The organism is Methylobacterium longum (genome assembly GCF_022179385.1).
Classification (GTDB): Bacteria; Pseudomonadota; Alphaproteobacteria; order Rhizobiales; family Beijerinckiaceae; genus Methylobacterium; species Methylobacterium longum.
Genome location: NZ_BPQS01000006.1, coordinates 113471 through 167364, shown reverse-complemented (window position 1 = coordinate 167364; position 53894 = coordinate 113471). Strand labels below are relative to the sequence as shown.

The 53894-nt window shown below is 69.8% G+C and carries 63 protein-coding genes (2 of these 63 running past the window's edge); 30 read left to right on the top strand and 33 right to left on the bottom strand.

Going from position 1 to position 53894, the window contains the following annotated elements:
• From mdcE to MFF58_RS07975, 5 genes are all read right to left on the bottom strand, one after another.
• Window positions 1-60, bottom strand: partial view of a biotin-independent malonate decarboxylase subunit gamma gene (mdcE, locus tag MFF58_RS07995; protein WP_238286493.1) — the beginning only. Its footprint begins 657 nt before the window's first position; 60 of the gene's 717 nt are visible here — the first part of the coding sequence; its start codon is at window positions 58-60; its stop codon lies beyond the left edge, outside the window.
• On the bottom strand, window positions 47-976 hold the full coding sequence (locus MFF58_RS07990) for a biotin-independent malonate decarboxylase subunit beta (protein ID WP_238286492.1): 930 nt from the start codon (window positions 974-976) through the stop codon (window positions 47-49). The genes mdcE and MFF58_RS07990 overlap by 14 nt, the downstream gene beginning before the upstream one ends.
• 2 nt (window positions 977-978) lie before the next feature.
• The gene (gene mdcC / locus MFF58_RS07985; RefSeq protein ID WP_238286490.1) at window positions 979-1287 is read right to left on the bottom strand and encodes a malonate decarboxylase acyl carrier protein; all 309 of its coding nucleotides are present in this window, start codon (window positions 1285-1287) and stop codon (window positions 979-981) included.
• Window positions 1288-1344: 57 nt separating this feature from the next.
• Window positions 1345-2991, bottom strand: coding sequence for a malonate decarboxylase subunit alpha (mdcA, locus tag MFF58_RS07980; protein WP_238286488.1), 1647 nt, complete (start codon window positions 2989-2991; stop codon window positions 1345-1347).
• Window positions 2992-3199: 208 nt separating this feature from the next.
• Window positions 3200-3391 (bottom strand): hypothetical protein, encoded by a 192-nt coding sequence (locus tag MFF58_RS07975; protein WP_238286486.1) that lies wholly within the window; start codon window positions 3389-3391, stop codon window positions 3200-3202.
• Here MFF58_RS07975 and MFF58_RS32550 point away from each other — a divergent pair.
• Window positions 3309-3596 (top strand): hypothetical protein, encoded by a 288-nt coding sequence (locus MFF58_RS32550; protein ID WP_353959781.1) that lies wholly within the window; start codon window positions 3309-3311, stop codon window positions 3594-3596. The genes MFF58_RS07975 and MFF58_RS32550 overlap by 83 nt on opposite strands.
• A gap of 68 nt (window positions 3597-3664) precedes the next feature.
• Window positions 3665-4333, top strand: a complete 669-nt coding sequence (locus tag MFF58_RS07970) for a GntR family transcriptional regulator (RefSeq protein ID WP_238286484.1) — start codon at window positions 3665-3667, stop codon at window positions 4331-4333.
• Window positions 4334-4433: 100 nt separating this feature from the next.
• On the opposite strand, the gene MFF58_RS07965 is transcribed toward MFF58_RS07970, so the two are convergent.
• Both MFF58_RS07965 and MFF58_RS07960 read right to left on the bottom strand, forming a co-directional pair.
• On the bottom strand, window positions 4434-4805 hold the full coding sequence (locus MFF58_RS07965; protein WP_238286482.1) for a cell division protein ZapA: 372 nt from the start codon (window positions 4803-4805) through the stop codon (window positions 4434-4436).
• A 41-nt stretch (window positions 4806-4846) separates the two neighbouring features.
• Window positions 4847-5131 (bottom strand): DUF4164 family protein, encoded by a 285-nt coding sequence (locus tag MFF58_RS07960; protein WP_238286480.1) that lies wholly within the window; start codon window positions 5129-5131, stop codon window positions 4847-4849.
• A 430-nt stretch (window positions 5132-5561) separates the two neighbouring features.
• Here MFF58_RS07960 and gap point away from each other — a divergent pair, with 430 nt between their 5' ends.
• From gap to MFF58_RS07925, 7 genes are all read left to right on the top strand, one after another.
• Entirely contained in the window at window positions 5562-6566 is a 1005-nt protein-coding gene (gap, locus tag MFF58_RS07955) for a type I glyceraldehyde-3-phosphate dehydrogenase (protein ID WP_238286479.1), read from the top strand.
• 84 nt (window positions 6567-6650) lie between these two features.
• Window positions 6651-7118, top strand: a complete 468-nt coding sequence (locus MFF58_RS07950; protein WP_238286478.1) for a hypothetical protein — start codon at window positions 6651-6653, stop codon at window positions 7116-7118.
• A gap of 36 nt (window positions 7119-7154) precedes the next feature.
• A complete protein-coding gene (locus MFF58_RS07945) occupies window positions 7155-8357 on the top strand; it encodes a phosphoglycerate kinase (protein WP_238286477.1) in 1203 nt (400 codons plus the stop codon).
• 106 nt (window positions 8358-8463) lie between these two features.
• Complete coding sequence (locus MFF58_RS07940; protein ID WP_238286476.1) at window positions 8464-8682, top strand: hypothetical protein; 219 nt, start codon at window positions 8464-8466, stop codon at window positions 8680-8682.
• A 60-nt stretch (window positions 8683-8742) separates the two neighbouring features.
• On the top strand, window positions 8743-9813 hold the full coding sequence (gene fba, locus MFF58_RS07935) for a class II fructose-bisphosphate aldolase (RefSeq protein WP_238286475.1): 1071 nt from the start codon (window positions 8743-8745) through the stop codon (window positions 9811-9813).
• A gap of 19 nt (window positions 9814-9832) precedes the next feature.
• Window positions 9833-10477 (top strand): thiamine phosphate synthase, encoded by a 645-nt coding sequence (locus MFF58_RS07930; protein WP_238286474.1) that lies wholly within the window; start codon window positions 9833-9835, stop codon window positions 10475-10477.
• A gap of 53 nt (window positions 10478-10530) precedes the next feature.
• Window positions 10531-11526, top strand: a complete 996-nt coding sequence (locus MFF58_RS07925; protein WP_238286597.1) for a sel1 repeat family protein — start codon at window positions 10531-10533, stop codon at window positions 11524-11526.
• A gap of 4 nt (window positions 11527-11530) precedes the next feature.
• Here the strand turns inward: MFF58_RS07925 and MFF58_RS07920 are convergent, their stop codons facing one another.
• From MFF58_RS07920 to MFF58_RS32235, 8 genes are all read right to left on the bottom strand, one after another.
• Complete coding sequence (locus MFF58_RS07920) at window positions 11531-11965, bottom strand: cupin domain-containing protein (RefSeq protein WP_238286472.1); 435 nt, start codon at window positions 11963-11965, stop codon at window positions 11531-11533.
• The gene (locus MFF58_RS07915; protein WP_238286471.1) at window positions 11962-12375 is read right to left on the bottom strand and encodes a carboxymuconolactone decarboxylase family protein; all 414 of its coding nucleotides are present in this window, start codon (window positions 12373-12375) and stop codon (window positions 11962-11964) included. The genes MFF58_RS07920 and MFF58_RS07915 overlap by 4 nt, the downstream gene beginning before the upstream one ends.
• A gap of 13 nt (window positions 12376-12388) precedes the next feature.
• Entirely contained in the window at window positions 12389-12814 is a 426-nt protein-coding gene (locus tag MFF58_RS07910) for a DUF779 domain-containing protein (RefSeq protein WP_238286470.1), read from the bottom strand.
• Window positions 12815-13312: 498 nt separating this feature from the next.
• Window positions 13313-14836 (bottom strand): aldehyde dehydrogenase, encoded by a 1524-nt coding sequence (gene adh, locus MFF58_RS07905; protein ID WP_238286469.1) that lies wholly within the window; start codon window positions 14834-14836, stop codon window positions 13313-13315.
• Window positions 14837-15181: 345 nt separating this feature from the next.
• Window positions 15182-15529: a DUF3325 domain-containing protein gene (locus tag MFF58_RS07900; protein ID WP_238286468.1), complete on the bottom strand. Its 348-nt coding sequence runs from the start codon at window positions 15527-15529 to the stop codon at window positions 15182-15184.
• The gene (locus MFF58_RS07895) at window positions 15526-17049 is read right to left on the bottom strand and encodes a PepSY-associated TM helix domain-containing protein (RefSeq protein ID WP_308445424.1); all 1524 of its coding nucleotides are present in this window, start codon (window positions 17047-17049) and stop codon (window positions 15526-15528) included. Before MFF58_RS07895 ends, MFF58_RS07900 begins: the two co-directional genes overlap by 4 nt.
• On the bottom strand, window positions 17046-17357 hold the full coding sequence (locus MFF58_RS07890) for an iron transporter (protein ID WP_238286467.1): 312 nt from the start codon (window positions 17355-17357) through the stop codon (window positions 17046-17048). Before MFF58_RS07890 ends, MFF58_RS07895 begins: the two co-directional genes overlap by 4 nt.
• Before the next feature lie 606 nt (window positions 17358-17963).
• The gene (locus MFF58_RS32235) at window positions 17964-18779 is read right to left on the bottom strand and encodes a cold-shock protein (protein ID WP_279603116.1); all 816 of its coding nucleotides are present in this window, start codon (window positions 18777-18779) and stop codon (window positions 17964-17966) included.
• Window positions 18780-19092: 313 nt separating this feature from the next.
• On the opposite strand from MFF58_RS32235, the gene MFF58_RS07875 reads away from it, so the two are divergent.
• From MFF58_RS07875 to MFF58_RS07865, 3 genes are all read left to right on the top strand, one after another.
• Window positions 19093-19566, top strand: coding sequence for a response regulator (locus MFF58_RS07875; RefSeq protein ID WP_238286466.1), 474 nt, complete (start codon window positions 19093-19095; stop codon window positions 19564-19566).
• Between the two features lie 110 nt (window positions 19567-19676).
• Window positions 19677-20759: a Ppx/GppA phosphatase family protein gene (locus tag MFF58_RS07870; RefSeq protein ID WP_238286465.1), complete on the top strand. Its 1083-nt coding sequence runs from the start codon at window positions 19677-19679 to the stop codon at window positions 20757-20759.
• 10 nt (window positions 20760-20769) lie between these two features.
• On the top strand, window positions 20770-21495 hold the full coding sequence (locus MFF58_RS07865) for an RlmE family RNA methyltransferase (protein ID WP_238286463.1): 726 nt from the start codon (window positions 20770-20772) through the stop codon (window positions 21493-21495).
• A gap of 839 nt (window positions 21496-22334) precedes the next feature.
• Here the strand turns inward: MFF58_RS07865 and MFF58_RS07860 are convergent.
• From MFF58_RS07860 to MFF58_RS07840, 5 genes are all read right to left on the bottom strand, one after another.
• The gene (locus MFF58_RS07860) at window positions 22335-23423 is read right to left on the bottom strand and encodes a DUF4167 domain-containing protein (protein ID WP_238286461.1); all 1089 of its coding nucleotides are present in this window, start codon (window positions 23421-23423) and stop codon (window positions 22335-22337) included.
• Between the two features lie 409 nt (window positions 23424-23832).
• Window positions 23833-24750: a peptide chain release factor N(5)-glutamine methyltransferase gene (gene prmC / locus MFF58_RS07855; protein ID WP_308445423.1), complete on the bottom strand. Its 918-nt coding sequence runs from the start codon at window positions 24748-24750 to the stop codon at window positions 23833-23835.
• Window positions 24751-24758: 8 nt separating this feature from the next.
• Entirely contained in the window at window positions 24759-25844 is a 1086-nt protein-coding gene (gene prfA, locus MFF58_RS07850; protein WP_238286459.1) for a peptide chain release factor 1, read from the bottom strand.
• Window positions 25845-26064: 220 nt separating this feature from the next.
• On the bottom strand, window positions 26065-28326 hold the full coding sequence (gene ptsP, locus MFF58_RS07845; RefSeq protein ID WP_238286458.1) for a phosphoenolpyruvate--protein phosphotransferase: 2262 nt from the start codon (window positions 28324-28326) through the stop codon (window positions 26065-26067).
• Window positions 28327-28470: 144 nt separating this feature from the next.
• On the bottom strand, window positions 28471-29751 hold the full coding sequence (locus MFF58_RS07840; RefSeq protein WP_238286457.1) for an aspartate kinase: 1281 nt from the start codon (window positions 29749-29751) through the stop codon (window positions 28471-28473).
• Between the two features lie 274 nt (window positions 29752-30025).
• Here MFF58_RS07840 and ubiG point away from each other — a divergent pair, with 274 nt between their 5' ends.
• The 6 genes from ubiG (at window position 30026) to MFF58_RS07810 (ending at window position 34252) form a co-directional block, all read left to right on the top strand.
• The gene (gene ubiG / locus MFF58_RS07835; protein ID WP_238286456.1) at window positions 30026-30811 is read left to right on the top strand and encodes a bifunctional 2-polyprenyl-6-hydroxyphenol methylase/3-demethylubiquinol 3-O-methyltransferase UbiG; all 786 of its coding nucleotides are present in this window, start codon (window positions 30026-30028) and stop codon (window positions 30809-30811) included.
• A gap of 45 nt (window positions 30812-30856) precedes the next feature.
• A complete protein-coding gene (locus MFF58_RS07830; RefSeq protein ID WP_238286455.1) occupies window positions 30857-31429 on the top strand; it encodes a YbhB/YbcL family Raf kinase inhibitor-like protein in 573 nt (190 codons plus the stop codon).
• A gap of 135 nt (window positions 31430-31564) precedes the next feature.
• Window positions 31565-32185 carry a PAS domain-containing protein gene (locus MFF58_RS07825; protein WP_238286454.1) on the top strand — a complete coding sequence of 207 codons (621 nt, stop codon included), beginning with the start codon at window positions 31565-31567 and terminating at the stop codon, window positions 32183-32185.
• 171 nt (window positions 32186-32356) lie between these two features.
• Window positions 32357-32482: a type B 50S ribosomal protein L36 gene (ykgO, locus tag MFF58_RS07820; RefSeq protein WP_003601867.1), complete on the top strand. Its 126-nt coding sequence runs from the start codon at window positions 32357-32359 to the stop codon at window positions 32480-32482.
• A gap of 130 nt (window positions 32483-32612) precedes the next feature.
• Window positions 32613-33224, top strand: a complete 612-nt coding sequence (locus MFF58_RS07815) for a tetratricopeptide repeat protein (RefSeq protein WP_238286453.1) — start codon at window positions 32613-32615, stop codon at window positions 33222-33224.
• Complete coding sequence (locus MFF58_RS07810) at window positions 33221-34252, top strand: alpha/beta fold hydrolase (protein ID WP_238286452.1); 1032 nt, start codon at window positions 33221-33223, stop codon at window positions 34250-34252. Before MFF58_RS07815 ends, MFF58_RS07810 begins: the two co-directional genes overlap by 4 nt.
• Before the next feature lie 169 nt (window positions 34253-34421).
• Here MFF58_RS07810 and pyk read toward each other — a convergent pair whose 3' ends face one another.
• The 3 genes from pyk to MFF58_RS07795 all read right to left on the bottom strand — a co-directional run bounded on the left by pyk (window position 34422) and on the right by MFF58_RS07795 (window position 37738).
• A complete protein-coding gene (pyk, locus tag MFF58_RS07805) occupies window positions 34422-35858 on the bottom strand; it encodes a pyruvate kinase (RefSeq protein ID WP_238286450.1) in 1437 nt (478 codons plus the stop codon).
• A gap of 112 nt (window positions 35859-35970) precedes the next feature.
• Window positions 35971-36381, bottom strand: coding sequence for a DUF1036 domain-containing protein (locus MFF58_RS07800; RefSeq protein WP_238286449.1), 411 nt, complete (start codon window positions 36379-36381; stop codon window positions 35971-35973).
• 37 nt (window positions 36382-36418) lie between these two features.
• Window positions 36419-37738 (bottom strand): glycerate kinase type-2 family protein, encoded by a 1320-nt coding sequence (locus MFF58_RS07795; RefSeq protein ID WP_238286448.1) that lies wholly within the window; start codon window positions 37736-37738, stop codon window positions 36419-36421.
• 178 nt (window positions 37739-37916) lie between these two features.
• Between MFF58_RS07795 and MFF58_RS07790 the strand changes: the two genes are divergently transcribed.
• The 3 genes from MFF58_RS07790 to MFF58_RS07780 all read left to right on the top strand — a co-directional run bounded on the left by MFF58_RS07790 (window position 37917) and on the right by MFF58_RS07780 (window position 39457).
• Window positions 37917-38693 (top strand): N-formylglutamate amidohydrolase, encoded by a 777-nt coding sequence (locus MFF58_RS07790; protein ID WP_238286447.1) that lies wholly within the window; start codon window positions 37917-37919, stop codon window positions 38691-38693.
• A gap of 62 nt (window positions 38694-38755) precedes the next feature.
• Complete coding sequence (locus tag MFF58_RS07785) at window positions 38756-39064, top strand: DUF1244 domain-containing protein (RefSeq protein ID WP_238286446.1); 309 nt, start codon at window positions 38756-38758, stop codon at window positions 39062-39064.
• Window positions 39065-39178: 114 nt separating this feature from the next.
• Window positions 39179-39457 (top strand): DUF2312 domain-containing protein, encoded by a 279-nt coding sequence (locus tag MFF58_RS07780; RefSeq protein ID WP_191991933.1) that lies wholly within the window; start codon window positions 39179-39181, stop codon window positions 39455-39457.
• A gap of 63 nt (window positions 39458-39520) precedes the next feature.
• Here MFF58_RS07780 and MFF58_RS07775 read toward each other — a convergent pair whose 3' ends face one another.
• The 3 genes from MFF58_RS07775 to MFF58_RS07765 all read right to left on the bottom strand — a co-directional run bounded on the left by MFF58_RS07775 (window position 39521) and on the right by MFF58_RS07765 (window position 42511).
• Window positions 39521-40078 (bottom strand): hypothetical protein, encoded by a 558-nt coding sequence (locus MFF58_RS07775; RefSeq protein WP_238286445.1) that lies wholly within the window; start codon window positions 40076-40078, stop codon window positions 39521-39523.
• Window positions 40075-41199 (bottom strand): alkaline phosphatase family protein, encoded by a 1125-nt coding sequence (locus MFF58_RS07770; RefSeq protein ID WP_238286444.1) that lies wholly within the window; start codon window positions 41197-41199, stop codon window positions 40075-40077. Before MFF58_RS07770 ends, MFF58_RS07775 begins: the two co-directional genes overlap by 4 nt.
• A 274-nt stretch (window positions 41200-41473) precedes the next feature.
• Window positions 41474-42511, bottom strand: a complete 1038-nt coding sequence (locus MFF58_RS07765) for an aspartate-semialdehyde dehydrogenase (protein ID WP_238286443.1) — start codon at window positions 42509-42511, stop codon at window positions 41474-41476.
• A 320-nt stretch (window positions 42512-42831) separates the two neighbouring features.
• Here MFF58_RS07765 and MFF58_RS07760 point away from each other — a divergent pair, with 320 nt between their 5' ends.
• The 3 genes from MFF58_RS07760 to MFF58_RS07750 all read left to right on the top strand — a co-directional run bounded on the left by MFF58_RS07760 (window position 42832) and on the right by MFF58_RS07750 (window position 45995).
• The gene (locus MFF58_RS07760; RefSeq protein ID WP_238286441.1) at window positions 42832-43659 is read left to right on the top strand and encodes a hypothetical protein; all 828 of its coding nucleotides are present in this window, start codon (window positions 42832-42834) and stop codon (window positions 43657-43659) included.
• Between the two features lie 137 nt (window positions 43660-43796).
• Complete coding sequence (locus MFF58_RS07755) at window positions 43797-44219, top strand: hypothetical protein (RefSeq protein ID WP_238286439.1); 423 nt, start codon at window positions 43797-43799, stop codon at window positions 44217-44219.
• A 156-nt stretch (window positions 44220-44375) separates the two neighbouring features.
• Window positions 44376-45995 carry a gamma-glutamyltransferase family protein gene (locus tag MFF58_RS07750; protein WP_238286438.1) on the top strand — a complete coding sequence of 540 codons (1620 nt, stop codon included), beginning with the start codon at window positions 44376-44378 and terminating at the stop codon, window positions 45993-45995.
• A 4-nt stretch (window positions 45996-45999) separates the two neighbouring features.
• Here MFF58_RS07750 and MFF58_RS07745 read toward each other — a convergent pair whose 3' ends face one another.
• The 7 genes from MFF58_RS07745 to ruvA form a co-directional block, all read right to left on the bottom strand.
• Window positions 46000-46959 (bottom strand): hypothetical protein, encoded by a 960-nt coding sequence (locus MFF58_RS07745; RefSeq protein WP_238286437.1) that lies wholly within the window; start codon window positions 46957-46959, stop codon window positions 46000-46002.
• 104 nt (window positions 46960-47063) lie between these two features.
• Entirely contained in the window at window positions 47064-47720 is a 657-nt protein-coding gene (locus MFF58_RS07740) for an alpha-ketoglutarate-dependent dioxygenase AlkB (RefSeq protein ID WP_238286436.1), read from the bottom strand.
• Window positions 47721-48359, bottom strand: a complete 639-nt coding sequence (locus MFF58_RS07735; protein WP_238286435.1) for a 2,3-bisphosphoglycerate-dependent phosphoglycerate mutase — start codon at window positions 48357-48359, stop codon at window positions 47721-47723.
• A 15-nt stretch (window positions 48360-48374) separates the two neighbouring features.
• Entirely contained in the window at window positions 48375-49172 is a 798-nt protein-coding gene (gene dapB, locus MFF58_RS07730) for a 4-hydroxy-tetrahydrodipicolinate reductase (protein WP_238286434.1), read from the bottom strand.
• 116 nt (window positions 49173-49288) lie between these two features.
• Complete coding sequence (bfr, locus tag MFF58_RS07725; protein WP_238286433.1) at window positions 49289-49786, bottom strand: bacterioferritin; 498 nt, start codon at window positions 49784-49786, stop codon at window positions 49289-49291.
• A gap of 44 nt (window positions 49787-49830) precedes the next feature.
• Window positions 49831-50103 (bottom strand): (2Fe-2S)-binding protein, encoded by a 273-nt coding sequence (locus tag MFF58_RS07720; protein WP_238286432.1) that lies wholly within the window; start codon window positions 50101-50103, stop codon window positions 49831-49833.
• Between the two features lie 192 nt (window positions 50104-50295).
• Window positions 50296-50913 carry a Holliday junction branch migration protein RuvA gene (gene ruvA, locus MFF58_RS07715; protein WP_238286430.1) on the bottom strand — a complete coding sequence of 206 codons (618 nt, stop codon included), beginning with the start codon at window positions 50911-50913 and terminating at the stop codon, window positions 50296-50298.
• 136 nt (window positions 50914-51049) lie between these two features.
• On the opposite strand from ruvA, the gene MFF58_RS07710 reads away from it, so the two are divergent.
• The 6 genes from MFF58_RS07710 to obgE all read left to right on the top strand — a co-directional run.
• On the top strand, window positions 51050-51682 hold the full coding sequence (locus MFF58_RS07710; RefSeq protein WP_238286429.1) for a YceI family protein: 633 nt from the start codon (window positions 51050-51052) through the stop codon (window positions 51680-51682).
• An 85-nt stretch (window positions 51683-51767) separates the two neighbouring features.
• Entirely contained in the window at window positions 51768-52133 is a 366-nt protein-coding gene (locus tag MFF58_RS07705; protein WP_238286427.1) for a hypothetical protein, read from the top strand.
• Window positions 52134-52309: 176 nt separating this feature from the next.
• On the top strand, window positions 52310-52624 hold the full coding sequence (gene rplU, locus MFF58_RS07700) for a 50S ribosomal protein L21 (RefSeq protein WP_238286425.1): 315 nt from the start codon (window positions 52310-52312) through the stop codon (window positions 52622-52624).
• An 87-nt stretch (window positions 52625-52711) separates the two neighbouring features.
• Window positions 52712-52978: a 50S ribosomal protein L27 gene (gene rpmA, locus MFF58_RS07695; RefSeq protein ID WP_238286424.1), complete on the top strand. Its 267-nt coding sequence runs from the start codon at window positions 52712-52714 to the stop codon at window positions 52976-52978.
• A gap of 185 nt (window positions 52979-53163) precedes the next feature.
• Window positions 53164-53760, top strand: coding sequence for a GNAT family N-acetyltransferase (locus MFF58_RS07690; protein WP_238286423.1), 597 nt, complete (start codon window positions 53164-53166; stop codon window positions 53758-53760).
• 89 nt (window positions 53761-53849) lie between these two features.
• Window positions 53850-53894, top strand: the start of a protein-coding gene (obgE, locus tag MFF58_RS07685; RefSeq protein ID WP_238286422.1) for a GTPase ObgE. Its footprint extends 984 nt past the window's final position; only the first 45 of its 1029 coding nucleotides appear in the window; it begins with the start codon at window positions 53850-53852; the stop codon falls past the right edge of the window.

Sequence of the window (53894 nt, the reverse complement as noted above, 5' to 3'; positions counted from 1 at the left end):
GCGGACGGCGACCGCGTGCCCGTCCGGGAACAGGCCGAGGAGAATCTCAGCGAGCGTCATGATCGGCCTCCCCGACCCGGGCCACAATGGCCTCGAAGGCCGCCGTGTCCATGCCCGGCACCGTCGCGGGGTCGTTGACGCCGAGCCGGGCCCAGACCTCCGTGGCGTCGCGGCAATCGCCGAAGCGCGCAATCCGCGCCGCGAGCCGGGCCTGCTCGGCCTCCAAACCCGCGAGGTCGAAGGCCGGTGCACGGTCGATCAACGCGACGGCCGCCTGCCTGAAGGCCGCGACCGTGTCGGCGCAGAAGGCGTCGGCACCGCCGGTGAGTCGGCGGTGCTTCCCGCCCATGGTGCGCCAAACCAGGGCGCGGTCCCGGGAGTCGAATTCCTCGGCGCCCTTGTTGGTTTCGATCACCTCGGGTCCTGAGACCGAGATGCGACCGCCCTCTGAGACGGCCAGCCTCGAGCAGGTGCCGGCGATCAGGCCGCCGCCGCCGTAGCAGCCGGCGCGGCCCCCGATCAGTCCGACGACCGGGATTCCGGCGGCGCGGACATCGACGATGGCGCGCATCGCCTCGGCGATCGCGGTCTCGCCGGCATTGGCCTCCTGCAGGCGCACGCCGCCTGTGTCGAACAGGATCAGGACGGCCCGCGGCTTCAGGTCGAGGGCGGCGCGCAGCAGCCCGACCAGCTTGCCGCCATGCACCTCGCCGAAGGCACCCCCCATGAACCGGCCCTCCTGGGCGGCGAGCAGGACCGGTGTGCCGGCGATGTCGGCTCGACCGATCACGATGCCGTCGTCGAAGGCGCGGGGCAGGTCGAACAGCGGCAGGTGCGGGCTCATGCGCCGCTCGGTCGGCCCGAGGAACTCCCGGAAGCTGCCTGGATCGACGAGGGCCGTCACGCGCTGGCGGGCGGTGGCCTCGTACCAGCTCAGGGCATCCGGATCGATGCTCGCGGCGCGATCACCCGCCATGGTCAGGCCTCCATCAGCCGGGCGCCCTGGAGCAGGCGCAGTGACACGGTGTCGGGGCGGGCGCCGCCGTCGTTGATGCTGATGCGGATGCCGCCGGGCTGCGCCCGCGCGACGAAGTCCGCCACCACCGCCGCCCAGACATCGCCGTAGCCGGCGATCGGGGTGTCGATGGCGACCTCGCAGGCATCCGGCGGGAGCACCCGCTCCAGCAGGACCTCGAGATTGCCGGAGGCCACCACGCCGGTGACCGCGCTCGGTTGGGTGCCGGGCAGCGGCGTCTTCGTGGTGTGGCGGAAGGTCAGGGATTCCATCCGACGATTCCTTGAAGGCCCCTCACCGCGCGGAGAGGGGAACTGTTGTGATCCAACCTACCAGTTCCGAAAGCGAGCCGGCGGCTCGTAGAGCCCCCCGGACCAGTGGACGAGATCCTTGATCGACTTCGCGGCCAGCAGCGCCCGATCGGCGTCGAGCGGCTCGATCCCGAGATCCTCCGGACGGCGGATGACGCCGCGGGCCCGCAGAGCCTCGACCTTGGCCCGGTCGCGGCCGCGGCCGACCTCGGTGTAGCCGGCCACGCCCCGGATCGCCTGCTCGCGCTCGTCGGCATCGCGGCACAGGAGGAGGTTGGCGATGCCCTCCTCGGTGACGATGTGGGTGACGTCGTCGGCGTAGATCATGACGGGTGCAAGTTCGAGCCCGATCTTTCTCGCCAGCTCCAGCGCATCCAGCGTCTCCACGAAGGTGGGGACCAGCTTGTCGCCGAAGGTCTCGACCAGTTGGACCACCAGCTTGCGCCCGCGCATCAGCGCCGGATCGCCGACGATCTGCCCTTCGCGCCCCGCCTTCATCCAGGCGTCGGTGGGGTGGCGCCGGCCGTGCGGATCCGAGCCCATGTTGGGCGCCCCGCCGAAGCCGGCGACCCGCGACTGCGTGATCGTGGACGAATGGCCCATCAGGTCGATCTGGAGCGTCGCGCCGATGAACATGTCGCAGGCGTAGAGCCCGGCGGTCTGGCAGAAGGCCCTGTTCGAGCGCAGGCTACCGTCCGCGCCGGTGAAGAAGATGTCGGGCCGCTCGCGGATGTAGCGGTCCATGCCGACTTCCGAACCGAAGCAGTGGACCTGCTTGACCCAGCCCGACTCGATCGCGGGGATCAGGGTCGGGTGCGGATTGAGGGCCCAGTGCGTCGCGATCTTGCCCTTGAGGCCGAGCTTCTCCCCGTAGGTCGGCAGCAGCAGTTCGATGGCGGCCGTCCCGAAACCAATGCCGTGATTCAGACGGCGGATGCCGTACTCCGCGTAGATCCCCTTGATCGCCATCATGGCGATCAGGATCTGGGTCTCGGTCATCGCCGCCGGATCGCGGGTGAACAGCGGTTCGACGTAGAACGGCCTGTCGGCCTTCACCACGAAATCGATCCGGTCGCCCGGGATGTCGACCCGCGGGACCGTCTCCACGATCTCGTTCACCTGCGCGACGACCACACCGTTCTTGAAGGCGGTCGCCTCGACCACCGTGGGCGTGTCCTCGGTGTTCGGCCCCGTGTACAGGTTGCCGTCCCGATCGGCCGAGACGCCCGCGATCAGCGCCACGTTCGGCGTCAGGTCGACGAAGTAGCGGGCGAACAGCTCGAGGTAGGTATGCACCGCCCCGAGTTCGATCTGGCCGCCGTAGAGCATCCGGGCGATGCGCGCGCCCTGGGGCCCGGAATAGGAGTAGTCGAGCCGGCGCGCGATGCCGGTCTCGAACACGTCGAGGTGCTCCGGCAGCACGATGCCCGACTGGACCATGTGGAGATCGTGGATCTTCTCGGGATCGCAGGCGCTCAGCGCCCGGGCGAGGCAGTCCGCCTGCTTCTGATTGTCCCCTTCGAGGCAGACCCGATCACCGGGCCGCAGGATCGCTTCCAGCAGGTCGACCGCGGCGGTGGCCGGTACGATCTTGCCGGCCGCGTGGATGCGGCCGGCCGCGATACGGGCATCCCGTGCCTGCCGTTCGCCCCGCCACTCCGTCATCTGCCGACCCCCGGTTGGTATGCTGCTCATCACATAACGCGCGTGCCAGTATTATGAAAGCACCTGAGACCGTTGTTCGGTATGCGCGATTGCCGATCTGTTCATATACTGCATACTCGGTGCGGCGGTTGAAACGATCCGGGGCTCCCCGCCATGCGCGCGCCACCGCGTGCGCCGTCGATGCCGCGTCGCCGGTGCCGCACGAGGGTCAACGCCGATGGTCGTCCGGGGTGTCGCCCAGCCCGCGGCCCGCACGCTGATCGGCGTGGGTCCCCGTGATCCTCTCGGCATCGCCCTCGGCGTGAAGGCCGATATCGGTGGCGTCGGCGGCCCGATCGGTCGAGGCGGTCGCCGCGGTGGCCGGTCCGCCCCCGGTGGCGCGGCTGATCGGGCTCGACACTCCGCGTTGCGCCGGGGCGTGTGGCGGCCTGATGGGGAGGGTAAGCGGCGTCGCCCGGGGGGCTTGCGGCGACCGCTTTGACGCGGGTGTCCTGCGACGCGCCGACGGCCGCCTTCCACACGGGCACCGGCTATCCCGTCGGCCCCTCGGTCTTGGTCGCGACGGCGCGGGCCCTCGTCGGCTGAGTGTCCGGCCCGACGGATGAGGGTGTATGCCTGCATCGTCTGCCCAGACGAATGGCGGCCGCCGCGCGGTATGGTCTAGGAGGGTCGGATGCACGGTGATTTCCAGAAGATCGACAGCGGATTGTTGTCGGACCGGATCCGCGACGCGCTCACGGACGCCATTGCGTCGGGGACCATCGCGGCCGGTACCGCCCTCGACGAGCAGAACCTCGCGCAGCGCTACGGCGCCTCCCGCACGCCGGTGCGGGAGGCGCTGCGGCAGCTTGCGGCTTCGGGCCTCGTGGAGATCCGGCCCCGGCGCGGTGTCGTGGTGGTGCGGCTGACGCCGCAGCGCATCGCCGACATGTTCGAGACCACCGCCGAGATCGAGGCGATGTGCACCCGCCTCGCCACCTATCGGATGACGCCCCTCGAACGGGGCGGGCTCATGGAGCTCCACGAGGAGTCGGCCGAAGCCGTGGAGGCCGGCGACCTCGACGCCTACGACCGGTTCAACCGGACTTTCCACGAGGCGCTCTACGCGGGTACCCACAACGCCTTCATGGCCGAGCAGGCCCTGGCGATCCGGGAGCGGCTCGCAGCCTTCCGCAGGACGCAGCTGCGCCACGCCGACCGGATCCGCCGCTCCCGCGAGGAGCACGGCGACATCCTGACGGCGATCGCCGAAGGCGACGGCGAGACAGCGGCCCGGCGCATGCGCGCCCATATGCTCCGCGCGGCCGCCGCGCTCGGGCGCTACATCGCCGAGACCGGATAGCGGTTACGCGGCGCCTTCGATCGGCGCGGAGCGACCGTCCGGCGGGTCGACGGCCATCCGGCGGATGCGCGGCCCGGCGAGAATGGCCCGGCCCCGATCCTCAGCCGCGGGAGGCCGGTCCGCCGAGGGCCTCAGCCAGCTTGCCGATCCGCTCGGCGGCGCGCCCGATGCCGGCTGCCGCTCGTCCGGCGTCGTCGGCTCGCGCGCGCTCCGCAGCCTCCGCGGCGGCGCGAAGCTCCGTGACGTTCGCCTCCAGCCCGGCGAGCCGCCCCCGCAGTTCCGCCAGCTCGTCCGCGATGGTCAGCGCCGCCATCACCTGCAGGCGCATGTCGCCGATTTCCCCGAAGCTCTTGCGCATCTCGCCGATGCGGCCGTCCAGGGTCTCGGCAAGGCCCGTCAGGTGAGCCTCCTCTCCCGCCCCGCAGGCCATGCGGTAGAGGCGGCCGTCGATGGTGACGTTGATCTGCGGCAAGGGGGGCTCCGACGGGCGCTCCGGTTGTCAGGACATGCCGATCAGGCGCGATGAAGCACATCTTGAACGGTCTCGATCGCCCGGTCGAGCCGCTGGCCGACCTCGCCGGTCGTGGCCGTGACCTCGGCGAGGCGCGCGCTCGCGGCGTCCAGGGCGGCGGCGAGGCGGGCGCGATCCTCGTCCATCAGGGCGAGTTCCGCGTCGCGGCCGTCCGGCTGTGCCGCGGCCTCGAGCCGACGCGTCACGACGGCGTCCAGGCGGTTCACCGCCGCATCGAGGCGCGCGAGGGCTTCGTCGATGGCGCTGGGATCTGTCTCGTCGGCCATGGCTGTACGTCCGCTGCGACGGGTAGCTTTCCGTCGAATGCCGCCGGATTTCCAGCCCGAAATGGCATCCGATGCCGGGATCCCTGGGATCGGATGATGGAAACGCGCGAACCTGTTTATTGGTCGGTGGATCGAAGGTCTTTGTCACGGTCTCGCGTTTGACAGGTGAAGGCGCCATGTTAGACAGCCGCGCGCTCCCGAGAGGGGCCGCACGAGACATGCCGAATGGCCGGTCCGCGACAGTCCCGAGGCCTCAGCCGCGCCGTCCGATCCGACGGCCATGGGCGACGAAGCCCGGCCTCTCCCGGCCCGGTTCATCGCAGGTTCAAACCCGCCCGCCCAGACCGCCCGGCTTGCTGGCGGGCCGCCGAGACCGCTCCGTTTCCGCGGGGCCGGCGCGCGCTGAGCCGCATCAGGAAGGAGTGACGCCGTGACGAAGGTAGCCATCAACGGGTTCGGACGCATCGGCCGGAACGTCCTGCGCGCGATCGCGGAAGCGGGCCGCAGCGACATCGAAGTCGTGGCGATCAATGATCTCGGACCGGTGGAGACCAACGCCCACCTCCTCCGCTACGATTCCGTCCATGGCCGATTCCCCGGCGAGGTCGCGGTCGACGGCGAGTTCCTGGTGGTGAACGGCAAGCGCATCAAGGTCACGGCCGTGCGCAATCCCGCCGAGCTGCCGCACCGCGACCTCGGCGTCGACATCGCGCTGGAATGCACCGGCATCTTCACCTCGAAGGACAAGGCGAAGGCCCACATCGATGCCGGCGCCAAGCGCGTCCTCGTCTCCGCGCCGGCCGACGGCGCCGACCTGACGGTGGTCTACGGCGTCAACCACGACAAGCTGACGGGCGAGCACCTCGTTGTGTCGAACGCCTCCTGCACCACGAACTGCCTCGCGCCGGTGGCGAAGGTCCTGGACGAGGCCGTGGGCATCGAGCGCGGTTTCATGACCACGATCCACTCCTACACCAACGACCAGCCGTCGCTGGACCAGATGCACAAGGACCTCTACCGCGGCCGCGCCGCTGCCCTCTCGATGATCCCGACCTCGACGGGCGCCGCGAAGGCGGTCGGCCTCGTGCTGCCGGAGCTCAAGGGCAAGCTCGACGGAACCGCGATCCGCGTGCCGACCCCGAACGTCTCGGCGGTGGACCTCGTCTTCACGGCCAAGCGCGCCACCTCGGTGAAGGAGATCAACGACGCCATCAAGGCCGCCGCCGCGGGCCCGCTGAAGGGCGTCCTGGGCGTCACCGACCGGCCGAACGTGTCGATCGACTTCAACCACGATCCGCACTCGTCCACCTTCCACCTCGACCAGACCAAGGTCATGGATGGGACCTTCGTGCGCATCCTCTCCTGGTACGACAACGAGTGGGGCTTCTCGAACCGCATGGCCGACACGGCCGTGGCGATGGCCAAGCTCATGTGATCGACGAGGCCCGCTGCCCCTGGGACGGGGCGGCGGGCCACGCTCCATCGGACGACCTTTCCTCGAACCAGGGATCCTCCAGGGATGACCGACGCACCGCAGGGCATGTCGAGCGGTTCGGCTGGCGTGCCGCCCGCGCCGAGACCGGCTCCCGCCCCGCCCGGCACGATGGGCGAGCCCGTCATCGCTGGATCGTCCCAGACACTCACGACCAACTACTTCTTCGATCAGCTTGCGCGCATTGAGGACAAGTGCTCGCGCATCGAAGACAAGTACGCTCGCTCCGAGTCGCTGCTCTCGCGCGTCGAAGACAAGGTCGAGAACGCGTCGAACCGGATGAATGAGGCGGCCCGTCAATCCGACCTGGCGGCCCTGCGGACGGAGATGCGCGGCCTCTCCGAGCGCACGCGCCGCCTGCCCAGCACCGGTGCGCTGGTCCTGACTGCCGTCATCACCGCCGTCCTGACCGTCGTGCTGATGGTCGCGGTGCAGCGGCTGAACCTCGATCGCCTGCTGCCGCAGCGGGCCGCGATCGGCACGACGACCCAGTAAGATCCTTCGACCTTCACAGGACCTCGACAGCACCGCATGAGCGCCTTCCGCACCCTCGACGACGCCGGATCCCTGAAGGGCCGCCGGGTCCTCCTGCGCGTCGACCTGAACGTGCCGATGGAGAACGGCCGGGTCACCGACGCCACCCGCATCGATCGTGTCGTCCCGACGATCCGCGAGATCGCCGAGCAGGGCGCGAAGGTGATCCTGCTGGCGCATTTCGGCCGGCCCAAGGGAAAGCGTGAGCCGAAGGACTCGCTGGAACCGGTGGTCCCGGCCCTGGGCAGCGCCCTCGGCCGTACCGTCGCCTTCGCGCCCGACTGCGTCGGCGACGAGGCCGCCAGGGCGGTCGCGGCCCTCCGGGACGGCGACGTGCTGCTCCTGGAGAACACCCGCTTCCATGCCGGCGAGGAGAAGAACGACGCGGCCTTCTCCGACGCGCTGGCGGCGAACGGCGATGTCTACGTCAACGAGGCCTTCTCGGCGGCCCACCGGGCCCATGCCTCCACGGAAGGACTGGCCCACCGCCTGCCCGCCTATGCCGGGCGTGAGATGCAGGCCGAACTCGAGGCCCTGACGAAGGGCCTGGAATCGCCGCAGCGTCCGGTGATCGCCCTCGTGGGCGGCGCCAAGGTCTCGTCCAAGATCGACCTCCTGGAGAACCTCGTCGCCAAGGTCGACATGCTGGTGATCGGCGGCGGCATGGCCAACACCTTCCTGCACGCGCAAGGTAAGTCGGTGGGCAAGTCCCTCTGCGAGAAGGATCTCGCCGAGACCGCAACCCGGATCCTGGCGGCGGCCGAACGGGCCGGCTGCCGGATCATCCTGCCGGTCGATGCCGTGGCGGCCGCCGAGTTCAAGGCCCACGCGACGCACGAGACCGTGCCGGTCGACGCGGTTCCGGATTCCAGCATGATCCTCGATGCGGGTCCGCAGTCGGTCGCCGAGATCAACGCGGCCATCGACGGTGCGAAGACGCTGGTCTGGAACGGCCCTCTGGGCGCTTTCGAACTCGCCCCGTTCGACGCCGCGACCGTAGCGGCCGCCCGGCACGCCGCGGCGCGCACGAAGGACGGTCGCCTCGTCTCGGTGGCCGGTGGCGGCGACACCGTCGCGGCCCTCAACCACGCGGGCGTGGCGGACGAGTTCACCTACGTGTCGACCGCGGGCGGGGCTTTCCTCGAATGGTTGGAGGGCAAGGCCCTCCCGGGTGTCGAGGCGTTGCGGGCCCAGAGCTGAGGGCGAAGGTCTAAGGGCGAAGGACTGCGCGGTGATCGCGGGCTCTTCAAGGCCCCGGGTGGTCACCTATCTGGGTCTTGGGTTCCGCCGGTCAGTGCCGTAGTCGATGGGCGAGGCTTCGGAGATCGGGCTGCCCGGGGGGCCGCAGGTGACGATCGTTCGGTCGCGGACGGAGACAGGGGAGCGCGTCGAGGCGGCCGTGGCGGTGGGCCCGAGCAGGGCGCGTGCCTTGCTCACGACGGAGCGCCCTTCGGTTGCGGGGCGCGATGTCCGCGTCGTCGACGCGGAGGCGCTGCTCGCCAGCCTGGAAGGCGAGACCGATTAGATTACCGTCGCCATCGGCGATCGGACGGATAACGATACGGCAAACGGGAAGACAGGCACGATGGCACGCATCACTCTCCGGCAACTCCTCGACCACGCCGCCGAGCACGAATACGGCGTGCCCGCCTTCAACCTGAACAATATGGAGCAGGGGCTGGCCATCATGGCGGCCGCCGACGCCACCGACTCGCCGGTGATCCTGCAGGCCAGCCGCGGCGCCCGGGCCTACGCCAACGACGTGGTGCTGGCCAAGCTGATCGACGGTCTCGTCGAAATCTACCCGCACATCCCCGTCTGCATGCATCTCGACCACGGCAACAACGAAGCCACCTGCGCCACCGCGATCCAGTACGGCTTCACGTCGGTGATGATGGACGGATCGCTCAAGGCCGACGGCAAGACCCCGGCCGACTATAACTACAACGTCGAGATCACCCGCAACGTCACGAAGATGGCCCATTGGGCCGGCGTGTCGGTCGAAGGTGAGCTGGGCGTGCTGGGGTCCCTGGAGAGCGGCCAGGGCGAGGCCGAGGACGGTCACGGCGCCGAGGGCACGCTGAGCCACGACCAGCTGCTGACCGATCCGGACGAAGCCGTGAAGTTCGTCGAGGCCACCAAGGTCGATGCTCTGGCGGTTGCCATGGGCACGAGCCACGGCGCCTACAAGTTCACCCGCAAGCCCGACGGCGAGGTGCTGGCGATGAACGTGATCGAGGAGATCCACCGCCGCCTGCCGACGACGCACCTCGTCATGCACGGCTCCTCCTCGGTCCCCCAGGACCTTCAGGACATCATCAACCAGTACGGCGGTCAGATGAAGCCGACCTGGGGCGTGCCGGTCGAGGAGATCCAGCGCGGCATCAAGCACGGCGTGCGCAAGATCAACATCGACACCGACAACCGCATGGCGATGACCGGCCAGATCCGGAAGGTACTCACGGAGAACCCGTCCGAGTTCGATCCGCGCAAGTACCTGAAGCCCGCCATGGAGGCGATGACCAAGCTCTGCAAGCAGCGCTTCGAGGAGTTCAACACCGCCGGCCAGGGCGCGAAGATCCGCCCGATCTCCGTGGCCGAGATGGCCAAGCGCTACGCCAGCGGCGCCCTCGATCCGAAGATCGGTGCCCGCTGACGCGGGCGCCGCAGGTCCGATGAGCACCAGCGCGCGTCTCACCCTGCTCGGGCCGCACGGCCTCGACGCGGCCGGCCTCGACGAGTTCTTGGCGGCCTTGCGGGCCGCCTGCGGAGCCGGCGACGTCGCGGCTTTGATCCTGCGGCTCGCGCCGGCCGACGACCGGAGCCTCACCGCTCGCATCAAGCAGATCGCGCCGGTGGCGCAGGACCACGGCGCTGCGCTGGTCGTGGCCTGTCCGGGTTTCACCGGGGATCTCGCCTCGGTGGCGGTCCGCGGCGGCGCCGACGGCATTCACGTCGACAAGCCGCGCGACCTCAAGGACCTGCGCGGCCGGTTGCCGGACGGGCGCATCCTGGGTGCGGGCGGCCTCGAGACCAAGCACGGCGCCATGGAGGCCGGCGAATCGGGGATCGATTACCTGATGTTCGGCGGCCTCTACCCGGACGGCATCGCGCCGGATCCGGAGACGGTCCGCGCGCGCGCGACTTGGTGGGCCGAGATCTTCGAGACGCCGTGCGTCGCCGTCGCCGCGAATGCCGACGAGATCGCCGGGCTCTGTGAAACCGGCGCGGAGTTCGTCGGCCTGGAGAGCGGCCTCTGGTTGCAGGATCCGGGCATCGTTGCCCGGGCCCTTCAAATCGCCCGGGAGGCTGGCGCGTGAGGGGACGCGTGCTTCGTCCGCTGTGGGGCGTGGCCGTCGCCTGCGCCCTGACGATGCCGGCTTGGGCGGCCCCCGGTCCCCCCGATCCGGCCAGGAATCCCGTGCCCGCGACGGCCGGCGCCGCCGTCCAGCCCGGCAAGAAGCCGTTGCCTGAACTGCCGAGCCCCTACACGCCCAACTACACGCGGGGCGCCGTTCCGCCAGCTAACGGGCAACCGCCGGATCTGGCCTACGGGGCCTATCAGCGCGGCCAGTACGTCACCGCCTTCCGGGAGGCGACAAAGCGCATCGAGGCGAATCCCAAGGATGCGCCCGCGATGACGCTGCTCGGCGAACTCTACAACCAGGGCCTCGGCGTGAAGCAGAACGCCGTCAAGGCGGCCGAGTGGTACCGGCTCGCCGCGGCGCAGAACGATGCGGCCGCCATGTCGTCGCTGGGCCTGATGGCCCTCGACGGGCGCGGGATGGCCAAGGACGCCAAGGCCGGACGCCGCTGGCTGGAACAGGCGACCGGCCACGGCTCACCCACGGCCGCCTACAATCTTGGCTTGATCCTGATCGGCAGCGGCGCCGCCGCGGACGAGGCCGCGGCGGCCACGCAGTTCCGCAAGGCCGCCGAGGCCGAGATCGGCGCGGCGCAGCACGATCTCGGAGTGCTCTATCTTCAGGGGCGCGGCGTTCCGAAGGACCCGGTCAAGGCGGCGGAATGGTTCCGGCGGGGCGCCGACAACGGCGATCTCGCCAGCGAAGTCGAGTACGCGATCCTGCTGTTCAACGGGAACGGCGTCACCAAGGACGAGCGCGCGGCGGCGCGCTACTTCCTTCACGCGGCCTCCCGCGGCAACGCGATCGCGCAGAACCGCGTCGCCCGTCTCTACGCGGTCGGCCGTGGGGTCGCGAAGAACACCGTGGAGGCGGCAGCCTGGAATCTCGCGGCCGCAGGTCAGGGGCTGTCGGACGCGTGGCTCGACCAGACGCTGTCGGGCCTCTCGGCGGATGAGCGCACCCGTGCCGAGCGCCTCGCCAACGAGCGGATCGAGCAGCGCTGATCCTTCAGGCCTCGGCCTTCGACCAGTCGACGCCGGCCTCGAGGTCTGGCAGGAGAACGACGCTCTCCTGCTCGTTCGGATCGGTCCGGGCAATCACGGCCGTCACCGGCTCGGTCTCACTGCGGTTGTAGGGCAGATGCGGCACGTCCGCGGCGATGTAGACGAACTCCCCGGCCCCCGCGATCGCATGATTTTCCAAGCGCTCGCCCCAGAAGCAGCCGGAGATGCCCGACAGGACGTAGATCGCGGTCTCGTGCGATTCGTGTTTGTGCGCATGCGCGCGCTCGCCCGGCGGGATCTCCAGCAGCTGCATGTGCAGCGCCCGGGAGGCCACGGACTCGGCGGAGATCGCCGGCCTGTAGACATGCCCCTGCTTGCCGCGGAACGGCGCACTCTCGTGCACCACCCGGAACCCCCGCGCGTCTGACCCGGAACTCATGGCGTATCCTCCACCCTGAAGGCGGAATCGATGGGGATCTGCAGGCCATTGACCAGCGCGTTCGTCTGGTTCGCCATACCGACCACCGCCAGGAACTCTCCGTGCTGCGCAGCCGTCAAGCCCTTCGTCCGCGCGGCGGCCGTGTGCGAGTGGATGCAGTACGGGCAGCCGTTGGCAATCGAGACCGCGATATAGACGAGTTCCTTGGTCAGCGGATCGAGCGTCCCCGGGCCCATGACGGTCTTGAGCGTGGTCCAAGTCCGCTCCAGCAACCCGGCATCGTGAGCGAGACCGCGCCAGAAGTTGTTGATGAAGTCAGAACCGCGGGTGGCGCGGATGTCGGCGAAGACCGCGCTGACGCGCGGATCGGCCTCCGCCTCGGCATCGCTCCAGAGCTTGACGGTCGCCATCGCTGCCCTCCCCTCAGAGCTTGCACGCTCCCGCCAGGGCCTGATTCTCGGCCTCGGAGAACAGGCGTGAGCGAATGTGGAAGCGCTTCTCGCGCCCGTTCTCCAGCGAGAACATGCCGCCGCGCCCTGGAACCACGTCCAGCAGCAGATGCGTGTGCTTCCAGACCTCGAACTGCGACCGGCTGATGAAGAAGTCGGCGCCACCGACCGTCCCGAGACGGACGTCCCCGTCGCCGATGACGAAATCACCGACCGGGTAGCACATCGGGGAGGATCCGTCGCAGCAGCCGCCGGACTGGTGGAACATCACCGCACCGTACTCGCCGCGCAACTCGTCGATCAGCGCCAGCGCCGCCGGGGTTGCCGTGACCCGCAGGGGCGTGCCGTCGGCACCGACCTGTTCGGCCGTGTCGGCGTCGATCGTCATGTTTGCACCCATGCCATCCTCCACTGTCGAGACCTGACTATGCGCGGCGGCCGGCGAAGATGCACGATGGTTCTACATCGCCGCCGCGCGCGTTGCCGTCTGATCGGTCCGAGGCTCAGCCGGGCGGCCCGGAGAGACTGCCATGCCGCACAGCCGCTCTGCCGCCTGCCTCGCTCTCGCGCCGATCCGCCTTGCAGGACCGGCCGCATCGGAGCCGCTGAGCCTGCGGGTCCAGCCCCGGGCACAACCGCTCTTCCTCCAGCACGGTGGCGTATCGCCGGAAACCCCGACGTCACGCCCGACAACCCGACGGGCGTGGTCGGCGGGGACTGGCCGCTCGACGACGTACCGAGCGTCAGCGGCGATGCCGGCCCGTGGCGCCGGGCTCGATCGCCGACGCACCCGTCGCGGCTACGGCTTCGGCCGCGAGTGACGGCTCCTCCGAGCGAAAAAGCCCCGACCTTTCGGCCGGGGCTGAAGTTGTCTCGGGGGGTTAACCCGGGAAGAGGCTCAGAAGAACCCGAGCTTCTTGGCCGAGTAGCTGACCAGCATGTTCTTGGTCTGCTGGTAGTGATCGAGCATCATCTTGTGGGTCTCGCGGCCGATGCCGGACTGCTTGTAGCCCCCGAAGGCCGCGTGGGCCGGATAGGCGTGGTAGCAGTTCGTCCAGACGCGGCCGGCCTGGATCGCCCGACCGAAGCGGTAGGCGCGGGTCCCGTCGCGGGTCCAGACGCCGGCGCCGAGGCCGTAGAGCGTGTCGTTGGCGATCGAGAGCGCCTCGGCGTCGTCCTTGAAGGTCGTGACCGACAGGACGGGGCCGAAGATCTCCTCCTGGAAGATGCGCATCTTGTTGTGGCCGCGGAACACGGTCGGCTTCACGTAGAAGCCCTCGGCGAACTCGCCGTCCTTGACGTTGCGCTCGCCGCCGGTGAGCAGCTGCGCGCCCTCCTGCCGGCCGATGTCGATGTAGCTGAGGATCTTCTCCATCTGCTCGCCCGAGGCCTGGGCGCCGATCATCGTGGCGGGGTCCAGCGGCGAGCCCTGGGTGATCGCCTCGACGCGCTTCACGGCCCGCTCCATGAAGCGGTCGTAGATCGACTCGTGCACGAGGGCGCGGCTCGGGCAGGTGCAGACCTCGCCCTGGTTGAGGGCGAACATCGTGAAGCCCTCAAGGGCCTTGTCGAAGAAGTCGTCGTCCTCGTTGGCCACGTCGGCGAAGAAGATGTTCGGCGACTTGCCGCCGAGTTCCAGCGTCACGGGGATCAGGTTCTGCGAGGCGTACTGCATGATGAGGCGGCCGGTAGTCGTCTCACCCGTGAAGGCGATCTTGGCGATCCGGGGCGAGGAGGCGAGCGGCTTGCCAGCCTCCAGGCCGAACCCGTTGATCACGTTGAGCACGCCCGGCGGCAGCAGGTCGCCGACGATCTCCATCAGCACCAGCACGGAAGCCGGGGTCTGCTCGGCGGGCTTCAGGACCACGCAGTTGCCGGCGGCGAGCGCCGGGGCGAGCTTCCACACCGCCATCAGGATCGGGAAGTTCCACGGGATGATCTGGCCGACGACGCCGAGCGGCTCGTGGAAGTGGTAGGCGACCGTGTCGTGGTCGATCTCGGAGATCGAGCCTTCCTGCGCCCGCACGCAGCCGGCGAAGTAGCGGAAATGGTCGATGGCGAGCGGGATGTCGGCGTTCGTCGTCTCGCGGATCGGCTTGCCGTTGTCCCAGGTCTCGGCCAGCGCGATCAGATCGAGGTTCTCCTCCATCCGGTCGGCCATCTTGAGGAGGATGCGGGCGCGCTCGGCCGGAGCGGTGCGGCCCCAGGCTTCCTTGGCCGCGTGGGCGGCGTCCAGCGCCTTCTCGACATCCTGCGCGTCCGAGCGGGCGACCTCGCAGATCACCTTGCCGGTGATCGGCGAGGTGTTCTCGAAGTAGCGGCCGGCCGCGGGGGCCACCCACTGTCCGCCGATGAAGTTCTCGTAGCGCGCCGAGAAGGGCGACTTGACCTTGGCGTCGCCGAGGAATTCCGGCTTGTTCATGGCTTGGTTTCCTCCTTGGGGCCCGGCCTCGCGAACCGCGGCTCTTGGGCGTCAGCTTGTTTACGGGCGGCCACTTCGTCGGGCCGCGCCGTGTTCTGCTCTGGTCACAGCCAATGGCTTTTGGCCTGCCGAATCAAGATGGACTTTTGGCCAGTGCGCGAGAGTAGGGATCCTACGCCCTTCCGGCCGATGCCGCGAGGGGACACATTCGGCGGTGCGGCCGAGGCGTAGGGCCGTCGCTCCGGACAGATTCGACATCGATTCGACGCGTGAAGACAAATCGCGCGGATGGCCCGGCGTGTCGAGATGCTGGCCGTGACCGCGCGCGCCGCGGCGTCTGCGGTTTCAGCCCGTCAGCACGAGCGGCAGCATCAGCACGGCGAGCGGTAGCGCCGTCAGGGCAGCAATCCGCAGCCAGCCCGGCTGATAGGCCATCAGCGCCACCACCAGGAGCGCCGAGCCGGTGAGCGATCCGATCCATTGCACGGGCCCGAAATTCCAGCCCCCCGCGGCGACGGCGGCCGCGAAGGACAGGGCAAGTCCCGCCCAGCCCGCGGCCCGCAGCCCGCCGGCCCGCCGCTTGGGAACCGGCGTGCGGAAGGCGGCCCGGTGATGGCGATCCAGGCTGAGCGCCAGGGACGAGAAAGCCGAAAAGCCGAGGAGCAGGCAAAGGGCGAGCGCGGCGACCGTCATGCTCTAGCCGTGGTCTGGAGGGCGCGCGCGGTCCTGCGCGGCGCATCCGCACGGCGGCGCGCGGCCAGCCGGGCGGCCAGCAGGAGGATCAGGCCCAGGATCGCCATCACCGCGTCGAACCCGACGAAGCGCGGTTGGCCGACCATCACGGCGTCGACGACGGGGATCGCCAGGAAGGCGAGCGCGGCGATCGACAGCGTTGCCGTCCAGGCCCTGCCGTGTGGCCAGAGAGCGGCGCCCGCGCCCGCGCAGGCCCAGGCTGCGAAGAAGCATCCCATCTCCCAGGCGGCGCGGGCATTGAGGCCGAGGGGCAGCAGGCGATTGGCCAGGAAGTAGGCCGCGAGGCCGATCGGAAGGCCCGCGATGGTGCCGAGATTGAGGATCCGCACCGCGCGCAAACCGAAGCCGGCCGGATCGGCCCCCTTCGGTGCTCGCGCCACGGCCCAGAGGATGAGACCGCTGGCCACCGTCGCCGCGCCGAGGGCGCCGCAGAGGAAGAAGAGCAGGCGCAGCGGCGCCGCCGCGAAGTGGGCCTCGTGCAGACCGACCATGACGGCGCCCGTGCGGGTCGCCGCGCCGGCCTCGCCCACGCGCCCGATCTCGATACCGGTATCGGCCGCGTAGACGATCTGCGGATGAAGATGCGCGAGCCCGTGCGGCTCCTCGAAATACGCCGTCACCGTCGCCCCCGCATCGCCGGGCTGGGAGACCAGCAGCACCTCCGGCACTTCGCCGGCGGCCGCCTGCGCCCGCGACAGAATGGCGCCCAGGGGCAGCGGCGTGCCGGGCCGCCCTTCCGGCGGGCGACCCGGCGACATGATCCCGGCCTCCGCGTAGTAGCGGAGGACATCGTCGCCGTAGGCCGTCTTGATCCCCCACGGCATCAGCATCGACGAGAGGGTGACGAGGCCTGTGTAGACGATCATCAGGTGGAACGGCAGCGAGAGCACCCCCGCCACATTGTGGGCATCGAGCCAGCCGCGCTGCATCGAGCGGTCGCGCCGGAAGGTGAAGAAATCCACGAAGATGCGCCGGTGCGTCACGACTCCGGAGATCAGCGCGATCAGCAGGATCATCGCGCAGGCCGAGACAATCCAGCGGCCCGCCAGCGGCGGCAGGCTCAATTCGAAATGGAAGCGATAGAGGAAGTCGCCACCGCCGGTATCACGCGCCCGCGACAGCTCGCCGGTGGACGGGTCGAGAAGAGCCCTCTGGAACGGGCCCGCCGGGTCACGCCACCAGTAGACTTCGACGGTGGGGTTCTCGGTCGTGGGCGGGCGGACGGACCAGCCCATGGCGTCCGGTACCGTCTTGCGCAGGTACGCACCCGCCCGGGTCGCGGCCGCCGCGGGATCGACCGACGTTTCCACCAGTTCAGGCCGCATCCAGCGCGAGATGTCGGAGCGACAATAGCTGGCGGTGCCGGTCACGAAGATCGCGAACAGCACCCATCCGACGACGAGGCCCGACCACGTGTGCAGCCACGCCATCGATTGGCGGAAGCTTCCCGATCGGCTCAAGCGGCGGCTCCGCCATTCAGGCCGCCCGCGAGCCACAGGGCTGCGGTCAGCACGGCGGCCACGACGCTGAGGGCCAGGGCCGCGGTGGTGAGCGTTCGCGCCGCAAAGACCCAGATCGCCGCGGCAGCCATGATGGCGAAGCTCAGGAGCGTCGCCGCGGAGACGGCCTCGGCCTTGGGGCCCGGGAGGACCAGCGCGAGAAACCCGGTCGCGAGGGCGGCGACGCCGTAGCCGCCGAGGGCCGCCAGGATCACGCGGCCCGCCACGGCCAGTCGACCGGCCAAGGTCGGCATCACACGGGCGCTCATGGCGCGGCCTCTCGATTCCGTGAGCCCATGCCGCGACCTAGCAGCGGCCGCGGCCGGGGCGCAACGGCTATGTTCCGGAACGATTCCAGTGTGTGCGGAAGCGTTTAGGCGGAACTCGAAGACGCCGTGCAGCGCGCATCGCGATGGGCGCGCGGGCGAGCCGGTGCGATGCCGGAACCCTGCCCGCGCGGACGCCGACTCCCGAGAAGCCCGTGCTTCCCGCGCAGGCCCGGCCCTGGTCCGTGCCCGATCAGCGCCCCGGACGCGTCTTTGCACCGATCCGTTCGGGTCCGCGAACCGAAGCGGACGCCTCCGAAGCGCTCGGAGGCAGGCCGGGCCCGGCACTGCGTTCGTCGATCACCCTGCGGGCATCGGGGGTTGTTACGGGGCCGTGGTGGTCCCGCCCCCAGCCGTAGCCGGCGTTGAGACCTGCATAGAAGCCCGTGAAGTCTTCCGCCCGCGCGTTTCCAGTGATCAGGATCAGAAGAATCGGCAGCAGAGCACAATGCATCGTTGACCTCAAACGGCAAAGGCGGCGGTCCCGTCGGAGCCGCCGCCCTGCAGTGTTTCCCGGATCGCGGCGGCTCGGCGGCCGCCGCGTCGCTCTCAATCTTCGACGTTGATGCTCTGAGCCTCGCGGCCCTTCTGACCCTCAACCACGGCCAGGGTGACCTGCTGGCCTTCGGCGAGGGACTCGAGCCCGGCCCGCGACAGGGCCGAACGGTGGACGAACACGTCCTTGCCGCCGTCGTTCACCGAGACGAAGCCGAAGCCCTTGGCGGGATCGTACCACTTCACGGTGCCGCTCATCTCCACGGAGGGGCCGCTCGCGAATCGGCCACCGCCGCCGCCACCACCCCCACCGTAGCCACCGCCGCCGCCGGCTCCGTAGCCGCCACCGCCGCCGGCTCCGTAGCCGCCGCCACCGCCGGCTCCGTAGCCACCAGTCCGCGGTCGCAGTTCACGCCGGGGCGCGGGCGCCTCGGCCGTTGACGTGTCGACGCTGGTGACGCTCGTCACCTGCGGGCCCTTCTGGCCCTGAGCCGTGGTCACCGACAGGCGGGTGCCCGGAAGGAGATCGGCGTGACCGGCTGCCTCGACGGCGCGGATGTGGAGGAAGGCATCACCCGAGCCGTCACCGAGCTCGACGAAGCCGAAGCCTTTCTCCTTGTTGAACCACTTGACGGTGGCATCACGCTCCGGGCCGGTCGCGACCGGCGCCGCACCCCGGGCCGGGCCGCGGTCGAAGCCGCCCCCACCGAAGCCGCCACCGCTGCCACCGCCGCCGAAACCGCCGCCGCCACCACCACCGTACCCGCCGCCGAAACCGCCGCTGGGGGGAGCTTGATCAGGCCATCTCGGCTCGCCACTCTCGTCGAAGCCGCGCTTCTGCGGCCCCCTGAAATCACGACCACGTCCCATAGAAAGCTCGCAAAAACCGTCCGCCGCCCTTGTCTCGAATACCGCGTGCGCGCCATCCCAGACAGCCCACGCCCCGCACTATCATTACCCCAGGTCGCGGTAACCAAGAATAACGCCCCAGTCCTGACGCAATCGGGCCTTGACCGCAAGGACCTTCTTGGCCCAAACGCGCCCGTTTCGTTACTTTCTTGCGGCAAACAACGGGGGCGTCTGGACGCGGGCGTTCAGGTCTTTCTCATTCGAACGAGGACGTTAGCGAAACGCAAACGCTGTCCGGCTAGCTTGGTGGACGTCCTGTAAGGCCGGCCGCTTTATGATCGCAACTCCGACCTTTCCCGATCTCTCCGCCCTCGTCGTCGACGAGAGCCTCTACATTCGCCGAATCGTGCGCGACATGCTGATGCGCGTCGGGATCAAGCGCGTCCTCGAGGCTCCGGACGGAGCCGAAGCCCTCGGCGTCCTGGCAGAGAGCAAGCCCGATATCAGCATCATCGACTGGGACCTCTCGATTCTGTCGGGCGAGGAATTCATCCGGCTCGCGCGCACGCCGACGACGTCCCCCTGCCCCACCATCCCGATCATCCTGATGCTGGCCCAGCCGCGCCGGAACGTCGTGGACCGGGCCGTGGCGCTCGGCGTCAACGAGGTCATCGCCAAGCCGTTTTCGCCCAAGACCCTGTGGTCTCGCCTGGACGAGGTGATCAACCGGCCCCGCCCCTACTCGCAGGTCAAAAGTCTCCTGCGCCCCATCCCGCGGCGCGCCAGCGCCATGAAGGCGGTGGCTTGATCGGGGCTGCGATCGGACGTTGCAGTTCCCCGCCGAGCCTGTAGGGTCACAGATCAATCAAGGCCGAGCGCGACGCTCCCGGCCGACCCGAAGGATCGACGGCCGCGCCGATGAGGGACGAGACCGCCGCGGCCGCGCCGTCCCGACCCCAGACCGGCGCCGCGCCGCTCCACGCGCCAGCCCCCCCGCCGGGCCGCGATCGCCGTCGGGCGGCCTACGGAGCGCTCGATCTGGGCACCAACAATTGCCGCCTGCTGATCGCCGAGCCGACGTTCAGCGGCTTCCGGGTGATCGACGCGTTCTCCCGCATCGTCCGCCTCGGCGAGGGCCTCGGGACCTCGGACCGCCTGAGCGAGGCGGCGATCGAACGGACCGTCGAGGCGCTGCGGATCTGCCGGACCAAGATGCAGGCCCGCGGGGTGCAGCGGGCCAAGGTGATCGCCACGGAAGCCTGCCGCCTGGCCGTGAACGGGGAGGCCTTCGTCGAGCGCGTCCGACGCGGCGTCGGTCTGGACCTCGAGATCGTGGATCGCCAGACCGAGGCCTATCTCGCCGTCACGGGCTGCGCGGCCCTCGCGGACCCGCTGGCGGAATCGGTCGTGATCTTCGACATCGGCGGCGGCTCCACCGAGATCGCGTGGCTCGACGGCGCGGCCGCCAACCCGTCCACCGACCCCACCCTGCGGATCCGGGCGTGGGATTCGCTTCCGGTCGGCGTGGTCACCCTCGCCGAGCGCCACGGCGGCGCCGAGGTCACGCGCCGGATGTTCGAGGGCATGGTGGAGGAGGTGGCCGAGAAGCTGTCCGCCTTCGCGCTCCGCGCCGCCGCCGCCGCGACGGCGCCGCGCTTCCACCTGCTCGGGACGTCCGGCACCGTCACGACGATCGCCGCGATGCACCTGCGGCTGGCGCGCTACGAGCGCCGCCGGGTCGACGGTCTGTGGATGACGGACGGCGAGGTCGGGACCGCGATCGACGATCTGCTCGACACCCGCCTCGAACAACGGGCCGACAATCCCTGCATCGGCCGGGACCGGGCCGATCTCGTGCTCGCGGGCTGTGCGATCCTGGAGGCGATCCGCCGGGCGTTCCCGGCCGAGCGCCTGCGCATCGCCGACCGGGGGCTGCGCGAGGGATTGCTGATGAACATGATGCGGGAGGACGGCGTCTGGAACAGGAAGCCGGTGCGATGAGGATCTCGCGATGACCGACCGGCGCGGCGGCGCGAGTTCCGGCGGCGGCGTGCGCGGGGAACTGAAGCAGCGGGTGAAGACCGGCCGCGGCCGGACCCTGTCGCAGAAGCGCTGGCTGGAGCGCCAGCTCAACGATCCCTACGTGGCGCGGGCCAAGCGCGAGGGCTATCGGTCCCGGGCGGCCTACAAGCTCATCGAGATCGATGAGCGTTACAAGCTGCTGCGGCCCGGCCAGCGGGTCGTCGATCTCGGCGCGGCCCCGGGGGGCTGGTCGCAGGTCGCCGCGCGCGTCGTGGGACCGTCCGGCCGCGTCGTCGGCATCGATCTCCTCGAGATCGAGCCCATGGCCGGTGTCGAGTTCATCACCCTGGATTTCCTCGATGCCGAAGCGCCGGACAAGCTGACCGCTCTGCTCGGGGGGGCGGCCGATCTCGTGCTGTCCGACATGGCGGCCAACGCCACCGGCCACAAGAAGACCGACCACCTGCGCATTATCGGACTGGCCGAGACCGCTGCCGAATTTGCCCGCGAGATCCTGGCGCCCGGCGGCGCCTACCTCGCCAAGGTGCTCCAGGGTGGCACCGAGAGCGCCCTGCTGACCGACCTGAAGCGCGACTTCGCCACCGTCCGTCACGTCAAGCCGGCCGCCAGCCGCGCCGATTCCAGCGAGCTCTACGTCTTGGCGACGGGCTACCGCGGCACGGCCGGCCGGACACCCGAGCCCGACGAGGACTGAGCCAGTCCGCGATGCCGGTCGCGCGGGCGTTGGCCCTCGTGAGTCCCACGCCGTTGCGCCTGCGGCGGCTCGGCTACGTGCGGCAGAGCAATCTGCTCCATACCTGGTCCCGCCGCCGTCGCCGGGCCTGGGCGCCACATCTCGAGCGGGCGCGCGGACATCGTCACGGCGGCTGCGGAATCCACCCTGCGGCGCCGGCACGCCCTCGTGCTGGGCTCGGGCTTCCGCGACGACGTGCCCTCAATGCCTTTGCCGGCCTCTTCGGCGGGGTCAGTCTGGTGGATGCGGTGCATCCCTGGCCGGCCCGGTTCGCGGCCGGGCGCTGCCTGAACGTGATTATGATGCACGGGGAGATCAGCGCCGGGATCGCCGGTGTCCTGAGAAATATCTGCGACGGGGCCGACCTGATGGCCTCAGCCAATCTGCTGTCGCAGCTTCCCATCGTTCCCATGGCCGTCCACGGAGCGCGCGGGCGCGACGTACCCCCTCGCCTGGGCCAGCGGATCATCGCGGCGCGCCTGATGACGCTGGACCATCTGGCCGGACGCGGAACGGGTCTGTCTCACCACCGAGACCGTACAGCGCGGGGAGGACTGCTCCGGCCGCGTTACCGACAGCCTGGACCTGATGTTCGGTTCCGTCCTGCCGCCATCCGGCGTGGCCTGGGATTGGATAATCGAACCCTTCGGCGGGATCGGCCGTCGGCGGCGGCAGCATCCACCGTGTCCACGCCTCAACGGGCTGGCGGACGGCGCGGGCCTGAACCCCGACACATGAAAAAGGCTGCCCCGGTTGCCCGGGACAGCCTCCATCGCGTGTGCGGCGAGCGGGACGGACGTTTATTCCGTCGTCCCATCCTCGCCGGGCGTACCCGTTCCGCCTTCGTCCGCGGCGACGCTCTCGAAGCGCGGCCGGCGGCGGCGGCGCGGCTTGGCAGCCGGCGCTTCCTCGCTGGCCGTCGCGTCCGGCTCGGGGGCAGCCGGCGGCTCGGCCGCCGGGACGGGTCGTGCCGGAGCCATCAGGAAGGCAGGCAGGCCCGTGGGATCCTCGGCGACGGCGGCGGGCGGTGCCTCGCGGCGTCGCTCGCGACGCGGTGCCGGTTCGGCCGGCCGCGGTGCGTCGCTGCGCGGCGCGCGCTCCGGACGGTTTTCAGACCGGCTCTCGGTGCGGGGTGCCTCGGTTCGACCGTTATCGTAACGGCCCTGATCACCGCGGGCCTCCTGCCGGTTCTCCTGACGGGGCTCGTTCCGGACGTCCTGCCGCCCGTCCTGACGTTCCTGCCGGTAATCCGGCCGGTTGTAATCCTGCCGCTCCGGGCGGTCCTGCCGCTCGGGGCGGTCTTGCCGCTCGGGTCGGTCTTGCCGCTCCGGACGATCCTGCCGGTAATCCTGGCGCTGGTAGTCCTGCCGATATTCCTGACGCGGCTGATCCTGCCGCGACGGATCCTGACGCCGGTAGTCCGGCCGGGCATTGTTGTCGAAGCGGCGTTGATCGCGGTTCTGGAACCGGTCCCGGTTCTGTCGACCGTCCGCATTCAGGTCCTGGCGGCTCTCGTAGGGCTGCGGCTGCTGGCCCGGATCGCCGTCATCGTAGCCGTTGTAGGCGTGACCGTTCTGCGCCGAGCCGTTGCCCTGCCCGTCCTCGTCGCCCTCGTCCATGTCTTCATCGAAGGGACGGCTGGCATAACCTCCAGTATTGGCCGGACGGTTCTGCTCCTGGGCGCCGGAGACGATACGGAAATAGTGCTCGCCGTGCTGGAAATAGTTCTCAGCAGCCACGGGATCTCCCGCCGCCAGCGCGTCCCGCGCAAGCTGCGCGTACTTGTCGGCGATGTGTTGCGCGGTGCCGCGGATTTTGACGTCGGGACCGTTGGATTCGTACGAGCGCGTCAGCGGATTCGGACCCTTCGGCCGATTGCGGCCGCGCATCCGTCGATTCTGGTTTGGTCTCATCGGTCTGTAATGACCCTCGTTCACGCAAACGACTGTCTACGGGGGCGCCCAGCAGGGATCTCCTGACGCTCTCCGGCCAAGCGCATCCGGCAGCGCCGCGCGTGCAGCCGATCGACGGCCTGCGCGCCTGTCTGACCATCCCTCGTGCCGCGCGCTTGGATACAGGCGAGGCAGTAAGTCGATTGTCAGGTTCGAAAGCTGCCGCACCGCCGCGCATTCCTCTGCGCGCTCTGGCTCGGCGTTCTTGGGGGATCAGCGAACCAGCCAGCGACCACGGTCGCTACCGACCATAAGGCCGTCCGTCTTAACGAACGGTTCGCGATCTTCAAGCCGACTTTAGCGTTCCCCGGTTGATCCAACAAGCAATTTTTCGGTGCCGCGATCGTCAACGCAGAGTTAGGCATCCCTGTGACCGGTTGTAAGGGCCGTCCGGGCAATCGAAGCTCAAGACGCGATCACGACCTGCCAGATCCCGGTGCAACCCGCGCTCCGTGAAGCCGGCCGCGCGAGCCAGCATCCGCACCGCGTCGGCTTGGTCGAAGCCGATCTCCACGGCCAGCGTTCCGCCCCGGGCGAGGAGATCGCCCCGGCGCACCCCCTCGAGGATGCGACGGTAGGCGTCGAGGCCGTCGGCACCGCCGTCCAGCGCCGCGGCCGGATCGTGGGTGCGGACCTCCCGATCGAGGGTCGGAATCACGTCCCGCGCGATGTAGGGCGGGTTCGAGACGATGAGGTCGAAGCTGCCCCCGATCGCGTCGCACCAGTCCCCGGCGAGGAACGCAGCGCGCTCACCGATGCCGTTCGCCACGGCGTTGTGCCGGGCTACGCGCAGCGCGGCCTCCGAACGGTCGACACCGATCCCGCATGCCGCCGGGAGTTCGTGGAGGATCGCCGTCAGGATGCAGCCCGATCCGGTTCCGAGATCGAGGCAGCGCGGGGGCGCGGTCCGGCCCGCCGCGGCGGCCAGAGCGACCGCGACGAGGGTTTCGGTGTCCGGCCGCGGGACCAGGGTGTCGGGACCCAGCCGGAACGGCAGGCCCCAGAACTCCCAGGCGCCGAGGATGCGGGCGACCGGCTCGCCGGCGAGGCGCCGTGCCAGGGCCGCGTCGAGCGCGGCCGCCTCGTCGGCGGCGAGGCGCCGGTCGCCGTCGACGAGGAGATCGCGCGTCTCCAATCCGAGGATGCCGAGCAGGAGGAATCGGGCGTCCCCCTCCGCCTCGCCGAGGCCGCGGTCGCTCAGGAGCGCCGTGCTCCGCCGCAGGGCGTCACGCCGGGACGGGCCCCCGCCCGGTCCTGCCGTCACGGCGGTGCTCAGGCCATGCCCTCGGCGGCCAGAAGCTCGGCCTGATGTTCCGTGATCAGGGCATCCACCACCTCGTCGAGGGCAGTTCCGGCCATCACCTCCTCCAGCTTGTAGAGTGTCAGGTTGATGCGGTGATCGGTCACCCGCCCCTGCGGGAAATTGTAGGTGCGGATCCGCTCGCTGCGGTCGCCGGAGCCGACCTGCGCCTTGCGGTCCGCCGCCCGCGCCGAATCCTTGGCGCTTCGCTCGGCATCGTAGAGACGGGCGCGCAGCAGCGCCATGGCGCGGGCGCGGTTCTTGTGCTGCGACCGCTCCTCCTGGACGAACACCACGATCCCGGTCGGCAGGTGGGTGATGCGGATCGCGGATTCGGTCTTGTTGACGTGCTGGCCGCCCGCGCCCTGGGCGCGCATCGTGTCGATCTTCAGATCCGCGTCGTTGACGTGGATGTCGACGTCCTCGGCCTCGGGAAGCACGGCGACCGTGGCCGCCGAGGTGTGGATCCGGCCCTGGGTCTCGGTGTCCGGCACGCGCTGCACCCGGTGGGCCCCGCTCTCGAACTTGAGCCGCGCGAACACGCCCCGCCCCTTCACCTCGGCCACGACCTCGCGGAAGCCGCCGACCGTCCCCTCGCTCTCGGAGATGACCTCCACGCGCCAGCCCTTCGACTCGGCGTATTTCGCGTACATCCGGAACAGGTCGCCCGCGAACAGCGCCGCCTCGTCGCCGCCGGTGCCGGCCCGGACCTCCAGTATCGCGCTCTTCTCGTCGGCCGCATCCTTGGGCAGAAGCAGGAGCTGCAGGGCACGATGCGCGGCTTCCAGCGTCTCCTGCGCCTCCGGCTTCTCCTCCGCGGCGAGCGCCCGCATGTCGGGATCCGTCCCGGGCTCGTCGATCAGGGCTTCGACACCGGCGAGGTTCTCCAGGGCCGACCGGTAGGTCCGGATCGCTCCGACGACCGGATCGAGGTCGGACAGCTCCCGCGAGAGCTGGACGACGATGTCCGGCTGACCCTCGCCGGAGGCGAGCTGGGCGGTGACGATATCGTGCCGCGCCAGGATGGCGTCGAGGCGCTCGGTGGGAAAGGGGATCATCGCCCGTGATTCTGCAGGTCCGTGCGGTTCGCTTCGGGGCGGGCTCGGTTCGCCGCATGCGGGGGACGGTGCGTGGCTCCGAGGGTGAACCGACCCGACAGGACCTCCCCCATTCCACACCCCTTCCGTCCGCGAGCGGAAGCCGTGGCGCACCGACCGAAAGCGTCGTGCCGTTGCCGTACAACCCTGGCCGAATGTTCGGCAAGGGTCGCACACGCGCTTAGATAGGGACGCCGTTCGCGTGCGCGAAGGCGGCGAGGGCCGGGCGCAGGGAATCGCCGTCGTGCAGGCGCGCCATCTCGGTATCGATGAGCTCGGCCACGGCGCCGGCATCGAGGCTCAGCACCATCGCCTTGACGGGACCGATGGCGGCCGGCGACATCGAGAGGTCCCGAAAACCGAGGCCGATCAACGCCATCGCGTCGAGCGGCCGGCCGCCGATCTCGCCGCAGACGGTCACCGGGCAGCCGGCGGCGGTCGCCCGCTCGGCGATCAGCCTGAAGGCGCGCAGAGCGGCGATGCTCAAGGGATCGAAGCGGTTTGCGACGCGACGATTCTCGCGGTCCACCGCGAAGAGGAACTGCATCAGATCATTGGACCCGACCGACAGGAAATCCGCCTCCCGGGCGATCTCGTCGATCTGGAACAGCAGGGACGGCACCTCGATCATCGCGCCGAGGCGGCACTCCGTCGGCAGGCGGTAGCCATGGCGCTTCAGGTAGGCCTTCTCGCGCTCGACGATGCCGCGGGCGCGCACGAACTCGTCCACCGTGGCGACCATCGGGAACATGATCTTGAGCGGATCGCCGTCCGCGGCTTTCAGGAGGGCCCGGAGTTGCATCCGGAGCAGGGCCGGCCGATCGAGGCCGATCCGGATCGCCCGCCAGCCGAGTGCCGGGTTCTCCTCCTCAAGCTTGGCCATGTAGGGCAGGATCTTGTCGCCGCCGATGTCCAGGGTGCGGACCGTCACGGACTTGCCCGCCGACGCGGCGAAGACCTTGCGGTAGAGCTCCTCCTGCTCGGCCGCCGAGGGCATGCGCTGGGCCACCATGAACTGCAGCTCGGTGCGGAACAGGCCGACGCCCTCGGCCCCCGTCTCCGACAGGTGGCTGAAATCCACCAGAAGTCCCGCATTGAGGTGCAGGCCAACCCGCACGCCGTCGCGGGTCTGCGCCGGCACGTCGCGGAGCGCCCGGTACTGCTCCTGCCGGCGGGCGCGCAGACGCACCATCTCGGCATAGGCGGCCTCGACCTCCGGTCCGGGACGGACGTGGATCTCGCCGGCGACGCCGTCGACGATGATGGCGTCGCCGGCGTCGCACAGGGCCGTCGCGTTCTCGACCTCGCCCACCGCGGGGATGCCCAGTGCCCGGGCCACGATCGCCACGTGGCTGGTGGGACCGCCCTCCTCCAGGACGATGCCCCGCAACGTCGAGGCCTCGTAGTCCAAGAGCGCTGCGGGACCCATCGTGCGCGCCACCAGGATGGCGTTCTCCGGCAGGTTCACCACGCCGGACCCTTCGGAGCCGAGCAGGGTGCGCAGGACACGGTTGGTGAGGTCGTCGAGGTCGTGCAGCCGCTCCCGGAGGTACGGATCGGACTGGCGCATCATCCGGGCGCGGTTGTCCGACTGGACCCGCTCCACGGCCGCTTCGGCGGTGAGGCCGGAGGCCACGGCCTCGCGCATCCGCCGCAGCCAGCCCTTGTCGTGGGCGAACATCCGGACGGTCTCGAGGACCTCGCGCGATTCGGCGGTGCCGATCCTGTCGCCGCGCTCCACCAATGCATCGATCGCCGAGCGGACCTCCTCGATCGCCTCGTCGAGACGCGCGACCTCGCGCTCGACGTTCTCGGCGATCAGCGTCTTCACGACGACGCGCGGTTCGTGCAGCACCACGTGGCCGAGGCCGATGCCGTCGGCCAGCGCGATGCCCCGCGCCAGGACCGGGCGGCGCGCGGCCGTTCCCGCGTCCGGCGCCAGCCCCTCGAGCTCGCCGGAGGCGATCATCTCCGAGAGCACCATCGCGGTGGTCTGGAGCGCCTCGATCTCCTCCTCGGAGTAGACGCGGTAGGTCTTGTTCTGGACCGTGAGGACGCCGAGCGTGTTGCCGGCCCGGAGCAGGGGCACGCCCAGGAAGGCGTGATAGGCCTCTTCGCCCGTCTCAGGCCGGTACGAGAAGGCCGGGTGGTTCTGGGCGTCGGAGAGGGAGAGCGGTTCGGCCGTGCGGGCGATGAGGCCGACCAGGCCCTCGTCGGTGCGCATCCGTGTCTGGTGAACCGCCTCGCGGTTCAGACCTTCGGTGGCGAAGAGTTCGAGGGTGTTGTCGTCCCGCAGCACGTAGACCGAGCAGACCTCGGCCACGACGTTGGCGGCGATGAGGACGACGATGCGGTCAAGACGCGCCTGGGGGCTGACCGGCTCCGCCATCGCTTCGCGGAGGCGGCGCAGCAGCAGGCGCGGGCCTCCGGGCGCAGCGGGCATCTTTGCGTCGTTCCAGCGTTGGTGAGTGGCCTTGGCGTCGACCACCCTGCAACCTTGGCGCCAAGCTCGGGACAACCGGCGCCGGATGAACCGTGCCGCTGGTCCCAGAAGCGCTCTGAGATCGGAGGACCGGCCCGCGACTGTTCAGTTCAGACCACGCGACCCGCTCGAAACCGCGTCGTCCCAGGCTCGGGCCTGATCCAGGCCGTATAGCGAGTGAAGCGTGCGCACGGCAAGCTCCGTATAAGCTGCATCGATCAGCACGGAGAACTTGATCTCCGACGTGGTGATCGCGCGGATGTTGATCCCCTTCTCGGCGAGCGCCCGGAAGGCTTTGGCCGCGACGCCCGCGTGACTGCGCATCCCGACGCCGATCGCCGACACCTTCACCACGTCGGTTGCGCCCTCGATCTGCGCGTAGCCGATCTGCGCGCGGGCCTCGTCGAGGATCGCGCGGGAGCGCTGGTAGTCGGAGGCCGGCACCGTGAAGGTCATGTCGGTGGTCGACTGGTCGCCCGACACGGTCTGGATGATCATGTCGACGTTGATGTTGGCGTCGGCGAGCGGTCCGAAGATCGCCGCGGCCACGCCGGGGCTGTCCTTGACCTTGCGCAGGGTGATCTGCGCCTCGTCCCGGGAGAAGGCGATCCCGGTGATGATCTGCTGTTCCACGATGTCGTCCTCGTCGCAGATGAGGGTGCCCGGGCGCGCGGCGTCGGGCGGATCGAAGGAGGACCGGACCGTGGTCGGCACCCGGTGGACCATGGCGAGCTCCACCGAGCGGACCTGCAGCACCTTGGCGCCCAGCGAGGCCATCTCGAGCATCTCCTCGAAGGTCACCCGCTCCATGCGGCGGGCCTTCGGCACGATGCGCGGATCGGTGGTGTAGACGCCGTCCACGTCGGTGTAGATGTCGCAGCGCTCGGCACCGATGGCTGCCGCGATCGCCACCGCCGACGTGTCCGAGCCGCCCCTGCCCAGGGTGGTCACCCGGCCGGTCTCTTTGTGGACGCCCTGGAAGCCGGCGATCACCGCCACCTCGCCCTGCGCGAACCCGGCCTCAAGGTTCTTCGGATCGATCTCGGCGATGCGGGCCGAGCCGTGTGCGTCGGAGGTCACGACCGGGATCTGCCAGCCTTGCCAGGACCGGGCCTTGACGCCGTCCTTCTGCAGCGCGATCGCCAGAAGGCCCGCGGTGACAAGTTCGCCCGAGGCGACGACCGCGTCGTATTCGCGCGGATCGTAGAGGGCGTTGGCGTCCTTCACCCAGTCGACCAGCTCGTTGGTCTTGCCCGACATCGCGGAGACGATCACGGCGACCTCGTAGCCGGCCGCGACCTCGCGGGCGACGTGGCGGGCCACGTTGCGGATGCGATCGACATTGGCGACGGAGGTGCCGCCGAATTTCATCACCAGACGGGGCATGGTCTCTCGGTCGCGGGTTCCCGGTGGCGATTGAATCAGACCGCTTCATACCGGTCCGGACGGTGCCCGGCGGGTACAAGCGGCTCGGTGGAGTGTCAACAAGCGGCCCGGCATCGCACCGGCGCGTCGCAGCGACTTCCCGGGCCGCGGCGTGCTAAGGCGCGGGCGGGACGGATCACCGGGACACATCGCGGTGGGTCACACCCGTCGAACGGCCCCGGGGGATCGGGGCCGGACGCCGCGGGTCGGACGCCGGGAACTGGGTAGGGCGCGCATGGACAGGGCTGCCACGGACGGCGACGCGGAGAAGGGCGCCGGCGGAAGCGTCGACGGGTTCGTCGATCGTGGCGAGGTCGCGCGTTTCGATGCCCTCGCCGCCACTTGGTGGGACGAGACCGGACCGATGCGGGTGCTGCACCGGTTCAATCCGGTGCGGCTCGCCTACATCCGCGACGCGCTCTGCCGGCACCATGGCCGAGATCCGAACGTGCCGTTTCCTCTCGACGGACTCGCGATCTGCGACGTCGGCTGCGGCGGCGGCGTCCTGTCGGAGCCGCTGGCGCGTCTCGGCGCGACGGTGACCGGCCTCGATCCGGCGGAGCAGAACATCGCCGTGGCCCGCGCGCACGCCGAGGCGTCGGGCGTGCCCGTCGATTATCGCGGCGCGACGATCGAGGCCGTCGTCGGATCCGGGCAGACCTTCGACGCCGTGCTGATCATGGAGGTCGTCGAGCACGTCTCGGACATGCCGGCCTTCGTGCGCACCGCCTGCGCCGCCGTGAAGCCCGGCGGGATGCTGTTCGCCGCGACACTGAACCGGACCCTGCGCTCCTACGCGCTGGCGATCGTCGGGGCCGAATACGTGCTGGGCTGGCTGCCGCGCGGCACTCACGATTGGGACAAGTTCGTGCGGCCGGAGGAATTCAGCCGGGCCATCCGCGCCGGCGGACTCGCGGTCACCGATACGGTGGGCGTCGTCTACAACCCGCTCACCGACGGCTGGCGCACCGGTCGGGATCAGGCCGTGAACTACATGCTCGCCGCAGAGCGCCGGGTCTGAACCGGACCGGCCCAGCGGTGTTGGGTGTCGGTGGAGGATCCGGTGATGCTTGAGCACATACCCAGCGCCCTGGGCGCGGCACTCTCGGGGCTCAAGGCCGGCTTGGCCAAGACTGCCTTCCACGCCGCGTTCTCGGACGTTCCGGATACGATCACGCTGACCAGCCCGGCCTTCAGCGACGGAGCGGACCTGCCGGCACGGTTCACGGCCGACGGCGAGGGCCTTCTGCCACCGCTGGCCTGGCGCGGCCTGCCGGATGGAACCGATTCCGTGGTCCTGCTGGTCGAGGATGCCGGCAGCCCGACGCCACAACCGCTGGTTCATTTTATCGCCTGGGATATTCCACCCGATCCGCCCCGCCTCGGCGCGGAGGCCCTATCGGAGGGCGGCCTCTCCGGTGAGGCGCCGCGAATGGGCAGGAACAGCTTCCTGCATACCGGGTGGCTGCCTCCGGATCCCCCGAGCGGACACGGCCGGCACGCCTATGTCTTCCAGATCTACGCCCTTCGACAACCCCTGCGCCTCGCCGAGCGCTCTGGCCGGGGCGCATTGCTCCAGGCGATGCGGGGGCGCGTCATGGCCAGAGGGCACCTGATCGGCACCTATTCCCGGGTCTGATTTGCGTGGGAAGACTGGCTAAAACGAGCTGAAGATGCGCATTCGGCGTTAAGCCTTCCGCAAAGGTCAGGTATTGTGTCGACCGTATTTACGACTACGGATAGTATCGCCTTTTGAATAGGGGAGGTCTGGCCGGTGGCCGTCGACGCGCGGACGAAGGGGTTGGGCACCGCCAGCATGGCACGCGCCCTGGCCGCATCGGATGTCGGCACCTGGGAATGGCACATCGCGGACGACATCCTGCGTTGCGACGAGGCCGCGGCGGCGATGCTGGGGGTTCCGCAGGCGCGGCGCGGAAGCGGCGCTACCATCGCGCTGTTCCTGGACCGCATCCATCCCGAGGATCAGCCGCGCGTCGGTTCGCTGATCGACGGTCTCCGCCGCAGGGGCGGCCCGTACATCGCGCAGTATCGGACCGTTCCGGAATTCGGCGACGTTCGGTGGATCCTGGCGCGCGGCCGGTTCGGCGAGAACGCGGACGGGATCGTGAACGAGGCCCGCGGGATCGTCATCGACATCACCGCCGCCATTCCTGAGGGATTCCCCGACGAGGCCGCGTTCTACGCGACGGACGTCGTCGCCGGCGGTATCGACCACGTGGCGGAGTTGGCGCTGGCGCTGTTCGCCTCGGCCGAGGCCGGCTTGCCGCAACAGGGCTTCGAACGGTTGAAGCCCCTGCTGGAGTCGCTGCTGCACGAGATCGGGCGCCAGCTCGTCAGTGCGCCGCCGGTGCCGGACCTCGACAGCATCCACTGAGCCCCACCGAACCCCGTTCCTTCGGCGCCTTGCCTAGCGGGGGCGAATCCTGATATGGCGGCGCCATCCCGCGATGCGTGAGCCGTGATCGCTGGGCGCGATCACGCGTCCTGCCTCTTGGCCACGTTCCCGATACTCCACCATGGACGGCCCTCCGGGCTCGAGAGACCGATGAAGATCCGCAACTCCCTCAAGTCCCTGCGTGGCCGCCACCGCGACAATCAGCTCGTGCGTCGCAAAGGCCGGGTCTACGTGATCAACAAGACTCAGAAGCGCTTCAAGGCGCGTCAGGGCTGACGACAGATGCCCGGCTCCGGCCGGGTCCGCTAGGCCGACAACAGCCGCATCCCCCTCGGATGCGGCTGTTGTCGTGTGCGCGTCACAGCGGCGCGTTGACCAGGGAGCCGACTGCGCTCAGTCTCGCGTGATGATGCCGACGCGCCTTCTTGCCGCTCTGGTGTGCTTCACGTCGCTGGCCGTCCTTGCTTCGGCGGCCGACGCGGCACCGGATGCCGCCCGATCCGGCCGCGCAGCGCCGGAGGCCAAGCCCGCTCCCAAGCCGCCGAGCCTCGACGACCTGTTCGCCCGCCTCCGCGCCAGCGAGGATCCGGTCGAGGCCAAGGGCATCGCCCGCCTGATCGAACGGCGTATGGCCGGTTCCGGCAGTCCGACGGTCGACCTGCTCACCGACCGGGCGCGGCAGGCCGTGTCGTCTCACGACTTCGCTCTGGCGGCCGAACTGATGGACCGGGTCACGGTCCTGGAGCCGAACTGGTCCGAGGGCTGGAATCGGCGCGCGACGGTGTTCTGGCTCCTGACCGACAGGGACGATGCCATCGCGGATCTGCAGCGCGCGCTGGTGCTCGAGCCGCGCCATTTCGAGGCCTGGGCTGCCCTGGGCCGGATCTACGAATCGGCCGACGACAAGACTCGTGCGCTGGCCGCGTTTCGCCGGGCCCGCACGCTTTATCCGCAGATGGAGAAGGTCAAGGAAGCGATCGACCGCCTCACGCCTGAGGTGGACGGCCGCGACCTGTGACCCGGGTGTTCGCCGTTCTCCTGACGCTCCTCGCCCTTCCGCTCGCCATCACGGTCCTGGCCCTGGTGGTCGGCGCGCTGGCGAGTTTCATCCTGACGCTGCGGGTCGAGGCTGCGCATCCGCCGGCCGGTCCCGACGTGGCCGTTCGGGGCGGCAGACTCGCCACGATCCAGGACGGGCCCGCGGACGGCCGTCCGATCGTGCTTCTGCACGGGGCTTCGGCCAACGCCTCGGATCCGATGGAGGGTGTCGGACGCCGGCTCGCGGCGCGCGGTTTCCGGGTCATCGCCTTCGACCGTCCCGGATTTGGCTACAGCGATCGGATCGCCGGTGATGAGGCTGCCGCACCGGCCGTTCAGGCCCGCCTGATCGCGGAGGCGCTGAAGAATCTGGGCATCGGCCCGGCGATCATGTTCGGCCATTCCTGGGCTGGAGCCCTGGCGCTGGCGCTCGCCCTCGATCATCCGGAACGGGTCGCCGCGCTCGCCCTCGCCGCGCCCGTGGCGATGCCGATGCCGGATCGCATGCCGGATCTGCCTTGGTACTGGCGATTCGCCGTCAAGCCCCCCGTTGCGTGGCTCCTCAGCCGGACGGTAGGTCCGCCGCTGGCACAGCGATTCCTGCCGGAGGCCGCGCGCCGGGTGTTCCAGCCCCAGCCACCCATGCCGGACTACGCCGAGAAGGCCCGGGCATCCCTGGTGTTGCGCCCTGGCACGCTGCTCGCCAACGTGCAGGATCTACTGGGCTTGCCGGCGGCGCTGGCAACCCAGAGCCCGCGCTACGGCGAGATCCACGTGCCCACGCTGGTGATTTCCGGCGCGGCCGACCCGATCGTCCGCAGCGAAGCGCAGGCCGTTCCGCTGGCGCGGTCGATCCCCGGGGCGCGCCTCGTACTGCTCCCGGGGATCGGGCACATGCTCCAGTACGTCGCCGCCGAGCAGGTGGCCGACGAGATCACACGGCTGTCCGAAGGGCTGCCCGACGGGGCACGCGAGGCGGCCGGCCCCCCCTCGGCTGCAGCCCGTTGAGCCGCAGGCCTATGGCGGCGCCCCCTCACCCTTCGAGGCGTCGCCTCATGCCGCGGCGCCCGTGCCGCACGGCCTCGAAGCCGACCTGCTGAGATCGCCGCGATGGCGGCAGCCCGTGTCGGGAGCCTGCCAGACCCCTGTGTGACGAGACGGGTCCGCGCGCCGGTTGCTACGCCTTCTCGGCGTGCTCCCGGGTGATGAAGGTGAGCCGGACGAGGTTGGTCGCCCCCGGCGTGCCGAAGGGCAGGCCGGCCACGACGATCACCCTGTCACCCACGGCGGCGAACTTCTCGCGCACGGCGAACTTGGCGGCGCGGAACGACATGTCGTCCACGTCGCTCGCGTCCTTCGTGACGATCGGATGCGTACCCCAGGCCAGGGCGAGGCGGCGTGCGGTCTCGCGACGGGGCGTCAGGGCGATCACGGTGGCGTTCGGGCGCTCGCGCGACAGGCGCAGGGCCGTGGAGCCGGAATTGGTCCAGGCCATGATCGCGTCGAGGTTCAGCGCGTCGACCATCTGGTGCGCGGCAGCCGCGATGGCGTCGGCCGCGGTCTCGTCCGGCGTCGCGCTCTGCGCCCGGATGATCGACCAGTAGATCTGATCGCGCTCCACCTGCTCGGCGATGCGGTTCATGGTCTCCACCGCGCCGATCGGGTGCGCCCCCGAGGCACTCTCGGCCGACAGCATCACGGCGTCGGCACCCTCGTAGACCGCGGTGGCGACATCGGAGACCTCGGCGCGGGTCGGCACCGGCGCGGTGATCATCGATTCGAGCATCTGGGTCGCCACCACGACCGGCTTGCCGTATCGCCGGGCGCTCCGGGTAATCCGCTTCTGCACGCCCGGAACCTGCTCCAGGGGCATCTCCACGCCGAGATCGCCCCGGGCGACCATCAAACCGTCCGAGATCTCGATGATCTCGTCCAGGCGCGTCAGCGCCTGGGGCTTCTCGATCTTGGCCATGACCAGGGCGCGGCCGGCGCAGACCTTCTTCACCTCGGCCACGTCCTCCGGGCGCTGCACGAACGACACGGCGATCCAGTCGGCGCCGGCGTTCAGGCCGGCATCGAGGTCCGCCCGGTCCTTGTCGGTCATCGCGGGCACCGGAATGACGGTGTGGGGCAGCGACACGCCCTTGCGGTTCGAGATCCGCCCACCGACCTCGACGCGGGTCACGGCCCGGTTCTCCGAGGTCTCGACCACCGAGAGCCGCAGCTTGCCGTCGTCGAGGAGGATCGCGTGGCCCGGCTCCAGAGCCTGCAGGATCTCCGGATGCGGCAGGTGGCAGCGGGCGGCGTCGCCCGGGGTCGGGTCACCGTCGAGGACGAAGGTCGCCCCGGCCTCGATCATCGCGGATCCGTCCGCGAAGGTGCCGAGCCGGAGCTTGGGTCCCTGCAGATCGACCAGGATGCCGATCGGGTGCTTGGCCTCGCGCTCGATGGTGCGGATCACCTCGACCTTTTCGGGCAGCTTCTCCCGCGGGAGATGGCTCATGTTGAGCCGGAATACGTCCACGCCCGCGCGGAACAGCCGCTCGATCATCTCCGGCGAGTCGGAGGCCGGCCCGAGGGTGGCGACGATCTTCGTGCGGCGCGAGCGTTTCAAGCGTAATCCTCCGGCTGTTTTCGCGGCGCGCTCCAAAGCATCGCCGCGTGCTTATGATGGATGCGTGTGTGAGCACCCCGATGAGGACAGCGTCAAGGGCGCCGTCCTCACGTTACGGCTTCGCGGGTGCTTCGGCCCGATTCGGGTCGGTGAGCTGTATCGTCCAGCTCTTCTGCTCGCCGGTATCGACCTCGAAGAAGCCGTTGCGGTCGTAGCCGCGGGCGAGGCAATCCTCGATCCCGCGGATCGTGAACTCCGAATCGCGGGTGCACATCAGCGAGCGCCCGCTCCACTCTCCGCCCCGCGTGTAGTCGACTGCGAAGACGTAATAGAATCGCCCCGCCAGAGCGCCCCTGAGCAGGGTTTCGCAGGCCTTCGGCGCCAGATCCCACCAGCCTTCAGTGACCCAGCCCTGCGGGTCGCGGTAGCCCAGCGCGATTCCGACCTTGCTACCGGTCTGATTGCAGAGGCGCAGGTCCGCCCGTGCGGGGCTCGCGCTCAGAAGCGCGAGGCCGAGCGCCATGATAGCGGGGAGGACCTGAGCCGCCGGGATTCGCAACCTAGTCGACGAGGATAATGCGGCAATCGTTGACATTGGTGCAGGTCGGGCCGGGGTTCACGAGGTCGCCGATGGCCGCGAAGAACGCGGTCGAGTCGTTCTGCTCCAGCATCGCGGCGGGGTCGAGGCCGGCGGCACGGGCGCGGTCGAGCGTCGTCGGGTCGATCAGGCCGCCCGCCGGGTCGGTGGCGAGGCCGCGACCGCCGTCGGTGCCATCCGTGTCGGCGCTGATGGCGTAGATGCCCGGTGCACCCTCCAGCGCGACCGCCAGGGCCATCGCGTATTCCTGGTTCGGACCGCCGTTGCCCTCGCCCCGGATCGTGACCGTCAATTCGCCGCCCGAGATCAGCGCCACGCGCCGCCCGGCCGCCTTGTGGCGCCTGGCCTCGGCCGCGTGCTCGGCCGCGACCTCGCGCGCCTCGCCCTCCAGGTCGGCGCCGAGCATCACCGGCTCGTAGCCCGCGGCCTTCGCCGCCTCGGCGGCGGCGTTCAGCGCGTCGATCGGGCGGGCGATGATGCGGTACTCGGCGCGGGCGAAGGCCGGGTCGCCCGCCTTCGGCGTCTCATTGTTGGGGTCGTTGAGGAGGCGCACCGCCTCCTCGGGCAGCGGGATGCCGCGCCGCTCGCAGATGGCGCGGGCGTCGGCCAGCGTGGACGGATCGGGCACCGTAGGCCCCGACGCGATCACCGCCGGATCGTCGAACGGCACGTCCGAGATCGCCAGCGTCAGGATCCGCCGGGCGTTGCGGGCGGCCAGCGCGAGGCGGCCCCCCTTGATCCGCGAGATGTGCTTGCGCACCGTGTTGATCTCGCCGATCGGCGCGCCCGAGCGCAGCATCGCGCGGGTGATCGCCTGCTTCTCGATCAGGGTCAGCTCGCCGGCCGGGGCGATCCAGTTGGCCGAGCCGCCGCCCGAGAGCAGCACCAGGACCTCGTCGTCCGGACCGGCCTCGGTGGCGAGGCGCAGAGCCTCCTTGGTGGCGGCGATGCCGGCTTCGTCGGGGACCGGGTGGCCCGCCTCGACCATATGGATCCCGGGCGCGTCCTGCCCGTAGCCGTGCCGCGCGACCGCGAGGCCGACGATCCGATCGTCGCCGAGGCCGTGCTGTCGGCGGTAGAACCGGCTGGCGACCGCGCTCATGCTGCCCGCGGCCTTGCCGGCCGCCAGGATGATCAGCCGGCCGGGGCTCGGCTCCGGCAGGTGCGGCGGTAGGGCGAGGTCCGGATGGGCGGCGCGGATCGCGGCCGTGAGGATCTCGTTGAGGAGCGCGCGCTGCGCCTGCATGGCCGGATCGGCGACGGGCGGGACGGTCTCGGACATGGCGTCGAACGGGCTCCTCTCTCGATCATGTCGTGCGATCCCCGCCCGTTTCTTCCCTGGGCGGCGGGCCCGTTTCTTGCCGTGAGCGCACGATCCTTGATAGGTGATCTGCCCGAGCGGCCGCCCTACGGCAAGCACCATCGGCGCCCTCGCACAGATCTGAAGACCTCGGAGCCCCGTGACCCGCCCGGAGACAGAATCGGCCGCCCCCCCGGTGCACCCCTGCGAGATCATCCCGGGCGATCCGGCCTGCGGCCTCGTCATCGCCTGCGACCACGCCTCGAACCATGTCCCGCCGGACATCGATCTCGGCGTGCCGGCCTCCGAATTCGGACGGCACATCGCCTACGACATCGGCGCGGCGGCCGTGACGCGACGGCTCGCGGCCCAGCTGAATGCGCCCGCGATCCTCACGAACTTCTCCCGCCTGATCATCGATCCCAATCGCGGCCGGGCCGACCCGACGCTGGTGATGCGCCTCTCCGACGGTGCCATCGTGCCGGGCAATGCCCGGATCGACGAGGCCGGCAAACGGGCGCGCATCGCCCGCTTCTACGCGCCGTTCGACGCGGCCATCGACGCCGCGGTCGACGCCGCCATCGCGGCCGCCGAGACGACCGGCCGGCCGCCGGTGGTCCTGACCATGCACAGCTTCACGCCCTACTGGCGGGGGATCGCGCGGCCCTGGCAGGTCGGGATCCTGTACGACCGGGACGAGCGCTTCGCCCGCCCGCTCATCCAGGCGCTGGAGGACGATCCCGCCGGGCTCACCGTCGGCGACAATGAGCCTTACGGCGGCGGCCTGCCGGGCGATACGATTGACCGGCACGCGACGGCCCGTGGCCTCGCCAACGCCCTGGTCGAGATCCGCCAGGATCTCATCGCCGGCGAGGCCGGACAGGCCGAGTGGGCCGAGCGCTTCGCCCGTGTCCTGCGTCCGCTCCTGACGGCTTGATCTCCGCCCGGCCGGTCACAAAATCCGAACGTCCCGCCCGACACCAACGAGAGCTGCGACCGATGCGCGAGATCGACGCCAAGACCCAGACCGAACTCGAAGCCGCCGTGTTCCGCCGCCTCGTCGCGCATTTGCGTACCCGGACAGACGTGCAGAATATCGACCTGATGAACCTCGCAGGCTTCTGCCGGAACTGTTTGTCCAACTGGCTCAAGGATGCCGCCGACGAGAAGGGTCTGCCGCTCACCAAGGATGAGAGCCGCGAGGCGGTCTACGGGATGCCCTATGCCGAGTGGAAATCCCGCCATCAGACTGAGGCGAGCCCCGAGCAGCAGACGGGTTTCGCGGCCTCGCAGGCCGAAGGACACTGACGGTCCCCGTTCCTCCGGAAATCGGCTAAGCTTCCGGTAAGGCCGGCCCGTTAACCACGGGTCCAGGGCGCAACCGCGCCGCGCAGTCCGGAGAGCCTCATGAACGCCCATTCGATGCCCACCGCAGCCCAGCGGCCCGGCGGCGACGTGTCGTCGGCCGAGGGCGTGGCCGCCGACGAGTTGAAGCAGTTCATCGAGCGGCTGGAGCGGCTCGAGGAGGAGAAGGCCGGCATCATGGGCGACATCAAGGAGGTGTTCGCCGAGCTGAAGGGCCGCGGCTTCGACGCCAAGGCGGTGCGCACCATCCTGCGGATCCGCAAGCAGGATCACAGCGAGCGCCAGGAGCAGGAGGCGATCCTCGAACTCTACCTGCAGGCCCTCGGCATGGCGTAGGCGCCGGATCGCCCGGCGGGGATCATCCCGTCGGGACAGTCGACGGGTTCGCGCCGCAGCCGCTCAGCGTGGCTCGGCGGAGGCCGACTGGGCGGTATCGGTCAGGCCGAGGGTTCGGCCCGGATACCCCGCGGCGTCGAAGTAGCGGGTCCCCTCGACCGTCTGGTACTCCAGCACCGTGACCTGTCCGACCACGTCGGGCGCCGAGCGCAGGACCTGCGCCTCGAACTTCGGCGCGCTGACATTCGCCAGAGCCTCCGTGAGGACAGGCCCGACCAGCGTCCCCTTGGCGGGGATCGTGAGATCGAGGATTCGGGCGATCGTCCGTCCCAGATCGGCATTGCTGGCCGGGAGCGGGCTCGCGAGACCCTCGCGGAATCTCGGGCCGACGGCGCCCATCACGTTGCGGGTATCCGCGCGCGAGAAACGGCCGTGCATCCCCTGACCTTGTTGCAGCACGGAGTCGGCGATCTCGACCCCGCAGGTGGTCGGGTTCGCGCATCCCGTCGAGAAGCTCCGGAAGTTCACCACGATGGCGGGTATCGGCGTCAGAGCCCTTCCGTCGAGGGCGATGCTGGAGAGCGGCAGCGTCGCCGGAACCTTGCCGAGGGCGGCGCTCACGAAGAGGCCGCTAACGTAATCCTGCCGCGACAGGGCCTGCACCACCCTGTGCGCCAGAGCCCTGTCACCGCTCGGAAGGTAGACGAGTCCGAGCCGCTATTTGCCGCCACCACCACATCGGGCTTCGCCGGATCCGCACCGATCAGGCCGTTGGCCCGGCTCGGGAAGCTGTCGGCGCCGAGCCGAGCGCCCCTAGCGTCGGGATCGAAGAGGCTCAGGCCCAAATCGTGCGCGAGGTCGATAGCCAGGAAGCCCGGCGGGAGCTGGCGCGGTGGAACGCCTCTGTAGCCCCGGGTCGCGGAAACGCTCGTGGCGCTCTCCTTCGAGATGGTGGAGAAGCCGTGGTCCGACGTCACCACCACATCGGTGGTGTCGGCGAGCCCCTGCTCGCGGAGCGCCTTGAGGAGCGCCGCCAGGTTCGCGTCGGCATTGCGGATGGCGGCGAGGCTCGTCGGACCGTTGATGCCGGGAACCAGCGGGCCCAGACTATCGCCCTGGTTGTGCTGCGTCCCGTCCGGATCCCGCGACCAGAACACGAGAACGAACGGTTTCCCGCGCGCCTTGAACAGCGGCAGCACCGCCCGCGTCGCCGCGGCGGCGAAGAAGTTCTGCTGCTCGACATTGGCAACCATCGTCCCGGGCGTCACCGCGGTCTCGGCCTGTCCATTGGCACCCCGAGGCGGGGTGCCTGGAGCGGAAGGCCGGCTTCGCCGAGGCGCGCCCGAGGCTCGTCGCTCAAGGGAACGCCGCCGGGACGTCCCGTACTGTCGTCGATCAGGACTGTCCTGTCCGGCCCGCGCCGTATGGCCGAAGACCAGGGACGGCCCGAGCTTGCCGATGCTGGCCGTCGACAGCCCCTTGGCTTGGGCCGCCCGGAGGATCGTCTCCTCGTTGAGGTAGTTGCCGGCGCCATGCGCATCGACGTCGCCCAGGACCGGGTCGCTCTCGAGAAACAGGGTCGGGCTCTCACCGGCGCCCGGCACCGGAGAGCCGGTGTAGATCGTGTTGCCGAACTGCCCCGTATCACCCAGCCGATGTCCCGTCGCCATCGCGGCGGCGTTCGGCATCGTGAAGGTCGGGAACAGCGCGTGCGTGTTGGTGAACCGCACGCCGGCCTTCATGAGCCGGTCCATAGCGGGGGGCGTTCACCGCGCTCACCATCCCGTCGCGCAGGCCGTCGGCCACGAACAGGACGACGTTCCGCGGCGCGGCCAGTGCCACCCCCGAACCGGCGATGACCACCCCGATCAGACCGGAAACCATGAGGCGACGCATCCCGGATCCCCGCGCGATCCGCGGATCGGGGGTGGCCCCTCAAGATGACAGAGGCATGACGACGGCGGGGCGATCGACGATCACGATCGCCCCGCCGCGGATTGTCGTCCCGGGAACGCCTCAGGCCGCGCGCTTGGACCGGTTGAGGAGCTTGCGGTTCACCAACACCTCGGCGATCTGAACCGTGTTGAGGGCCGCGCCCTTGCGGAGGTTGTCCGAGACGCACCAGAAGTTCAGGCCGTTCTCGACCGTCGCGTCCTCACGGATGCGCGAGATGTAGGTCGCGTCCTCGCCGGCGGCCTCGTGGGGCGTGATGTACCCGCCGTTCTCGCGCTTATCGATCACGAGCACGCCGGGGGCGGCGCGCAGGATCTCGCTGGCCTTCTCGGCCGAGAGCGGGCGCTCGAACTCGATGTTCACCGATTCCGCATGCCCGATGAAGACCGGAACGCGGACGGCGGTCGCCGTCAGCTTGATCTTCGGATCGAGCATCTTCTTGGTCTCGGCGACCATCTTCCACTCTTCCTTCGTGTAGCCATCCTCCATGAACACGTCGATGTGAGGGATCACGTTGAAGGCGATGCGCTTGGTGAACTTGCCGCCCTGCTTGATCTCGCCGGCGGTGAACACCGCCCGGGTCTGGTTGAACAGCTCGTCCATCGCCTCCTTGCCGGCGCCGGAAACCGACTGGTAGGTCGAGACCACGACGCGCTTGATCGTGGCCGCTTCGTGCAGCGGCTTCAGGGCGACGACCAGCTGGGCGGTCGAGCAGTTCGGGTTCGCGATGATGTTACGCTTGGTGAAGCCCACGATCGCGTCGGCATTCACCTCGGGCACGATCAGCGGCACGTCCGCGTCGTAGCGGAAGGCCGACGAGTTATCGATCACGACGCAGCCCTGCTGGCCGATGCGCGGCGACCACTCCTTCGAGGTCTCTCCGCCGGCCGACATCAGGCAGATGTCGGTGTCGGAGAAGTCGTAGGTGTCCAGCGTTTTGACCTTGAGCGTCTTGTCGCCGTAGGACACTTCCTGCCCCTGGCTGCGGCGCGAGGCCAGAGCCACGACCTCGTCGGCGGGGAAAGCCCGCTCGGCCAGGATATCGAGCATCTCGCGGCCCACGTTGCCCGTGGCGCCGACGACGGCGATCTTGTAACCCATCTCACGTCTCCGCGCGGAAAACCCTGATCGATCCGGGTGCCACGCTCCTGCTGGAAGGCCGGCCGAAGGATCGTTCGTGCCGGGCGAGCGCCCGCTGAACGGGCGCGGCCGCAGAGCCCGGCCTCTACGGAGGTGGGATCGACGGCCTCTGCGAGCAAGGCGCGCAAGGTACCGCGCTGTCAAGGCCGCCGGATCCGCAACAAACGATTCACCCTGGGCGCGGGAAACTGTTGACGGTTGGCCGGCCACGAAACGGAACGCAATCCTTGCCGGCCAGGGTGGCGGACGCACCATGAGGTTCGTCGTCCGCACGGAGCACCATGCCGGCCGGAGCAGCACACGCCGTCGATCTGATCGAACCCGCCGCGGGGACCGGCAACGCCGCGCTCTCGCCGGTGTCCCTCGGCTTGCGCATCCTGCTGGCCTCGGCCGTGATCGCCCTCCTCTGCGTCTGCGCCGGGCGGCCCGGTCATGTCGCCGGTGAATTACCGGCCGAGCCGCGGATCGCGACGCCGTTCGTGCCCTCGACGCGGGCCGTACCGGCGCCGCCGCCGGTTGCAGCAGCGCATTTCGACTTGGCGGAGCCCGGTATCGATCCCGTACGGGTCTCGGCCCGGATCGATCCGCGGACGGGGCAGCGCGAGGATGCGCTGACCCGTGGCGACGTTGCGGCGATCGAGGCGGTCGCGGTGCGGGTGACGCTGACCCGCGGCGCGTCCCGGCATCCTGCGCCGACGCTGTTCGTGCTGATGGCTCGGCGGGCTGCCGGCGGTCCAGCCGTCGACAGGCCGGCACTCTCGGTGCTGCGGACCGGCGCCCGCGGTCAGATCCTGACGAAGTTCGGCGCCGTCGAGACCCTGGACGTGACCTTCAGCGGCTTCGCGCCGCGAACCTGCACGGGCTTCGTCACGCGCGACACCGACTTCCAGCTCGACGGCTGGTTCTGCGCGCCGCTGGGGTACCCGCCGGAACCTCAGGCCCTGGTCTGCCTGATCGACGCCTTGCGCCTGGTCGACTTGGCCGATCCCGAGACCACCGCGGCCTTCGTAAGGGCATCCCCGGCGGAACGTGGCTGTCTCGCCGCGACGGGTGCCGAGGCGGCCGGTCGAACCGGTTCGCTCGCGCCAAGCGCCCGAAACAAAAAATAAGGCTGGAGTGTGGCAAAACGCACGAGCTCGGCCGTTTCGCTGGAACAACAGCTTCGCTCAAGCGTCATCTCATCAAAGGCGGCGAACTGTTAAGCTTCGGTCGCCATACCGTTCGGCACTCTCATACAAGGTTGGCCATGCGCTCGCTCAAGATCGCCCTTCTCGGCGTCGTCGCCGCAGCCGGCTTCGGCGCTGCCGCCCCCGCGCCGGCCCAGGCCCAGGACGGGTTCGTTGCGGGCCCGGTCTACCGCGTGAGCCGGCCCCTTCCGATCCGCGTCCGCCCCCGGAGCTGGCTCGACGCCGGCAACGTGCCGCTGACCTCCAACGTTCCGGGTGCCGGCGGCTCGCGCAACCCGGCCCTGAACCCCTACCTGATCGCCGCGTCGAACCAGCTGACGCCGCCCTACGGCCCGACTGATCGCTTCGGCCGCGGGATCCTGCCCGATCCGATCACCAACGGCCCGTTCATCGGTGCGCGCTCCAGCGCGGTCCGCAACGTCGACTTGTCCTTCGTCGATCGCCTGGATCCCACATCGCCGCTCTACGGCCGTCCTTACTGACGGCACCCAGTCGAGCTGGACGGTTCTTACAGAGCGCGGACCCTCGGGTCCGCGCTTTTCGTTTGGGCGTCGGATGTTCGACACTTCTCCCAACGCCGTTATCCTATATGCCAGTCAGCCTGTGAGCCTTGTGCCGCCGCCGATGGGATCTGCGCCATGAAGCCGTTCGACTGGGTGACCGGGTACCCGTCGCTGCGCATGCCGATGTTCGGGCGCAACTGCGTGGCGACCTCGCACGCGCTGGCGGCACAGGCCGGGCTCCAGATGCTCCAGGCGGGTGGCAATGCCGTCGATGCGGCGATCGCCACGGCTGCCGCCAAGACCGTGACGGAACCCTGCAGCAATGGCCTCGGCTCGGACGCCTTCTGCATTCTGTGGGACGGCCGAGCGCTGCACGGACTGAACGCGTCGGGCGGTGCGCCAGCGGCCTGGACGCCCGACTACTTCGCGCGGAAATACGGGCCGGCGGAACGGCCGCCGATGCGCGGATGGGACTCGGTCACGGTGCCGGGCGCGGTCGGTGCGTGGGCGGCGCTCAGCGAACGCTTCGGGCGGCTGCCCTTCGCCGATCTGATGCAGCCCGCGATCCGCATCGCGGAGCGCGGGTACCTCGCGCCGGTGGTGGTGCAGCAGAAATGGGCGGCGGCCGCCGGCCTGGAGGCGATCACGCGCCAGCCGGGTTTCGCCGAGTTCTTCCTGCCGCGGGGGCGCGCGCCGGACGTGGGCGAGCTGGTGACCTTCCGGGGTGCCGAGAAGACCCTCCGACTGATCGCTGAGACCAAGGGCGAGGCCTTCTACCGCGGCGCCATCGCCGAGGCCATCGCGGCCCATGCTCAGGCCCACGGCGGCGCGATGACGACGGACGATCTCGCCGCTTTCCGACCCGAATGGGTCACGCCGACCGCCAAGGATTACCGCGGCTACACCCTCCACGAGATCCCGCCGAACGGACAGGGCATCGCCGCGCAGATCGCCCTCGGGATCTTGGAGCAGTTCGACCTCGGGGCGATGGCCGTCGACGGCCCCGAAGCCCAGCATCACCAGATCGAGGCGATGAAGCTCGCCTTCAGCGACACCTACCGGTACGTCGCCGACCCGAGCAGCATGGACGTCACGCCGGAGGCGATGCTCGATCCCGCTTACCTCGCGGAGCGCGCCAAGCTGATCGATCCGCGACGTGCCCAGGTGTTCGGTCCCGGCAAGCCGCCCGCGGGCGGCACGATCTACCTCACCGCAGCCGATGAATCCGGCATGATGGTAAGCTTCATCCAGTCGAACTTCATGGGATTCGGCTCCGGGGTCGTCGTGCCGGGCTGGGGGATCTCCCTCCAGAACCGCGGCTACGGATTCGTTCTCGACCCGCAGAGCCCCAACGTGGTCGCTCCGGGCAAGCGGCCGTTCCACACCATCATCCCGGGTTTCCTCACCAAGGACGGTGCCCCGGTGATGAGCTTCGGCGTGATGGGCGGCAACATGCAGCCGCAGGGCCATGTCCAGACCCTCGTCCGGATGCTCGACCACGCCCAGAATCCGCAGGCTGCCTGCGACGCGCCGCGCTGGCGGGTGAGCGAGGGCCTCGACATCAACGTCGAGGCGGCGATGCCGGGCGAAACCCTCGAGCGGCTGAAGGCGCTGGGCCATCGGGTCGAGGTGATCCAGGACAGCTACCAGGATTTCGGGGCCGGCCAGTTCATCTGGCGGATGGGCGATCCGGGCGTCGAGGGCTACGTGGCGGCCAGCGACCCCCGTCGCGACGGACAGGCGGTGGTGTGGTGAGGCGCTACTTCACCTGCACGCTGTCCACCACCTCACGGAACTTGGCGAGCACGCCGGTGCGCTGATCCTCGCGGACCACGCCGAGGGCGCGAAGATAGCCGTCGGGCGCGAACCGGATCGTCTGCGACACCACCACCGGTACGTTGGTTGGCTGGTCCACGGCGCGGGCCACGATCTCGTGCCAGTCCACCCCATTCGAGCGGTAGCTCTGCGACCGCTCGATGACGAAGTCCTTGAGGGTCTGGTTCGACGCCAGGGCGGCGCGGGCAAAAGCGTCCCTCTGCTCGGCGGTGGGCGGCTGCTGCACCGCCTGCGCCAGAACGAGGATCGGCTGCTCGAGGTTCTGCATCTGGTCCTTCGGACCCTGGGTGAGCAGGACCGAGTTGCCGGCCAGCACCCGCACCGGCCGGAAGCCCCCCAGGTCGGCGATGCGGAACGGCAGCGCGTCGACCTGCTGGGTCAGGCTCAGGGCCGGCCGCAGGGTGACGCCCGTCACCAGCTTGCGCATCGTCGCCTCGGTCTCGGCGTCGGGCAGCGCCTGGGCGATCACGAGACCGGTGACGCTCGGTGCGCCGACGACCAGGATCCACTTCCGGATCGCCGGTGCGGACGCGTTCGGATCGGCGGGCTGCTCGCCGGTGTAGAGCATGCCCTCGTTGTCGCCGACCTTGACCTCCTCGCGCTTCTCGACCGCGAAGCCCTGGCTCAGGAGGTTGGCGTCGGTGAAGCCGCTGACCAGTTCGGCGAAGGCGTTCGGCGGCAGTTCCACCACCGACAGCGTGGCGCCCCCCTCCTTGCGTTCGAAACCGGTGAAGCGCCGCGACAACGCCATGTCGGAAGGGGGTTCGAACCCGAAGCGGGAACCCGGCGGGAAGATCGGATCACCGGCTTGCGCCGGGCAGACCGCCAGGAAGGCGAGGACGAGTAACTGCCCGAGACGCAGCGACAGGGCACGCACCAGCATCGGACATCCATTCTCCACACGCGCCCGAGGGGCTTCGCCTCCGTGAGGGGTCGGACGCCTTGCAGCGGGTGTCAAGCCGCCAGAACATCGGTCGATCGCGCGATTCATCGGTCCGCGTCGCGCGGTGCGGGCGTGACCCGGCGCAAGGTGAGATTGCAGCGGCTCCCCGGCGGCAGGAAGCTCGGTGCGGCGGGCCCGCCGAAAAGGTCGTCGGCCGGGTAGAGGCGGTCGACGCCATGATGGATCAGCCGCGAGGCACCGCCGATCACCAGGGCATCGCCATCCGACAGTCGCACCGACCGGGTCGGGTCGGTCCGCTTCAAGCCGCCATACCGGAACAGGGCGGACGCGCCGAGCGACAGCGACAGGACCGGCACCGTGAGATCGGCCTCGTCACGATCCTGGTGCAGCCCCATCCGTGATCCGGGTCCGTAGAGATTGATCAGGCAGGCTTCGGGACCGGCGGGATAAGCCACCAAGGCGTCCCAGGCCGCGAGGGCGGTCGGCGGCATTGCCGGCCAGGGACGACCGGTCTCGGGGTGCGCCGGCTGGTAGCGGTAGCCCCGGATATCCGACACCCAGCCGAGCGGGCCGGCATTCGACATCCGCACGGTGAACGGCCTGCCCGTGCGGGGCATCCGCGGTGTGACCCAGGGCGCGTCAGCGAGGATGGCCGCGGTTTCATCGGCGATCCGGGCGCGCGCTGCCGCGTCGAGATAGCCCGGATGATGGAACAGCCCGGGAGCGAGTTCCACCGCCACTCAGGGTGTCGCCCGTTCGTCGGGTACGAGCACGGTCCTGGAGGCGACCGTGGTATCGGCCTTGAGGCGATAGATCAGCGGGATACCGGTCTTGATCTCGAGCTCCGCAACGCGCTCGCCGCCCACGCCGTCGAGGACCATCGCCAGCGCGCGCAGCGAATTGCCGTGGGCGGCCACGAGGACCTGCGCGCCGGCCATAACCCGGGGCAGGATGGCGGCGATGTAGTAGGGCAGCACCCGCGCGGCAGTGTCCTTCAGGCTCTCACCTCCGGGCGGTCGTGCATCGTAGGACCGACGCCAGGCATGAACCTGCGCCTCCCCCCACCGGCTGCGGGCATCGTCCTTGTTGAGGCCCGCGAGGTCGCCGTAGTCGCGCTCGTTGAGGGCGCGATCGCGCAGGACGGGGAGATCGGACAGGCCCATCTCCGCGAGGATGAGGGCGCAGGTCTTCTGGGCCCGCACGAGCTCCGACGTGAACGCCGCGTCGAAGGCGTAGCCGTGCTGCTTCAGCCCACGACCGGCCGCCCGGGCCTCGGCGACGCCCCGCTCGGTGAGATCGGGATCCCGCCAGCCCGTGAACAGGTTCTTGCGGTTCCACTCGCTCTGGCCGTGCCGGACGAGAATCAGGATCCGTTCCATGGCCCCACGGCGCCGTCAGAAGCCGAGGACGTCGGTCATGGCGTAGAGCCCCGGCGGCTTCGGGTGGGCCCAGAGCGCCGCCTTGACGGCCCCCGAGGCGAACAGGCCGCGGTCGGCGGCGTGGTGGCTGATCGTCAGGCTCTCCCCGGTCCCGGCGAAGATCACGCTGTGGTCGCCGACGACGCTGCCGCCTCTGAGCGTCGCGAAGCCGATATCGCCGGGCTTGCGCGCGCCCGTGATCCCGTCCCGCGTCGAGACGCGGACCGCCTTCAGGTCCACGCTCCGGCCCTCCGCCGCGGCCTCGCCCAGCATCAGCGCCGTGCCCGACGGCGCGTCCACCTTCATGCGGTGGTGCATCTCGCAGATCTCGACGTCGAACTCGTCGCCGAGCGACTTGGCCACCCGTCGCACCAGCTCGGTCATCAGATTGATGCCGAGCGACATGTTGCCCGACTGCACGATGCGGGCGTGATAGGAGGCCGCCCTCAGCTTCGCGAGGTCCTCCTCGGACAGGCCGGTCGTGCCGACGACGTGGACGATGCGGGCCTGAGCGGCCAGTTCGGCGAAGGCCACGGTGGCGGCCGGCACGGTGAAGTCGAGGACCCCGTCGGCGGCCGCGAAGGCCGCGAGCGGATCGTCGGTGATCGGGACGTCGAGGGACGGCAGGCCGGCAAGCGTTCCCGCATCCTGGCCGAGGGCGGGCGAGCCCGCCCGTTCGATGGCAGCCGAGAGGGTGCAGCCTTCGGCCTGCGCCACCGCCCGCACCAGCATCCGCCCCATGCGCCCGTCGGCGCCGACCACCACGAGCCGCATCCTGGTTTCATCTCCGCTACGGGGCACGGGACGGCCGGACCACCCGGCGCCGCCCTCCCCGCCTTATCCCATCGGGCTCGCGCTCCGCCGCGGCGGAGACGCGAGCCCGGGCGACATCAGTCCTTCTCGGGCGCGATCGGCTCGAGCCCGCCGATGTGCCTCTGCGCGTAGAGCGGCAGGCCGATCTGCTTGATCAGCTCCTGCTGGGTCTCGAGGAAGTCGATATGGCCTTCCTCGTCCGTCGCCAGATCCTCGAACAGGATCTTGGAGACCCGATCGTTGATCGAATCACAGTACTTCGCGGCCTCGAGGTAGAGGCTGCGAGCCTCGTTCTCGGCCGCGAGATCGCACGCGATGATCTCCTCGACGTTCTGGCCGATCCGCAGCGGGTCGAGTTCCTGCAGGTTCGGGAACCCGTCGAGGAACAGGATCCGGTCGACGAACCGATCGGCGTGGTTCATCTCCTCGATCGATTCCTTGCGCCAGAACTTGGCGAGGTCGATGTAGCCCCAGTCATTGAGCATGCGGAAGTGTAGCCAGTACTGGCTGACGGCCGTCAACTCGCTGCGCAGACCGCGGTTTAGATACTCGATGACGTTTGTGTCGCCCTTCATGCCCCCGTACTCCTTACCGTTATCTCAGGCGGGGGGCAGAGGCACTAAGCTGCGACTCCCTCATCCGCAGTTTGGAATTTCACCAAACTACAGGCGTTCGCGCAAGCCGTCGTGCAGGCATGGCTGCCCTCAGGCGCCGCCACTTGGCCGAGGGCATTCTGCATGATGGAGCGGATTGTCCGCGCGCAACGCCCGCATTTCGGGCTGCAGCCGAGGCACGCGTAGACCTGCGCGGGGGTGCGTGGGCAGCCCGGGCCGGGCGCGAGGCAGCCGCGGACCGCGCCGTCCGATATGACATTGCAAGAACAGACGATCATGCGTGCCGCAAATCCCGTCAATCCACATCCCGACGCGGCCGTCGTGGACAGAGCCAAGCTTCCGGGCCAGATTAGAAGCGTTGAAAAGTAGCTGTCTTTTCAAGGCTTTACTGGCCGGCGGTCGACATGGCACCCACCGCCGCCCGGGTCAAGGGCGGGGTCTATTCCGGGCGGGGGCGGCCCGACGGCGCGTCAGCGGGCCAGCTCCCGCAGACCCAGGCGGATCAGCACCTTGGTCTCCGCCCCCTCCCCCGCTCCCTTCAGGGCGGCCGCGATCGCGGAAGCGGCCTGGACCTGCGGATAACCTAGATTGATGAGCGCCGAGACGGCGTCGGCCACGGGCTGAGGGGCGGCCCCCTCCTCGACGGCACCCGTCAGGGCGACCAGGGCCGCGTCCAGCGGCGCGAAGGCGGGCGCCTTGTCCTTCAGCTCGGCCGCAAGCCGGGCCGCCAGGCGCGGCCCGACGCCGGGCGCGCGGCTGATCGCGCCCTTGTCGCCGGTCGCGATGGCGCCGGCGAGGGCATCGGGTTCCAGGACGGACAGGATGGCGAGCGCCACGCGCGCGCCGACGCCCTGGACGGTCTGGAGCAGCCGGAACCATTCCCGTTCCGGGTCGGACCGGAACCCGTAGAGACGGATCATGTCCTCGCGGACATGGGTCTCGATCGAGAGCTCCGCGGGCTCGCCGACCTTCGGCATGCGCTGGAGGGTGCGCGCCGAGCAATGGACGATGTAGCCCACGCCGCCCACGTCGAGGATCACGAAATCCTCCCCGAAGGAATCCACCACGCCCTTGAGCTTGCCGATCATGTCACGCCTGCCCGCTGTCGAGGGATGCCTACAGAAGCGCGCCCGCCGCCGCCAGACGTGGTTGAGCGCGCAGGAACTTCATGGAATCAGGGGTCCCGCCGCGGTCAGGCTCGACCGCGCATCCGGGGGGACGAGCATGCGTGCGCCACTTCTAGCCGTATTAGGCCTGCTCTGCCTGGATGCGGCCCGGGCGGCGGACGATCCGGCCGGCACGCGCGTTCCGGTCGCACCGAGTGCCGATCCGACGCAGGTCCGGCCGGGCGCCTACGTGCTCGATCCCGATCACGGCAAGATCACGTGGTCGGTCTCCCATCTCGGCTACTCGACCTATTACGGCCAGCTCACCGGGCTGACCGGCACCCTCGTCCTCGATCCGAAGGCGCCGGAGAAGAGCCGGCTCGATGTGAGCGTACCGCTCGGCGGCGTCATCACCGGGAGTGCGCGGCTCAACGAGCACCTCGCGGCGCCGGACTTCTTCGACACGGCCAAGTTCCCGAACGCGACCTTCACGGCCACCGCGGTGGAGCCCACAAGCCCGACGACTGCGCGGATCACCGGCGACCTGAACCTGCGCGGCGCCGTCCGGCCGCTCGCCATCGACGCCACCTTCAACCAAGCGGGCATCCACCCGGTGGACCAGCGCTACACCGTGGGCTTCGACGGTCGCGCCGTCATCAAGCGGTCGGAATTCGGCATCAACGCCTATCTGCCGCACCTCGGCGACGAGGTGACGCTGCGCATCGAGGGCGAGTTCAAGGCCGCTCCGTAGCGGCGTCACGAAGGTCGTCGGCCGAAACGCGACCGCGCGCGGTCGTCACGCCACCAGGGAGATTCGAGCAGTGCGGAGCACGCGCGTGGTCAGCGTCAGTCTGCTGTTGTCCTTCACCGGTCCGGCCGGTGCGCAGGTCCCCGCGCCGGCCAGCCCGGCATCGCCGCTGGACAATTATGCCGAGGCGGCCTCCACCACGATCATCGCCGAGCAGGCCTGCCCGGGCGTGCAGGTAAGGGCGGGCCAGCTCACCACGCTCCGCCTCGCCGCGCGCGTCAATGCCGGCCAGGAGGTCGTGCTGGAGGAGAAGCTGCGGAGCCGGGCCGTCCAGGTGCGCCAGCAACTGGCGGCCGTCGGCCGGGAGGCGTGGTGCGCCGGTGCGTTGGCGGCGTTCGGTCCGCAGGGCACTGTCGTCAAGGGTATCCTGGCGACCGGCGCGCCGATCCGCTGAGCCGCCGCGGATTGACACGGCGCGACCGCGCCCGTAGTGACCGGGCACGGCGCGCGGCCTCTGACGGAGGTCCGCGCGTTTCGCGTTGTCCGGGCTCAAGCCCGCGCAATGACTTCAAACAAGAAGCCGGTCCAGGGGCTGCCGCCCCGGAGGCCGTTCGAGAGCACGAGAGAACGATGTTCGCAGTCATCAAGACGGGCGGTAAGCAGTACCGCGTCGCCGCCAACGACACCATCACCATCGCGACGCTCGCGGGCGAGGCCGGCGAGGCCGTGACCTTCGGCGAGGTCCTCCTGTTCGCCGACGGCGCCGGCGCCACGCAGGTGGGCGCCCCGACCCTGTCGGGCATCAGCGTCACCGGCGAGATCGTGCGCCATGGTCGCGACAAGAAGGTCATCGCCTTCAAGAAGCGCCGCCGGCAGAACTCGCGCCGCAAGCGCGGCCACCGGCAGGACCACACGGTCGTGCGTATCACCGGCATCTCGGCCTGACGCACGGCTCAAGGCTGGGCGCGTAGTGGTCCCTCAGGACCCGATCCGCGACCGCATCGAAGCAGATCAGAATTCGGAGCTCTTCCCATGGCACACAAGAAAGCAGGCGGTTCGTCCCGCAACGGCCGCGACTCGGCCGGCCGTCGTCTCGGCGTCAAGAAGTTCGGCTCGGAGGCCGTGATCCCGGGCAACATCATCGTGCGCCAGCGCGGCACGAAATGGCATCCCGGCACCAATGTCGGCATGGGCAAGGACCACACGCTGTTCGCGCTGGTACCGGGTCATGTCCGCTTCGAGACGCGCCGCGGGCGCGAGTTCGTAGCCGTTACCCCGCTGGCCGAGGCCGCGGAATAAGAGGCGGGCGCCCCAAGCGGCGAAGCTGGCGTCCCGCCCGGTGTCCCACACCGGTCCGGAGACGTCATTGCCGAGCCCCTGAAGGCCGGATCGGACGGAACACCGGGGAGGATGGGGCGCCATCCTCCCCTTCGTCGTCTTGAGGCGTTGCCCCGGAGCCGGGTGCATCGCCCGGTGAGGGCACGATGTTCCCCGATCTGACCCGCGATGATGTCTTCCGGATCGAGACGCGCCGGCTGTGGCTGCGCTGGCCCACCGCCCGGGACCGGGACGCGATCCTGAAGCTGGCCGGTGACCCCGCAGTTGCCGCGATGTTGGCGCGGGTGCCGAATCCGTTGCCGGCCCAGGTGGTGGACGCCTTCGTTCTTCAGGCCCGATCCGACAACACCGCCGGGACCGGACTGACACTGGCGCTGGCGCCGCGCGCGGCACCAGCCAGCCTGATCGGCATCGTCAGCATCGAAGGATCGGCCGGCGCGGAACCGGAACTCGGCTACTGGCTGGGACGGTCCCACTGGGGCACCGGCCTCATGCGCGAAGCGGTCTCGGCCCTGTGTCAGGCCTATTTCGCGTATGCGGGCGGGGCGGAGCTGACCGCCTCGGCGCGCTCCGCCAACCCGGCGTCCCGGCGAGTCCTGGAGGCCTGCGGCTTCGTTCACACCGGCACCGGGATGCGGCCGTTCCCGGCGCGCGGCGAGGATCTGCCCGTCGATCTCTTCCGTCTCGATCGGCGCCGGTGGCAGACTCTGGGAACGGAGCCGGCACTGACCGAAGCCGCCTGAGGCGACTTCGCGGCCCCGGCAGTTGCCGGCCGTCGCCGACTGAAGGATGGTGCGGGTCGCGGATCCGCGCCCGATTAGGGATTCGAGCCGTGAAGTTCCTCGACGAAGCCAAGGTGTATGTCCGCTCCGGTGAC

Bases quoted from the DNA above. Each gene is read 5' to 3' on its own strand.
- ykgO (WP_003601867.1), top strand. From the start codon at position 32,357: ATGAAGATCCGCAACTCCCTCAAGTCCCTGCGTGGCCGCCACCGCGAC.
- MFF58_RS07900 (WP_238286468.1), bottom strand. From the start codon at position 15,529: ATGACGGTCGCCGCGCTCGCCCTTTGCCTGCTCCTCGGCTTTTCGGCT.
- bfr (WP_238286433.1), bottom strand. From the start codon at position 49,786: ATGAAGGGCGACACAAACGTCATCGAGTATCTAAACCGCGGTCTGCGC.
- MFF58_RS07930 (WP_238286474.1), top strand. From the start codon at position 9,833: ATGAGCACCAGCGCGCGTCTCACCCTGCTCGGGCCGCACGGCCTCGAC.
- MFF58_RS07915 (WP_238286471.1), bottom strand. From the start codon at position 12,375: ATGGCGACCGTCAAGCTCTGGAGCGATGCCGAGGCGGAGGCCGATCCG.
- MFF58_RS07925 (WP_238286597.1), top strand. From the start codon at position 10,531: ATGCCGGCTTGGGCGGCCCCCGGTCCCCCCGATCCGGCCAGGAATCCC.
- MFF58_RS07970 (WP_238286484.1), top strand. From the start codon at position 3,665: ATGCACGGTGATTTCCAGAAGATCGACAGCGGATTGTTGTCGGACCGG.
- MFF58_RS07710 (WP_238286429.1), top strand. From the start codon at position 51,050: ATGCGTGCGCCACTTCTAGCCGTATTAGGCCTGCTCTGCCTGGATGCG.
- MFF58_RS07920 (WP_238286472.1), bottom strand. From the start codon at position 11,965: ATGAGTTCCGGGTCAGACGCGCGGGGGTTCCGGGTGGTGCACGAGAGT.
- MFF58_RS07945 (WP_238286477.1), top strand. From the start codon at position 7,155: ATGAGCGCCTTCCGCACCCTCGACGACGCCGGATCCCTGAAGGGCCGC.
- ruvA (WP_238286430.1), bottom strand. From the start codon at position 50,913: ATGATCGGCAAGCTCAAGGGCGTGGTGGATTCCTTCGGGGAGGATTTC.
- MFF58_RS07770 (WP_238286444.1), bottom strand. From the start codon at position 41,199: ATGAAGGCCGGCGTGCGGTTCACCAACACGCACGCGCTGTTCCCGACC.
- MFF58_RS07870 (WP_238286465.1), top strand. From the start codon at position 19,677: ATGAGGGACGAGACCGCCGCGGCCGCGCCGTCCCGACCCCAGACCGGC.
- MFF58_RS07755 (WP_238286439.1), top strand. From the start codon at position 43,797: ATGCGCTCGCTCAAGATCGCCCTTCTCGGCGTCGTCGCCGCAGCCGGC.
- MFF58_RS07940 (WP_238286476.1), top strand. From the start codon at position 8,464: ATGGGCGAGGCTTCGGAGATCGGGCTGCCCGGGGGGCCGCAGGTGACG.
- MFF58_RS07750 (WP_238286438.1), top strand. From the start codon at position 44,376: ATGAAGCCGTTCGACTGGGTGACCGGGTACCCGTCGCTGCGCATGCCG.
- MFF58_RS32235 (WP_279603116.1), bottom strand. From the start codon at position 18,779: ATGGGACGTGGTCGTGATTTCAGGGGGCCGCAGAAGCGCGGCTTCGAC.
- MFF58_RS07745 (WP_238286437.1), bottom strand. From the start codon at position 46,959: ATGCTGGTGCGTGCCCTGTCGCTGCGTCTCGGGCAGTTACTCGTCCTC.
- MFF58_RS07910 (WP_238286470.1), bottom strand. From the start codon at position 12,814: ATGGGTGCAAACATGACGATCGACGCCGACACGGCCGAACAGGTCGGT.
- ptsP (WP_238286458.1), bottom strand. From the start codon at position 28,326: ATGCCCGCTGCGCCCGGAGGCCCGCGCCTGCTGCTGCGCCGCCTCCGC.
- MFF58_RS07735 (WP_238286435.1), bottom strand. From the start codon at position 48,359: ATGGAACGGATCCTGATTCTCGTCCGGCACGGCCAGAGCGAGTGGAAC.
- fba (WP_238286475.1), top strand. From the start codon at position 8,743: ATGGCACGCATCACTCTCCGGCAACTCCTCGACCACGCCGCCGAGCAC.
- mdcC (WP_238286490.1), bottom strand. From the start codon at position 1,287: ATGGAATCCCTGACCTTCCGCCACACCACGAAGACGCCGCTGCCCGGC.
- MFF58_RS07860 (WP_238286461.1), bottom strand. From the start codon at position 23,423: ATGCGCGGCCGCAATCGGCCGAAGGGTCCGAATCCGCTGACGCGCTCG.
- MFF58_RS07830 (WP_238286455.1), top strand. From the start codon at position 30,857: ATGCTTGAGCACATACCCAGCGCCCTGGGCGCGGCACTCTCGGGGCTC.
- prfA (WP_238286459.1), bottom strand. From the start codon at position 25,844: ATGATCCCCTTTCCCACCGAGCGCCTCGACGCCATCCTGGCGCGGCAC.
- MFF58_RS07780 (WP_191991933.1), top strand. From the start codon at position 39,179: ATGCCCACCGCAGCCCAGCGGCCCGGCGGCGACGTGTCGTCGGCCGAG.
- MFF58_RS07950 (WP_238286478.1), top strand. From the start codon at position 6,651: ATGACCGACGCACCGCAGGGCATGTCGAGCGGTTCGGCTGGCGTGCCG.
- MFF58_RS07785 (WP_238286446.1), top strand. From the start codon at position 38,756: ATGCGCGAGATCGACGCCAAGACCCAGACCGAACTCGAAGCCGCCGTG.
- MFF58_RS07840 (WP_238286457.1), bottom strand. From the start codon at position 29,751: ATGCCCCGTCTGGTGATGAAATTCGGCGGCACCTCCGTCGCCAATGTC.
- MFF58_RS07760 (WP_238286441.1), top strand. From the start codon at position 42,832: ATGCCGGCCGGAGCAGCACACGCCGTCGATCTGATCGAACCCGCCGCG.
- MFF58_RS07960 (WP_238286480.1), bottom strand. From the start codon at position 5,131: ATGGCCGACGAGACAGATCCCAGCGCCATCGACGAAGCCCTCGCGCGC.
- MFF58_RS07815 (WP_238286453.1), top strand. From the start codon at position 32,613: ATGATGCCGACGCGCCTTCTTGCCGCTCTGGTGTGCTTCACGTCGCTG.
- ubiG (WP_238286456.1), top strand. From the start codon at position 30,026: ATGGACAGGGCTGCCACGGACGGCGACGCGGAGAAGGGCGCCGGCGGA.
- rplU (WP_238286425.1), top strand. From the start codon at position 52,310: ATGTTCGCAGTCATCAAGACGGGCGGTAAGCAGTACCGCGTCGCCGCC.
- MFF58_RS07890 (WP_238286467.1), bottom strand. From the start codon at position 17,357: ATGAGCGCCCGTGTGATGCCGACCTTGGCCGGTCGACTGGCCGTGGCG.
- MFF58_RS07875 (WP_238286466.1), top strand. From the start codon at position 19,093: ATGATCGCAACTCCGACCTTTCCCGATCTCTCCGCCCTCGTCGTCGAC.
- MFF58_RS07720 (WP_238286432.1), bottom strand. From the start codon at position 50,103: ATGATCGTCTGTTCTTGCAATGTCATATCGGACGGCGCGGTCCGCGGC.
- rpmA (WP_238286424.1), top strand. From the start codon at position 52,712: ATGGCACACAAGAAAGCAGGCGGTTCGTCCCGCAACGGCCGCGACTCG.
- adh (WP_238286469.1), bottom strand. From the start codon at position 14,836: ATGAACAAGCCGGAATTCCTCGGCGACGCCAAGGTCAAGTCGCCCTTC.
- MFF58_RS07865 (WP_238286463.1), top strand. From the start codon at position 20,770: ATGACCGACCGGCGCGGCGGCGCGAGTTCCGGCGGCGGCGTGCGCGGG.
- MFF58_RS07765 (WP_238286443.1), bottom strand. From the start codon at position 42,511: ATGGGTTACAAGATCGCCGTCGTCGGCGCCACGGGCAACGTGGGCCGC.
- MFF58_RS07800 (WP_238286449.1), bottom strand. From the start codon at position 36,381: ATGGCGCTCGGCCTCGCGCTTCTGAGCGCGAGCCCCGCACGGGCGGAC.
- MFF58_RS07795 (WP_238286448.1), bottom strand. From the start codon at position 37,738: ATGTCCGAGACCGTCCCGCCCGTCGCCGATCCGGCCATGCAGGCGCAG.
- MFF58_RS07990 (WP_238286492.1), bottom strand. From the start codon at position 976: ATGGCGGGTGATCGCGCCGCGAGCATCGATCCGGATGCCCTGAGCTGG.
- dapB (WP_238286434.1), bottom strand. From the start codon at position 49,172: ATGCGGCTCGTGGTGGTCGGCGCCGACGGGCGCATGGGGCGGATGCTG.
- MFF58_RS07690 (WP_238286423.1), top strand. From the start codon at position 53,164: ATGTTCCCCGATCTGACCCGCGATGATGTCTTCCGGATCGAGACGCGC.
- mdcA (WP_238286488.1), bottom strand. From the start codon at position 2,991: ATGACGGAGTGGCGGGGCGAACGGCAGGCACGGGATGCCCGTATCGCG.